Below are 55,832 nucleotides of genomic sequence, written 5' to 3'. Positions count from 1 at the left end.
GCACACTGGCCAGCGGCGGGATCGTCACCGCGCACTCATCGGTGCCGTCGACACCCATCACCGCCACATCCTCCGGCACCTTTAGACCGGCCTCCCACGCAGCAAACAGCACACCGAACGCCTGCTCATCCGTGGCGCAGTACACAGCCCGCGGCGGCCGCTTCTGCTGAAACCAAGCCCGTACGGCGTCCCGCGCAGCAAACCGGGATACCGGCCCGGCCTGGTACCGCACTGTCGTCTTCGGATGTGCTTGCAGCGCACGCTCAACCCCAGCCCGGTGTTGCGCCGTACCGGGTGAGTCTTCCGGGCCTGTCAGCACAGCCAACGACTTGTAGCCGTGCGACAACAGGTGATCCACCGCAGCCTCAGCCGCAGCCACGTAGTCAATAGACAGTGTCGAGACCGTCACACCATCCGGTACCGGGTGCAGCGCCACTACCGGCACACCTGCCGAGCTGAATCGCCGGATCGCCGGCTCCGCCAGCAACGACACCAGTACGACGCCGTCCACCTTCCGCTCGATGAACGAGCCGATGTGCGCGGACTCCTGAGCCGGATCACCCGCCGAGTCGCCAATCAGCAGCAGGTGGCCGTGCGCCCGGGCCACGTTCTCCAGGTGCTCGGTCAGCGTGCCGAAGAAGGGATTGCGCACCTGCGGGATCAGCAGCCCTAAAGAGAAGGAGCGTCCTGCACTGAGCGCGCGAGCGACCGCATTTGGCTTGTAGTCCAGCTCAGCGGCCGCCTCCAGCACCCGCTGCCGAGTCGCGGCCGCTACCGGCCGCGGGCCGTTGTTGAAGACATAGCTGACGGTTGCCGTGGACGTACCCGCCCGATCGGCGACGTCACGAGCCGTCGCCATCGGTCTCCCCTGCTGCGGCCACGATCCGCGCGGTGATCTCCTCGGCGACAGCAACGGCATCCAGCTCGCTCACAATCCGCACGGTACCTGCCGGATCGGGAGTGAAGGTACTGAGACCGTCAGTGCCGATCTCGACTCGCCCGGGCTCGGACAGCGTGAACAGATCCGGCCGGGTGAGGGTCAACACCGCTACCGGGTCGTGCGGGACGTTCCACGACTCGTTCCAGTACGCCCACCACTGCTCGATGTCCGCACCGAGCGCCGTACCAAGTGGTCCGGCGGCCCGAATCCGTTGCAGCAGGGTGTTTGTGATGCTGACCTGACGGGTGATCTCGATGGCAGTGATCGTGGTGGGGATCCCTGCGGTGAGCACAGCTCGGGCAGCCACGTCGTCGCTCTTGAAGTTGTGCTCCGGCTCGGCGTCTGCACCGAACCAGCCGCCCATCACCCACAGGTGCCGGATCCACTGGGCGATCCGGGGCTCCAGCTCGAGTGCGGCGGCCAGATTGGTCAGGGGGCCGATCGCAACGACATCCAGTTCCCCCTGGTTGTTCTGCAGCCGGGCGACCAGGTCTTCGGGTGCACTGCCCGGTGCGAACGTCTCCGCGTCCAGATCCTTGTGCAGGGTGCCCTCGTGCCCGGCCCACCACACCTTGCGACCCGACAACGGTTCCGCCGTACCGGCCACGACAGTGAGGTCGCGATCGGCCAGAGCGCCGTACCGGCGGGCCAACTGCGCGCGCAGCCGGGTGTCGCCGTACACGGTGTGGATCGCGACGAGATCGAGGCTGGGGGTGCCGAGGATCAGAGCGAGTGCCATCGCGTCGTCGACGTCCGAACCGATGTCGGTGTCGAGGATCAGTTGGCGCATTGGTCTCCCTACTTGAGTCCGCTGCTGGAAACGGACTGGACGAAGTACCGCTGGAACCCGGCGATGACGGCCAGCGGAATGATGGTGAGCACGACGGCACCGGCGAAGACCAGGCCGTAGTCGGTGAAGTTCTGCCCTTGCAGATTGGCCAGGGCCACCGGGCCGACGATGTGGTCGGCGTCGGTACCTATGAGCAGGGGCCAGACGTACGACTGCCATTGGAACAGGAAGAGCATCAGCCCGGCGCCGATGAGTGCCGGTTTCGAGAGCGGCAGGTAGATCCACCGGAACACGCCGAACCAGCCGAGCCCGTCCAGCCGGCCGGCCTCGACCAGCTCGGCCGGGATGCCGAGGAAGAACTGCCGGAGCAGGAAGATCGCCATCCCGTTGCCGATGCCGGGCAGCACCAAGCCGGTGAAGGTGTTCGTGAGGTTCCAGTCCCGGAACATCGTCGACAGCGGGATCGCGATCGCGTCGAACGGCACCAGGAAACTCAGTACGACGATGCCGAACGCGAGCCCACGACCGCGGTACTGGAAGGCGGCCAGGCCGAACGCGGCCGACGCGCAGACCGCCAGCCCGATGACTACGGTCGCGGCACTGACCAGGATCGAGTTGAGGGTCGCACGACCGATCTCGCCGCCGAAGAGATCGCGGTAGTTGATCAGGGTCGGGTTCAGCTCGAAGAACGACTCCCACGACAGCGGACTGAGATGCGCGAATGTCTCCGAGCCGGGGCGGAACGAGTTCGTGACGACCCACAGCAGCGGGATGAAGAAGAGCAGACCGATCACGGCGCCGAGCACCGACAAGCCGATGCGCTTCACGAGTGGTCACCTCGCAACAGCCGGAACTGCGCGGCCACGATGGCGATCGTCAGGGCGACGAGCAGGACGACCTCGGCCTGCGCGACGTGGATGTCGCCCAATGCGTAGGCGCGGGTGTAGACGTCGTACATCAGGAGGTTGCTGACCCCGTTCGGTCCGCCTTTGGTGAGGATCTGCACGGGCGCGAAGACGAGCAGGTTCGACACGGTGTCGGCGACGAGCACGAACGCGAGCGGCCGCCGTACCAGCGGGAGCGTCACCGAGATCATCCGGCGCCAGGCACCGGCGCCGTCGAGCAGTGCGGCCTCGCGGATCTCGCCGGGGATGTCCTGGATGCCTGCGATCAGGAAGAGCATCCAGTAACCGACGCCGATCCACGACAGCAACACGATCAGTGCCGGGAGCACCTGACTCGACGAGGTGAGGAACGGTTGCTCAGGTAGACCTAGCCGGGCCAGGAAGCTGTTGGCGATGCCGTCCGGCCGGTAGATCACGCTCCAGATCACCGCTGAGACGGCAGGTGGCGTGGCGATCGGGAGGATGACCAGCGTGCGCCACAGGCGAGTGCCGGGTGCGCGCTGGGTGAAGAGCACGGCGAGCAGGAACGACGCGACGACCTGGATCGGATTCACCAGCACGGTGAACAGGAGGGTGACGGCGACGGCCTGCCGGAAGTCCTTGTTCGCCAGCAGATCCGTGTAGTTGCTGAGGCCGGTGAAGACGCGACCGCCGCGGAGCAGGCTCTCGGCGTAGAAGCTCTCGACCAGCGCGTAGATCGCCGGACCGATCCGGAGCACGGCGAGACTGATCAGCGCCGGCGCCAGGAAGGCGAGCGCGATCAGTCCCTGTCGTTCCTTCCTCACTTAATCGACTTCCAGGCGTCGGTCAGCTGACGGGTCGCTTCGGCGAGGCGGGCGTTGGGTTCGCTGCCGTTGCGGATATCCGCGAACGCCTTACCCATCACTTCCTCGAACTGGATGTAGCCGACACTCACCGGCCGCGAGGTCGCCGTACTGGCGGCCTCGTACGCCGTGATGGCCGAAGCGCCGGCGGTGTGCGCACCGGAGTACGCGTCCATCGCGGGCAGGTACTGCTTCTGCGCCTCGAGGTTGGCCGGGATGATCGTGGTCGTCTTCGTGGTGGCCAGGTTGCCGGCCGCATCGAGAGTCGCGAACTCGAGGAACTTCCGCGCCATCCCCTGCTGTTTGGATGCCGGGTTGATCCCCAGCGACCACGAGCCGGTCGGCGTCACCGGCTTGCCGCCGGCGAAGTACGGCAGCGGCGCGACACCCCAGTCGAACTTCGCGCTGCCGAAGATCTTCAGGTCCCACGGACCACCGACGAAGAACGCCGCGTTGCCGGTGCTGAACACCGGTCCGGTCTGGAAGCCGCCGATCCCGCGCGGCGACAGTCCGCTCGCGTAGGTGGCGCCGTACCACTGCATGGCCTTCTTCCAGCCGTCGGTCTCGACCGCCGGTGTGAGCGCGTCGTCACCGGTGATGCCGGAGCCACCGCCGAGCGACTCGGCCAACGGCTGCAACTGGTAGTAGGCCTCGGGCTGTTCCATGAACAGCCCGTACTTGGTCCCCGCCTGCTGCGCCTTCCGGCCCGCCGCCTCGACCTGCTCCCAGGTCCAGCGCTTCGCCGGATCCGCGGTCGGCGGCGCGACCTGCGCTTTGGCCAGTGCGGCCTTGTTGTAGAAGAGGAACTGCGTCGAGTTCCACATCGGCAACGACCACAGCTTGTCCCGGAAGTGATTCACCGCGTACGCCGTCGCCCCGAACGAACTCTTCGCCCGCGAATCCAGCTCGCCGAGGTCAACCAGGAACCCCTTGGCCGCCAACTGCGACACCCGCGGCTCGTCGACCGTGTAGACGTCGATCCCGGCATCCTTCGCACTCAGCCGCTGCTGCATCGTCGCGTTGAACTGATCGAACGGGATCTGCGTGTAGGTGACCTTGATCCCCGGATTCTTCGCCTCGAACGCAGCGATCACCGGCGCGTACGTCGCCGCATTGTCCGTCCCGGTGAACGTGATCGTCCCGGTCTCCGGACCGGCGTTCCCGGCAGCCGGCTGATCACCCGACCCACCACACCCCGCCACCAGCGTCGCGACCACCAGGGCCGCCAGCACCACATTCCGCCTCATGAGCACCTCTCAAGACCTGTCCCGAGAATCTAAGCGGTTAGACTAAGCGCTTAGATAACGCCTGTCCAGGAGTTCCCGGCACCATCATGAGATCGGGTACCGGCACATGGGGTGCCGGACCTCTCGGGAGGATCCATGGAGCGGGACTGGCTCACAGCCGGCTGGAAGATGCTGCTGGTACGCGGCGTCATCGGCATCGTGTTCGGAATCCTGGCCATCGCGTGGCCGGTGTCCACCGCGATCACGCTCGCACTGCTGTGGGGTTTCTGGGCCCTCACCGACGGCATCGGTGCACTGGTCCAGGCATTCCGGCCGGAGGCGCGCGGAAGTCGCGTCCTGCTGGTCGCACTCGGCGTGATCGCGCTCGTCGCGGCGTTCTTCGCGATCACGAGTCCGGGGATGACGGCAACGACGCTGACCTGGATCCTCGGGATCTGGCTGATCGTGCGCGGTGTCTTCGAGCTGGCCGGCGCCTTCAGCAGCAACCACGTGATGCCGCGCTGGCTGCTGGTGCTGAGTGCGGCGCTGTCGATCCTGCTCGGCATCCTGTTCGCCGCGAACCCCGGCGCCGGTGCGGTCGGCATCGCCGTGGTCCTCGGTGTCACTGCGTTGATCTGGGGTGCGGCCTTCATCACGGCCGGCCTGGCCGTCCGCCGCGCGGTGCAGCAGGCCTGAGAACCAGAAAGCCGAGAACCAGAAAGCGCCTCCCATCGGTGATGGGAGGCGCTTCGCTCTGGTAGCCCCGACGGGATTCGAACCCGCGCTACCGCCTTGAGAGGGCGGCGTGCTAGGCCGCTACACAACGGGGCCAGAGGTTGTGCCGACCGGCTCTTGCGAGCCGGGCAACGAGGTTGAACTTTACCGATTTTCGCCGGTGCGGTCCAATCCGCTGGGGTACTAGGACTCGAACCTAGACTAACTGAACCAGAATCAGACGGGCTGCCAATTACCCCATACCCCAAAGGCATTCGCCGGCTCGGAGAGTTTGTTTCCGCCCTCACCATCCCGGCTCGGAGAGCTTACCCGAGCCAGGTCCCGGACACCAAAACGAGGTCCCGGCGGCGGGTTGTCACTCCTGTCACACGAGTCTCGGGAGCTGTGCCAGTGGTAGCTCGCAGGTTGTCTCGACCTTGGTTCGGCGGGCGATCCAGAGCGCGGCCGCGCCGAACAGCGCGAACTTCGCGATGTCCACGAGGACCAGTGACCACGGGGCTTCCTTCACTCCGAGACTGGCGCCGACGCTGTCGGTCAGAGCGGCGTACACGAAGGTGACGACGTTGTTCGCGGCGTGGGCTGCGATGCCTGCCTCGAGGCCGCCGGTGCGGATCGCGAGGATGCCGGCGACCAGGCCGAAGGCGAAGCGGTCGAGGAACAGGGCCGGGCTCTGCCAGGGCAGCACACCGTGCGCGAAGGTGAAGAGCAGGGTCGTGACGAGGACTGCCACCACTGGGTTGCGCAGCAGCGCACCACAGGCCTGTAGGAGGTAGCCGCGGTAGTAGTACTCCTCCCCTGCCGACTGAAGAGTCGAGGTGAGCAGGACCACGACGATGACCGCGGCTGCGTCCGGCGCGGGTCCGTCGCCGCGGCCGACCAACTCGATGCCGAGGAGGTGGATCGCACCCAGCGACAGCAGCTCGACCACGACAGCGGCCGCCGCGAACCAGGCCAGCGGGACCCAGCGGATCCGCCCGAGCACCGAGGACAACAGGCCCGGCGCCTGCCGGTTCAGCAGGCGCGCGACGACGATGCTCAGCGGGATGAACATCGCCAGCGACAAGTTGGTGGCCAGCAGGGTGATCCACGAGATCGTGCCGGCGGGATCCTGCCGGATCGACTTGGCGCTGCTGATGAACAGGATCGACGCGATCGCCCAGCCGACCCAGATCGTGAGTGCGCCGAGGACGACGTACCCGGGTGGGGCCTGGTCGTTCTTCATCAGCCGTTGGTACGTCGGGCCCATCAGTGCTCCACCTTCACCAGCGCCTGCTCGATCCGCCGGAGTGAGGTCTCCCGGCCGAGCAGCTCCATCGATTCGAACAGCGGCGGCGAGACCCGGCGGCCGGAGACCGCGACCCGGACCGGGCCGAACGCCTTCTTCGGTTTCAGACCGAGACCGTCGACCAGCGACGCCCGGAGTGCGGCCTCGATCGCCGCGGTGGTCCACTCGACACCTTCAAGCGCCTTGGCCGACGCCGCCAGCACAGAGCCGGCATCACCGGCCAGCACCTTCGCCGCGGCATCCGGCTCGATCACGAAGTCTTCGCCCGCGAACAAGAAGCCAAGCAACTCGACCGACTCCCCGAACGCGTCCATCCGCTCTTGCACCAGCGGTACGGCGGCTCGCAGTACCGCGAGCTGATCGTCGCTCGGCACGGCCGGCAGATACCCGGCCGCGACCAGGAACGGGACCGTCCGGGCGGCGAACTCGTCCTGCGGCAGCATCCGCATGTGGGCGGCATTGATCGCCTCGCACTTCTTCTGATCGAAGCGAGCCGCGTTCGAGTTCACCTTGCGGATGTCGAAGGCATCGATCATCTCCGCCAGCGTGAACACGTCGCGGTCGTCGGCGATCGACCAGCCGAGCAGGGCGAGGTAGTTCAGCAGGCCCTCGGGCAGGAAGCCCTGGGTCCGGTACTCGTCCAGGCCCGCACCGGAGTCGCGCTTGGACAGCTTCTTGTTGCCCTCGGACCCCATCACCATCGGCAGGTGCCCGAACCGCGGGGTCCGGCCGCTGCCGACGCCGATCTCGGCGAGCGCCTCGTAGAGCGCGATCTGCCGGGGCGTCGAGGAGAGCAGGTCCTCACCGCGCAGGACGTGGGTGATGTCCATCAGGGCGTCGTCGACCGGGTTCACCAACGGGTAGAGCGGATAGCCGTTGGCGCGGATCAGGACGTAGTCGCCGAGGTTCTCCGGGAGGAAGGTGATCTCGCCGCGGACCAGGTCGTCGAACACGATCGGCCGGTCCGGCATCCGCAACCGGACGACCGGCCGGCGGCCCTCGTCGAGGAACGCCTTGGCCTGTACGGCGTTCAGCGCGCGACAGTGGCCGTCGTACCCGCTGGGTTGTCCGGCCGACCGCGCGGTCTCGCGGCGGTCGTCGAGCTCCTCCTGCGAGCAGTAGCAGTGGTACGCCTTGCCGGTGACCATCAGCTTGCCGACGATGTCGGAGTAGATCTGCATCCGCTCGGACTGCAGGTACGGGCCGTGGTCGCCACCGGCCTCGGGGCCCTCGTCCCAGGTCAGGCCCAGCCAGCGCAGCGCGTCGAGGGTGTAGTCGAGCGCCTCGGGCGTGTTCCGGGCCTGGTCGGTGTCCTCGATCCGCAGCACGAGCGTGCCGCCGTAGTGCCGGGCGAAGGCCCAGTTGAACAAGGCACTGCGGATGTTGCCGACGGTGAGCAGGCCGGTCGGGGACGGTGGGAACCGCACCCGGACGTCGGCCGGAGCTAAGCCGCCCAGGACGCCGGAGTCGTCGCGAGCGGGCTGCTCAGTCACGCACGATCACCCTGTTCGTCAGAGTGCCGAGGCCCTCGACGGTGACCGCGACCGAGTCGCCGGGCAGCATCGGGCCGACGCCGGCCGGCGTCCCGGTCAGTACGACGTCGCCGGGCAGCAGCGTGGTGAACGAGGTGATGTAGGCCAGCACGGTCGGGATGTCGAAGATGAACTGCGACGTCCGCCCGTCCTGCTTGGTCTCGCCGTTCAGGGTTGTGGTCACCCGCAGATCCGCCACGTCGAGGTCGGTCTGGATCCACGGGCCGAGCGGGCAGAACGTGTCGTAGCCCTTGGCGCGGGCCCATTGCCCGTCGGACTTCTGCAGGTCGCGCGCGGTCACGTCGTTCGCGATCGTGTAGCCGAAGATCACTTCCTCGGCGCGCTCCTTGGGCAGGTCCCGGCAGATCCGGCCGATCACGATCGCCAGCTCCCCCTCGAACTGGAGGTCGTTGGTCTGCTCGGGGTAGACGATGCCGTCCAGCGGGCCGACCACCGAGGTGTTCGGCTTCAGGAAGATCATCGGCTCCTTCGGCACCTCGTTGCCCAGCTCGGCGGCGTGCGCGGCGTAGTTGCGGCCGACACAGACCACCTTGCTGCGCGGGATCACCGGGGCCAGCAGCCGGACGTCGGCCAGCTGCAGCTTCTCCCCGGTGAACTGGACCGGCCGGTAGAGCGGGTCGGAGTCGAGCACGGCGACAGTGCCGCTGAGGCCTTCGGGGTCGTCGGTCTCGACGACGCCGTACTTCGGTTCGTCGTCGACGGAGAATCTGGCGATACGCACGGGCCGAGCCTACCGTCGCACTGGAATGAGACAGTGGTGCGGTGACTTGGGAGATCCGCCAGGCCCGGCCGGACGAGTACGACGCCGTCGGCGACCTGACCGTGGACGCGTACTCACACGACGGTTTCGTCCGCGGTGAGTACGCGATGACGCTACGTGCTGCCGCCGATCGAGCGGCCAAGGCCGAGGTGTGGGTCGCGGCGGATGCGTCCGGGCTTCTCGGCACCGTCACCTACTGCCCGCCCGGCTCGGTCTACCGCGAGATCGGGCTGGACCACGAGGGCGAGTTCCGCATGCTCGGAGTCGCCGGCCGCGCACGTGGACTGGGGATCGGGACCGCCCTGACCACGCACTGCATCGAGCGCACCCGTGAGCTCGGCCTGTCCCGCATCGTGCTCAGCACTGCCGTCTACATGAAGACAGCCCACCGCCTGTACGAACGCCTCGGCTTCCAGCGCCTCCCCGACCGCGACTGGTCCCCCGTCGCCGGCATCGACCTCTACGCCTACGAACTGAACCTGTGACCACTTTTCTTAGATCTGATTGGGAACCGCTCGAGCGCGCGCACTTCTCCAGGGTCGATGCGCTGCTTGCGGATCACCTCGCCCGGCGGCAACGCCGCGAGCCGCATCCGGTCGAGGACTTCCTCTTCACCTATTACTCTGCCCGACCGAGCCAGTTGCGCGTTTGGCATCCCGGGCCGGGTCTGCGGTTGCTCGACGCCCCCGAGTACGCCGAACGCCGTGGCTACGTGGTGATCGATGGCGCTGCGCAACTCGATCCGGCCGAGATCGAGCGCCGTACCGACAGCATCAGTTGGATCCGCACGCTGCTCGGCGCCACCCTCGACCGGCAACCGCAGTTCGGGTGTTTCGGGTTGCACGAATGGGCGATGGTGTACCGGACGGACGCCGTACGGCATCAGAAGTGGCCGTTGCGGTTGGGGGCCGAGGGCACCGATCAGGTGGTCGAGTCGCACAAGATCGGGTGTTCGCACTTCGACGCGTTCCGGTTCTTCACCGACGCGGCCCGGCCGCTGAACGTCCTGCAGCCGACCCGCGAGGCCCAGCCCCAGCTCGAGCAGGGCGGCTGTCTGCACGCCAACATGGACCTCTACAAGTGGGCGACCAAGCTCGCGCCGTTCACCCCGAGCGCACTCGTCCTGGACTGTTTCGAGCTTGCCCGCGACATCCGGACGCTCGACATGCGCGCCTCGCCCTATGACCTGGCACCGCTGGGTTATGACCCGGTCAGGATCGAAACAGCCGCCGGCAAGGCCGAGTACGCCGCCGCCCAGCGCACCTTCGCGGAGCGTGCCCGCCCGCTCCGCGAGCAACTCGTCGCCCTGTGCAACGAACTTCTCGACTAACCTCCCGTCCATGGGAAAGATCGTCGCGATTGCCTTCGGTGTGCTGCTGACCGCGCTCGGCGCCGTCTGGGCGTTGCAGGGACTGGGTTATCTCACGGGCAGCTCGATGACCGGGAGTTCGCTGTGGGCCATCGTCGGCCCGATCGTGGCCGCGTTCGGCGTCTCGCTGATCTTCGTGGCGATCCGGGGTCCGCAGAAGCGCTGACCGCACGCCGTCCAGGGGCTGCGCCGGACGCGTGATTCAATGCAAATCGTGACGAGCCAGACCACGGGGGCCCGGACCCCGGCCAAGGCCGCTTTGATGATCGGCGCCCTCGGCGTCGTCTTCGGCGACATCGGGACCAGTCCGATCTACACGATCCAGACGATCTTCAACCCGGGTGATCCGCACCCGGTGGAGACCGCCACCCAGAACGTCTACGGGATCATCTCGCTGATCTTCTGGGCGGTCACGCTGATCGTGACGATCAAGTACGTGCTGCTGGTGCTGCGCGCCGACAACCAGGGCGAGGGCGGCATCCTGGCGATGATCACCCTGATCCAGAACATCCCCCGGACGAGCGGACGCCGTACGACGGTTCTCCTCGCCGGGCTCGGCATCTTCGGCGCGTCACTGTTCTTCGGCGACTCGATGATCACCCCGGCGATCTCGGTACTGTCCGCGGTCGAGGGCGTCAAGGTGATCCAGCCCGGCCTGGACGCCTGGGTGGTGCCGATCACCGCGGTCATCATCATCGGCCTGTTCAGCGTGCAGAAGCACGGCAGCGGCCGGATCGGCCGCTCGTTCGGGCCGATCATGATCGTCTGGTTCGCGGCGATCGCGGTCTGCGGGATCGGCGGCATCCTCGACCACCCGAGCATCCTCAAGGCGCTCTCGCCGACGTACGCGATCGGTTTCCTGACCGGGCATTTCGGGACCGCCTTCTTCGCGCTCGCGGCCGTCGTACTGGCGATCACCGGCGCCGAGGCCCTGTACGCCGACCTCGCGCACTTCGGCCGTCAGCCGATCACGCGGGCCTGGCTGTTCCTCGTCTTCCCGGCCTGCATCCTGAGTTATCTCGGCCAGGGCGCGCTGGTGCTGGAGGACCCGAACGGGTTCACCAGCCCGTTCTTCCTGCTGGTCCCCGAGTGGGGCCGGATCCCGATGGTGATCCTGGCGACGGCCGCGACCGTAATCGCCTCCCAGGCGGTCATCACCGGCGCGTTCTCGGTCGCCCACCAGGCCGTCCAGCTCGGCTACCTGCCGCGGCTGCGGATCCAGTACACCTCGACCGAAACAGCCGGCCAGATCTACGTCCCGTGGGTCAACTGGGCGCTGATGATCGCCGTACTGACGCTGGTCTTCGCCTTCGAGACCTCGGCCGCGCTGGCCTTCGCCTTCGGGATGGCCGTCACCGGCACGATCGTCATCAACTCGCTGCTGTTCTTCTACATCGTCCGGAAGCAGTGGCAGAAGCCGTTGTGGCTGGTCATCCTCGGTGCCGCCATCTTCCTGACCGTCGAGCTGCTCTTCCTGGGCGCGAACCTGACCAAGTTCGTGCACGGCGCCTGGCTGCCGCTGCTGATCGCGGTCAGCGTCTTCCTCGTCCTGACCACTTGGCAGCAAGGCCGCCAACTCGTCACCGCCAAGCGCGAACGCGAAGAGGGCCAACTGCGCGAGTTCATCGACACCCTGCACGAGCGCCCGATCACCCGAGTCGACGGTACGGCGGTCTTCCTGAACCGCGGCAACACCACGGTCCCGCTGGCGATGCGCGCCAACGTCGAACACAACCACGTCCTGCACAAGAACGTGGTCATCCTCTCGATCGAGACCGTCACCGTCCCGCACGTCCCCGAACCCGAGCGCATCCTGGTCGACGACCTTGGCTACACCGACGACGGCATCATCCACGTCACCGCCCGCCTCGGCTACGTCGAGTCCGCCAACGTCCCCGAGATCCTCGAACGAGCCGCCGCCCAGAGCACCGAACTCACCGTCGACCCCGACGACACCTCCTACTTCCTCTCCGCCATCGAGCTCAAACTGGGCGACACCAGCGGCATGCCCCGCTGGCGCAAACGCATCTTCCTCGCCACCACCGCGATCACCGCAGACGCCGCCGAGTACTTCCACCTCCCCCGCGAACAGGTCGTCATCGTGGGCTCGCAAATCACCGTGTAGGTCTGTTACATTCGAACACATGTTCGAGTGGGACATCTTGCAGCAGCCCTCCGCCATGGCGATGGTGCGAGGGCAGTTGGGGTTCAGCTGGATGGTGCTGTCCGCGCGGCTGGCACAGTTGACGGATGAGCAGTACTTCTGGCAACCGGGCAATGCGGCACTGACCGTCGTACGGCGGCACTATCCGAGTCACTATCGGTCATTGGGGTCCGGCGAGTGGGTGGCGCAGTGGCCGGACGAGCCTGATCATCGGGGGCCGCGGACGATCGCGTGGTTGATCGCGCATCTGACCGAGACGTTCTTCGAGCGGTGGGAGTGGACGTTCGGACCCAAAGAGCAGGGCCGAGGTGACATCACCTTGCACGGGAACGCGCGGGATGCGGTCGCCTGGCTGACGCATTGGGTGGAGGCGTGGCAGGACGGGATCGCGTCGTTGCCGGAGGAGCAGGTGGCGACAGTGGGGCTCAGTCAGGCGACGGCACTGGATGCCGAGGAGCCGTTCGGGCACGTGGTGTTACGGCTCAATCGCGAGCTGATCCATCACGGATCAGAGATCATGACGTTACAGGATCTGTATGGCGTCGCGGCGTGAGGACCACAACATGTGCGACACGCGGCGTGTCGCTACCACTAGATCTAGCGGCTGCCCTAAAGTCTGTCGAGCTGGCGGTCAGGGGAATCCGGTGCGAGTCCGGAGCTGCCCCGCAACGGTGAGCGGACGCCCTGTCGTAGTGGGGCGGCCGCGAGTCCGGATACCTGTCGCCGGCGCGTGCACCGCCGGTGCGCGCGGTCCGAGACCTCGAGGGTGGGTCGCAGGGCGAGACGACAGTTTTCCGGCCGGTGCTGTCCGTCCCGTCATGCGCTCATGCCTTCTGGTCGCGGTCCTTCGCACGCGTAGGGAGAGAAGAGCTTCTGTGACCATCGCTTCCACATCCCGATCGGCGGCCGACGAGGCCGGCCACGGGAACCAACTGACCGTCGTCCGCCGCGACGGCAGTAACACTGTGTTCGACGCGACCAAGATCTCGGTCGCCGTCACGAAGGCGTTCCTGGCCGTCGAGGGTAACGACGCCGGCGCCACCCACCGGGTCCGCGACCTGGTCACCGACCTGACCGGCCGGGTCGTCGAGGCCCTGACCAGTCGCGGTGACGCCCGTCGCAGCGTCCAGGTCGAGGACATCCAGGACCAGGTCGAGCTGGCTCTGATGCGCGCGGGAGAGCATCAGGTCGCCCGGGCCTACGTGCTGTACCGCGAGGAGCGGACGAAGGCCCGCACGCCTGCCGACCCGGCTGAGCTGGCCGCCACCAAGCCGGTCGTGTCGGTCCGCCAGGCCGACGGGACCCGCGTTCCGCTCGACGTCGACCGGCTGCGCGTGATCGTCGCCGAGGCCGCCGCCGGGCTGGACTCCGTCGACCCCGAGCAGATCCTCAACGAGACGATCGGCTCCTGTTACGACGGGATCGCCCAGCACGAGGTCGAGCTGGCTCTCGTGATGGCGGCCCGGTCGTACGTCGAGACCGAGCCGCAGTACAGCTATGCCGCGTCCCGCCTGCTGCTGGACCAGATCCGCCGCGAGGCGCTCGGCCGCGTGCACGGCGAGCCCCGGCAGGCCAGCCAGGCCGACATGGCCACGGCGTACGCCGAATACTTCCCGCGCTACATCGCGACCGGGATCGAAGCCGGTCTGCTCGACCCCGAACTGGCCACCTTCGACCTCGACCGGCTGTCCGCGGCGATCCGGCCCGAGCGCGATCTCGACTTCGCCTTCCTCGGTCTGCAGACGCTCTACGACCGCTACCTGCTGCACATCGACAAGACCCGGTTCGAGCTGCCGCAGGCGTTCTTCCTGCGGGTCGCGATGGGGATGGCGCTGCGCGAGGAGGACCGCGAGGGCCGCGCGATCCAGTTCTACGAACTGCTCAGCTCGTTCCGGTTCATGTCGTCGACGCCGACCCTGTTCAACTCCGGTACGACGCGACCGCAGCTGAGCTCGTGCTTCCTCACCACGGTGGACGACGACCTGGCCGGCATCTTCGCCGGGATCCGCAACAACGCCCTGCTCGCCAAGTACTCCGGCGGTCTGGGCAACGACTGGACCCCGGTCCGCGGAATCGGCGCCAAGATCCGCGGCACCAACGGTGAGTCGCAGGGCGTCGTACCGTTCCTGAAGATCGCCAACGACACGGCGGTAGCAGTCAATCAGGGTGGAAAACGTAAGGGCGCGGTCTGTGCGTATCTCGAGACCTGGCACATGGATGTCGAGGAGTTCCTCGACCTGCGTAAGAACACCGGTGACGAGCGTCGCCGGACGCACGACATGAACACGGCCAACTGGGTGCCGGACCTGTTCCTGCAGCGGGTCGAGGCGGACGGTCAGTGGACGCTGTTCTCCCCCGACGAGGTGCCGGATCTGCACGATCTGTTCGGCGCGGAGTTCAAGACGGCGTACGAGAAGTACGAGGCGGCCGCCGACCGCGGTGAGATCCGGGTGTTCCGCCGGGTCCGCGCGCTCGACCTGTGGCGCCGGATGCTGACGGTGCTGTTCGAGACCGGCCACCCGTGGATCACCTTCAAGGACCCGTGCAACCTGCGCTCGCCGCAGCAGCACAACGGTGTCGTCCACTCGTCCAACCTGTGCACCGAGATCACGCTGAACACGACGGTCGACGAGACCGCGGTCTGCAACCTGGGTTCGGTCAACCTGGTCGCGCACCTGACCGAGACCGGCCTCGACGCTGACCTGCTTCGCGACACGGTGAAGACCGCGGTCCGGATGCTCGACAACGTGATCGACGTGAACTTCTACACGACGCCGGAGTCGGAGCGCGCCAACCAGCGGCACCGCCCGGTCGGCCTCGGCCTGATGGGCTTCGCGGACGCGCTCTTCTCGCTGCGCATCCCGTATTCGTCGGACGCGGCCGTCGCGTTCGCCGACAGCTCGATGGAAGCCATCAGCTACCACGCGATCGAGGCGTCCAGCGATCTCGCCGCCGAGCGCGGCCGTTACTCGACGTACGACGGTTCGCTGTGGAGCCAGGGTGTGTTGCCGATCGACTCGCTGGAGCTGCTGCGGTCGGCCCGCAACGGTGACGTGATCCTCGACGACGCCAAGACACTCGACTGGGATGCCTTGCGGACCAAGGTTCTCCGCGACGGTATGCGGAACTCCAACGTGATGGCGATCGCGCCGACCGCGACGATCTCCAACATCTGCGGGGTCAGCCAGTCGATCGAACCGGCGTACAGCAACCTGTTCGTGAAGTCGAACATGTCCGGTGAGTTCACCGTCGCCAACCCGTACCTGGTCAACGACCTGAAGGCGCGCGGGCTGTGGGACCAGGTGATGGTCTCCGACCTCAAGTACCACGACGGCATCCTGGAGAACATCGACCGGGTCCCGGCCGACCTCCGCGAGCTGTACGCGACCGCGTTCGAGATCGAGCCGCTGTGGCTGATCAAGGCCGCGTCGCGCCGGCAGAAGTGGATCGACCAGGCGCAGTCGCTCAACCTGTACATGGCTTCACCGTCCGGCAAGGCGCTCGACGAGCTCTACCGGAACGCGTGGCGCTACGGGCTGAAGACGACGTACTACCTGCGTTCGCAGTCGAAGACCCATGTGGAGAAGTCGACACTGAAGGGCACCGACGGCAAGCTCAACGCCGTCTCCGCCACCGTGCCGACGGCAGTACCGGTCACCGCCCCGTCGGCGATCGACAACGCTCCACTGCCCGAACCAACCGGAGCAGTCTGCTCCCTCGAAGACCCTGACTGCGAGGCCTGCCAGTGACGACCACGGACAACGCGACCGGACTTGGCTCGATCGCCGTCGGCGCTTCCCGCATCGACGTCTCCGACAAGGCGATGATCAACGCGCGGGCCGACGTGAACCAGCTGCTCCCGCTGAAGTACAAGTGGGCCTGGGAGAAGTACCTGGCCGGCTGCAACAACCACTGGATGCCGACCGAGGTCTCCATGCAGGCCGACATCTCGCTGTGGAAGTCCAAAGACGGCCTGACCGACGACGAGCGGCTGATGCTGAAGCGCAACCTCGGCTTCTTCGCCACCGCGGAGTCCCTGGTCGCGAACAACATCGTCCTGGCCGTCTACCGCCAGCTCACCAACCCCGAGTGCCGTCAGTACCTGCTGCGCCAGGCGTTCGAGGAGGCCGTGCACACGCACACCTTCCAGTACATCTGTACGTCGCTCGGTCTCGACGAGGGCGAGCTGTTCAACATGTACCGCGAGGTGCCGTCGATCTCCGACAAGGACGCCTGGGCGCTGAAGTACACCCAGCACCTGGAGGACCCGGACTTCAAGACCGGTACGCCGGAGTCCGACACCGCGTTCCTGCGCGACCTGATCGCGTTCTACGTGGTCTTCGAAGGCATGTGGTTCTACACCGGTTTCGCGCAGATCCTGTCGCTCGGCCGCCGGAACAAGATGGTCGGCATCGCCGAGCAGTACCAGTACATCCTGCGCGACGAGTCGATCCACCTGAACTTCGGTATCGACTGCATCAACCAGATCAAGCAGGAGAACCCGCACCTGTGGACCGAGGCCTTCCAGGCCGAAGTCCGCCAGATGCTCACCGAAGCCTGCGAGCTCGAGGTCGCCTACGGCCGCTCCACCATGCCCAACGGCATGCTCGGCCTGACCGCCGACCTCTGCGAGCAGTACATGCACTTCATCACCGACCGCCGCGCCGAACAGATCGGCATCGCCCCGATCTTCGGCGAGACCCGCAACCCGTTCGGCTGGATGTCCGAAGTCATGGACCTCAAGAAGGAAAAGAACTTCTTCGAGACCCGAGTCATCGAATACCAGTCCTCCAGCGGCCTCAGCTGGGACTAGTCCCAGTACGACGAGAGGCCGGGCGGCTCGACCTGCCGCCCGGCCCCTCGTGGTTCAGCGGGGGTTGTTGGCGTGGGTGAGGGTTTCCCAGGCGAAGAAGTAGTTGGCTCCGGCTGGGCGCTTGGACTCGGTGTACGCGAGCGTGGTGGGCATCTGCTGGCCGAGGCGGTTGTGGTAGTGGTTGTAGACGATTTCGCTGACTGCGCCGAGGCCTAGCTTCACGGTTCCGCCGCAGAGGTTGGACGGTACGGCGGTGCCGGTTTCGTAGCGGGTGTGGAAGTAGTAGCCGTCGGTGAGTCGTTTGCCGGCTTCGCCGTACAGGTTGACGCCTTGGTGCCAGGCGGTTTCGGCGACGTGGGTGGCGGCGGTGAGTCCCCAGCCGGTGTGGCCGAAGTCGCGGCAGGTCTCTTGGGCGAGGCCGTTCGAGAACGTGGACTGGCCTTGCCAGTAGGCGACGATCTCCTCGCGGGTGTCCTTCGACGAGCAGGTGGACGGCGCCTTCGGCCAGGCGCCGTCGGTGGTCTGGTAGACGTAACCGGGCAGCCGGCCACGCCAGATGCTGACCGCCTTGTCGAAGGCAGCCTTGTCGTCGAGGAAGACCGCGATCCCGATCGCGGCGTCGGTCATGATCAGTTCCCAGTTGCCGTTCTTGCAGCCGGCGCCATTGCGGACCTCGGGCAAATACACGGTGCGCAGCATGTTCTCGAACCGCCCGCGCTGGGCCCACGAGCCGCCGTACGTGTGCTTGATCAGCTCACCGGTCCGCGAGAACGACGCGCCGGACCAGCCGGTCTGCAGGGGTGCGTTCGAGTTCGTGTGGTCCTGCAGTACGGCGGACCACGCGTCCATGATCTGGATCGCCTTCTTGGCGTAGCGGTCGTCGTTGGTGAAGTACCAGAGCAACGCGTGCGTGTATGCCGCGAGCGCGTCGTTGCGTTCGTCGGAACAACCGTTGTTCGGATTCGAGTTCGAACCGCATTCGACGATCGCGCGAGGTTTCGGCGTGTACGACAGAGCGCCGTACGAGCTGCCCTTCATCGCGTTGTACGCCGCCGTCTGCGGCTGGGCGCCGGACTGAACCTGCTGGCGGGCGAAGTCGAGTTGCGCTTTGTTGACGAGCACACCGGGATGCTTGAAGGCGGCCGGCGCCGCTGTGCTCGGCGGGGCGGCGAACAGTACGGCGGTACTCGCGATCAGGCTCAGGGCGACGGTGACGAGAAGTGGGCGTAGTCGAGTCATGGCAGCCTCCTGGGGGCGGTTGGGGCGCGCTCACGAAGCTACCCAGGAGACAACGATTAGTAAACCTTCTTGGCAAAACTCAGCTGACGGTGACCTCCAGGACGCCGATCACCTTTTCCAGGCGGGCGGCGACCCGGCCGGCGTCGAAGCCGGTGCCGGCGACGACGATCTCCAGCGTGCTCGACTCGAGGCAGAGCGCGAGCCGGCGGACGTCGTACGGGTTGAGCAGTACGGCGATGCGCGCGAACATGCCCTCGGTCTCGACGATCTCGGCGGTGAAGGTCGTGGTGACAGCCGGGGCGACGACGGGGGCTTCGAGGACGGTGGTCATCGGGCTTCCTCCTTGTGGCGCAGGAGGCCGAAGGTGAAGCCGTCGACGAGGGCCTCCCAGCTGGCCTCGACGATGTTGTGGCCGACTCCTACAGTGACCCAGGAACCTTCGCCGTCCGCGGTTTGGATGAGGACTCTGATGACGGCATCGGTCCCGTGGCCCTGGTCGAGGATGCGGACCTTGTAGTCGACGAGCTCGAACTTGTTCACCACCGGGTAGGCCCGCTCGATCGCTGTCCGCAGCGCGTGGTCGAGCGCATTCACCGGCCCGTTGCCTTCGCCGGTGACGATCTCGCGCTCTCCCCCGGCGACCAGCTTCACCGTCGACTCGGAGACCGCTTCGCCGTCGGCGCGGGACTCGGTGATCACTCGCCAGGACTCGACATCGAAGAACGACGCGCGCTTCCCCGTCACCTCTTCGGTGAGCAGCAGCGAGAACGACGCGTCGGCCGACTCGAAGGTGTAGCCGCGCGCCTCCATCTCCTTCACCCGGTCGGCGACCCGGCTGACGAGCTCTCGGTCGTTGCCGAGATCGAAACCGAGCTCGCGGCCCTTGAGCTCGACACTGGCCCGGCCGGCCATCTCCGAGACGAGCATCCGCATGTCGTTGCCGACCAGCGCCGGATCCGTGTGCTGGTAGAGGTCCGGGTCGACCTTGATCGCGCTGGCGTGCAGCCCTGCCTTGTGGGCGAAGGCGGACAGGCCGACGTACGGCTGCCGGGTCGACGGCGGCACGTTTGTCACTTCGGCGATCGCGTGCGCGATCCGGAACGAGTCGGCCAGATGACCGGCCGGCAGCAGTTCCATCCCGCGCTTGAGTTCGAGGTTGGCCACGACCGCGAGCAGGTCGGCGTTGCCGGTGCGTTCGCCGTACCCGTTGATCGTGCCCTGGACGTGCGTGACGCCGGCCTCGACGGCGGCGATCGAGTTCGCGACCGCACAGCCGCCGTCGTTGTGCGCGTGGATGCCAAGCCGTGCGCCGGTGGTCTCCAAAACATCCCGTACGACGTCCTGCAACTCACGCGGCAGTGTGCCGCCGTTGGTGTCGCAGAGCGCGACCACGTCGGCGCCGGACTCGGCCGATACTCGGACTACTTCGAGCGCATAGGCGCGGTTGGCGCGGTACCCGTCGAAGAAGTGCTCGGTGTCGAGGAAGACCCGCTGCCCGTGCTCGCGCAGGTGCTTGATGGTGTCGGCGACCATCCGCAGGTTCTCGTCCAGCGTGGTCCGCAACGCCCGCTCCACATGCGCATCGTGGCTCTTGGCAACGAGTGTGACGACCGAGGCCCCGGACTCACGCAGTGCCGCGACCTGTGGGTCGTCGGCCGCCGCGGTCTGCGGCTTGCAGGTCGCGCCGAACGCGGCGAAGGTCGCGTTCCGCAGGTCCAGTTCGGTCCGCGCCCGCTGGAAGAACTCGGTGTCCTTCGGTACGGCGCCCGGCCAGCCACCCTCGATGAATCCGACGCCCAGGTCGTCCAGGTGCTGCGCAATGGCGATCTTGTCGGCCACCGACAGCGCGAGCCCCTCCTGCTGCGCACCGTCGCGCAGGGTCGTGTCGTAGACGTGGAACTCGTCGGAGATGCTCATGATCGAGGCCTTCCGGTGCGGCTGGCGAGACTTCATCGGGCAAACAAAAAACCTCCCGCAAGGTGCGAGAGGTCCGCGCGCTCAGGTACTGCCGGCTGAGCGCGCCTAGGAAATAATCACCCGGTGGTTGTTCATGACGTTTCGCAGTCTGCCACACAAAGTCCACCCACTGGCGGAACTGTCTCGCATCACGAACATCCGGTACTCGTTCCAGTACTGAGGAGTAGCCGATAGTTCAGCCGGTCAGGCTCCAGCCCGGATCGTCCCAGGCGGTGTAGAAGTCCTCGCGGGACAGCTCCCGCAGCCCCCAGGCATCCCGATCGAGCGCCTTGTCGACGAGCATCCCCTCATCATCCTCGAGCCGCTGCCACCAGTACCGCGTGATCTCCCCGTCCTCCGCAGCCCCGAGCTGCCGCACGACAACCCACTCCCGCTCATGCCACACCGCCTCGAACAGCCAGTCCGTCCCGTCATCACCCGCCAACGCGCCGTACGTCCGCGGTGCCGTCCCCCGATCCAGCTCCCGGATCAGCTCCACCGTCGTCCGCACCGCGATCATGGTCTCGTAAGACCAGTCCCGCCGCTGAGCGAGGTCCGTGTAATACGCCTGGACATCGTCCGGAAGGCTACTCATGCCGTCCGACCCTATCTGGCGAACCCTCGGCGAACGGCCCGGAAGCCCTGAGAGGATCCTGTGAATCGAGGCAGAAGCCTCGACCTCCTGGGGAAGGAAACGATGAGCGACCAGACCAGCCAGCTCAAGTTCCGCCTGATGGGCTTCACCGTCTCGTCTCGATCCTGGTGGTGTTGTACCTGGTGATGGCCCTGATCGTGCTCGTCCGCTCGAAGCCGAGCGCGGTGATCTTCAGCGGCATCGGCGGGCTCGTGACCACGCTCCTGATCCTGTCGGCCGACTCGGACTGGACCGGCGCGCCTGTCGTTGCCCTTGGCCTGTGGGTGATCGTCGCCGTCATCGGTTTCCTTGCCTGGAAAGACGCCTGACAGCCACTACCGTGTTGCCATGAGTGACGAAGCGCAGCGTGAGGCGTTTGAGAACGAGGTTCGTACGGCGCTCTTTCGGCCGGGTGGGGAGTTGCATCAGCTTCGGTTCCGGCTGATGTTGTTCGGCAACGCGGTCGCGCTGCTCGCGTTGCTCGCCCCGACTTGGTATGTCGTTGCCGGGGACAACCCGATGCCGCATGTGGTCAGCACGCACAGCGGGATCTCGCTGTTTGCGGGCGCGGGTGAGACGGTCGAGAAGGGCGCGTTGGGGCCTGTTCCGGTGATCGTCTACATCCTGCTCGCGGTCACGCTGCTGTTCGTGCGGGCCGCGTCTGTGACCGGCATCCTGGTCTCGCTGGGTGGTGCGGTGACGACGTTCGTGATCGTGGTGAGCCGGCCGGAGTCCAGGGGTGACACCGAGGTCGAGTGGACCGGCGCGCTCGTGGTGGTGATCGGCCTGTGGTTGCTCGCGGCAGCTATTTGCGGTGCCGCGAGCTCCACAGCGAAGGGTTAGCAGACCTTGGTCATCCAGTTGTGCGGGTCGGCGGCGCGACCGTACTGAACGTCCAGGAGGGCGCTGCGGACGGCTGCGGTGACTGCGCCACCGTTGCCGTCGGCCACCTGGACCTCGCCGTCCTTCCACTTCAGGGAGGCGACCGGGGTGATCACCGCGGCAGTACCGCAGGCGAAGACCTCGCGGATCCGGCCCGAGGCGGCACCGTCGCGCCACTCGTCGACGGAGATCTTCCGCTCGGTGACCGGATGGCCCAGGTCGGTGACGAGCTTCAGGATCGAGTCCCGGGTGACGCCCTCGAGGATGGTTCCGGACAGCTCCGGGGTGACGACCGAGTTGTCGTCGAGGACGAAGTACAGGTTCATCCCGCCGAGCTCTTCGACCCACTTCTTCTCGATCGCGTCGAGGAAGGCGACCTGGTCGCAGCCGTTCTCGATCGCCTCGGCCTGGGCCAGCAGCGACGCTGCGTAGTTGCCGCCGGTCTTGGCCGCACCGGTGCCACCAGGGGCTGCCCGGGTGTACTCCTCGCTCAGCCAGATCCGGACCGGCTTCACACCGCCGCTGAAGTACGAGCCGGCCGGGGACGCGATCGCGCAGTACGTCACCTGGGCGGACGGGCGGACGCCGAGGAACGGGTCCGATCCGAACATGAACGGGCGCAGGTACAGGGAGGTCTCACCACCGCTGGGCACCCAGGCCTGGTCAAGCTCGACGAGGGCCTTGATCGAGTCCAGGAACGCGGACTCGGGCAGCTCCGGGAGCGCGAGCCGGCGGGCCGACTTCGCGAACCGGGCCGCGTTGGCCTCGGGGCGGAACAGGTGGATCGAGTCGTCGGGATGACGGTAGGCCTTCATCCCCTCGAAAATGGTCTGGGCGTAGTGGAACACCGAGGTCGCGGGAGACAGCTCCAGCGGACCGAAGGCGGTGATCCGGGCGTCGTGCCAGCCGTCGTTCTTCGTCCAGGTGGCGATCGCCATGTGGTCGGAGAAGTACTGCCCGAAACCTGGGTTCGCCATGGTTTGGGCACGCTGGTCGTCGCTCGCCGGTTGGGTGTTCGGCTCAACGATGAACTCTAAGGCGCTCATAGCCGCACCGTACCTCTTGGTCGAGTGGTCATGCGAGGCTCAGCCGGCCGCGCGCTTGGCGATCGCGTCACCGATCTCCGCGGTGGTCCGGACGCTGCCCGTGCGCTCCTCGATATCGGCCGTGACGGCCGCCTCGATCGCGGCCGCGGCCTCGGTCAGGCCGAGGTGCTCGAGCAGCAGCGCCGCGGACAGGATCGCCGCGGTCGGGTCGGCCTTCTGCTGGCCGGCGATGTCCGGGGCGGAGCCGTGCACCGGCTCGAACATGCTCGGCGCGGTCCGGTCCGGGTTGATGTTGCCGCTCGCGGCCAGGCCGATCCCGCCGGAGATCGCCGCGGCCAGGTCGGTGATGATGTCGCCGAACAGGTTGTCGGTGACGATCACGTCGAACCGGGCCGGGTCGGTGACCAGGAAGATGGTCGCCGCGTCCACGTGCAGGTAGTCGACGGTGATGTCGGGGAAGTCGGCCTTCACCGCGTCCACGGTCCGGGTCCACAGGTGACCGGCGTGCACGAGCACGTTGTTCTTGTGCACGAGCGTGAGCTTCTTGCGCGGCCGCGCCTGGGCCCGCGCGAACGCGTCCCGTACGACGCGCTCCACGCCGTACGCCGTGTTGACGGAGACCTCGGTGGCGATCTCGGCCGGGGTGCCGACCCGGAGTGCGCCACCGTTACCGACGTACGGGCCCTCGGTGCCCTCGCGGACGACGACGAAGTCGACGACGCCCGGGTTCGCCAGCGGGGAGCCGACAGACGGGTAGATCTTCGAGGGCCGCAGGTTCACGTAGTGGTCGAGAGTGAACCGCAGCTTGAGCAGCAGACCGCGCTCGAGGACACCGGAGGGCACGCTCGGGTCGCCGACCGCGCCGAGCAGGATCGCGTCGTGCTTGCGAATCTCCTCGAGCTCGGCATCCGGGAGGGTCTCACCGGTGGCGTGCCAGCGCTTCGCGCCAAGGTCGTACTCGGTGCGGTCGAACGTCACGCCGTACTGGGCGGCTACCGCGTCGAGGACCTTGAGTGCCTCGGTGGTGACCTCCGGTCCGATCCCGTCTCCGGGAACGACGGCCAGCGTGAAGTTCTTGTTGTCGCTCACTTCTTGGGTTCTCCCCCGTTGTCGCGGCGGTTCATGGCCTCTTGGACAGCCTTGACCTCGTCGGCGGCCGGGCGCGCGGGACGGCGGCGACGGGCCGCCTTCCGCTCGCGGGCATCGATCGCGGGCCAGTTGGCTGGATACATGTCGTACATGCTGCACTCTCCCCGGTTGGACATGGGCGGCAGGATGGGCCCGAATTTACTCTGGCATGCGACTATCTCGCCACTATGCGGGCATCCCATCCCGCTATGTGAGATACCAGTGCTGGTACTGGACCGGAGCTGTGCAACTCTCAACCGGTGAGTGCTCCTCCAGAACTGCCGCCGCTGGTTTCCGCGGCCCTCAGCCTCTCCGGACGGCGTGGCTTCGTCAGCTCCACCAGGAACGAGACCGGCCGGCTCCTGGCCAGCCTGGCCGCGTCCAAGACCGGTCTGCTCGGCGAGCTCGGCACCGGCTGCGGTGTCGGTTCGGCCTGGCTGCGCAGCGGCGCCGGCGAGGGGACCAAGATCGTCACCGCGGAGAGCGATCCGCAGCTGGCCAAGGTGGTGGCGGAGCTGTTCGCCGACGACGAGCGCATCGAGGTCGTCTCGGCCGACTGGACCGCACTGATCGAGCGCGGCCCGTTCGCGCTGCTCTTCGTGGACGCCCGCGAGGCCAAGCTCTCGGCCCGCGACGTGATCGCCGACGTGGTCGAGCCCGGCGGCTTCGTCGTCCTGGACGACTTCACCCCGTCCGCGGTCTGGCCGCCGATGTACGAGGGGCGCGTCGACACCCTCCGCCAGGAGTGGTTGATGGACTCCCGCTTCACTACCGTCGAGGTGATGGTCGCCCCCGACGCGGCCGTACTGCTCGCCACCAGACACTGATTCTCTGGGCAATCCTTGCCAACACTTCGGCGGTCCCAAAGCGTCAAGGGGGCAGCCGGTGCGGAGGGCACCGGGTGCTGAGAGGACACAGATGGCCATCGATCGTGAATTCGAGGAGTTCACGATCAGCAGACAGCGGGCGCTGTTCCGCTACGCATACCTGCTGATCGGCGACCGGGGTCTCGCCGAGGACCTGCTCCAGGAGTCCCTCACCAAGACCTACGTGCGCTGGAACAAGTTGCGCGACTCGGCCAACGCCGAGGCTTACACGCGCAAGGTGATGACCAATACGGCGATCGGCTGGTTCCGGCGCCGGTCGTGGCACGAACGACCCAGTGACAACCTGCCGTCCGGCATACCGGCGCGCGCCGATGACACATCCGCGCGGATCTGGCTCTGGGCCGAGGTGCGCAAGCTGCCGCCGCAGCAACGCGCCGTACTGGTGCTGCGGTACTACGAGGATCTGAGTCAGGCCGAGACCGCGGCCATCCTCGGCTGCAGCGAGGGCACCGTGAAGAGCCAAGCCTCCCGTGCCCTGAAGAAACTGCGCGCCGGACTCGCTCCCGAAGCGCTCCCGCTCCTGGAGAAGGTGGTGACCGCATGACCGGTCTGCTGAAGGACACGTTCACCGAAGAGGCCGAGGCCATCGGTGACCCGAACATCGACCTGGCGGCGATCGCCGCGAACGGCACTCGCCGGATCAAGCGTCGCCGGCTCGCCACGGTGATCACCGCGGTGGCTGCGACGGCCGCCATCGTCGGTGGCGGACTGACCGTCGTACAGCAGGTCAACGGCGACCCGGACAGCAAGGTCGCCGCCGGCGGCCCGCTGGCCGAACGGCGGGCGACCTGGGCCGACGGCAAGGAGATCCACTACGGCTCCGAGGTGATCCGGGTCCCTGTCGCGATCTCGTCGTTCCTGCAGACCAACGCTGCCTTCGTCTTCACCAGCGCCGACGGCGGCGTCTACCAGGTCCGCCCCGGCGAAGCGGCCGTCAAGATCGGCAAGGGCAGCACGAATCACCGGCTCGCCACAGACGCCGACCAGGCAGTCGTCGGCTGGGTCGACACGACTCCGGCCGTGCCGCAGTTCGTCCTGTACGACGTCGCCGCCGAGCGCGAGCTAGCCCGCACGGCAACCGGCAACAAGGCCGGCCCACCGACCGCCGACCGCGCACTGCGGGTCGCCGCGATCGACAACGGCATCGCGTACTTCGGCGCCTCGGACGGCCTGCGCCGCTGGACGATCGCCACCGGAGTCGGCGAACTGATCAAGCCGAAGGCGTCGCCGGAGTTCCTGCTGGCCGCCGAAGCGGGGCAGCTCGTCTGGGAACACCCGAACGGCGGCGACAACGACAACGACCTGGGCATGGGCCCGGACGTCAATGCCACCGACCCAGCGCATTACCGCGGCTGGCACGGCAGCCTGTCCCCCCAGGCCCGCTACCTGCTGACCGACAAGGCGGATGTCGTCGGCCTGGTCGACACCCGCGGCGGCGTGGAGTGGAAGGTCGACATCCCCGGGTATCCGCTGATCGTCCCGACCCAGTGGAAGAACGACAGCACCTTCTACGCGATCGGCTTCCCGAGCGAGACCGCCCGGCTCGATCTGCTGAGCTGCTCGATCAAGTCCGTCGACGTCGGCTGCACCGCGGTCCTCAACGCGTTCGCGCCACCCGTGACGGAGACGTCGACCACCCAGTTCCCGAACGGCGTCCCGGTGAACTAGGTGCGACATAGGTCGGGCCCGGACACTTGGGTCCGGGCCCTGACCAGCCACCATGCGCCTGCGGGTGGCTGGCTATCTGCCAGTTAAACAGCCGCGGATGCTAGTCAGTTGTCAAGGTCCACAGTGCGGGCAGTGTCGGCCTGGACGACCGACGAGATGTCGTCCAGTACGGCGGGCGCGACGGCCGAGTCGACCGAGAGCGCGACCAGCGCCTTGCCGCCCTTGCGGTCCCGGCTGACCTGCATACCGGCGATGTTCACGTCGGCCTCGCCGAGGATCCGGCCGATCTGGCCGACGATGCCCGGGCGGTCCTCGTAGGTGAAGAAGGCCAGGTGCGCGGCCAGCTCGACCTCGACGTCGAAGCCGTCGACCTCGACCAGCCGCTCCGACTGCCGAACGCCGACCAGCGTGCCGCTGACCGAGACCTGCGCGCCGTCGGCGAGCGTGCCGCGCAGCGTGATCAGGTTGCGGTGCTCCGGGCTCTCGTGGTCGGTGACGAGCCGGACCTCGAGGCCCCGCTCGGCCGCCAGCAGCGGCGCGTTCACGTACGAGACGTTGTCCTCGACGACATCGGCGAAGACACCCTTGAGCGCAGCGAGCTCGAGCACCTTGACGTCGTACTGCGTGATCTCGCCGCGGACCTCGACGTCGAGCTGCTGCGCGACGCCACCGGCCAATGCGGTGAAGATCCGGCCGAGCTTCTCGGTCAGGGCGATCCCCGGCCGGACGTCCTCGGCGATCACGCCGCCCTGGACGTTGACGGCGTCCGGAACCAGCTCACCCGACAGGGCCAGGCGGACCGACTTGGCGACCGCGATCCCGGCCTTCTCCTGCGCCTCGTCGGTCGACGCACCGAGGTGCGGCGTGGCGACGACGTTCTCGAACTCGAACAGCGGCGAGTCGGTGCACGGCTCCTTGGCGAACACGTCCAGCCCGGCCGCGGCCACCCGGCCCTCCTTGAGCGCCGAGTACAGCGCGGTCTCGTCGACGATGCCGCCGCGGGCCGCGTTCACGATGATGACCTCGGGCTTGACCTTGTGCAGCTGCTCGTCACCGATCAGGCCGATGGTCTCCGGGGTCTTCGGCAGGTGCACCGAGATGAAGTCCGACGCGGCCAGCAGCTCGTCCAGCGAGGCGAGCCGGACGCCCATCTGCGCGGCGCGGCCGGCCTGCACGTACGGGTCGTAGGCGATCACGTTCATGCCGAAGGCGGCCAGCCGCTGCGCGACCAGGACGCCGATCTTGCCCAGACCGACGATGCCGACGGTCTTCTCGAACAGCTCGACACCCGAGTACTTGCTGCGCTTCCACTCGCCGTTCTTCAGCGACTGGTCGGCGGCCGGGACCCGGCGCGCGGCGGCCAGCAGCAGCGCGACCGCAAGCTCGGCGGCGCTGACGATGTTGGAGGTCGGCGCGTTCACGACCATCACCCCGGCCTGGGTGGCGGCCTTCACGTCGACGTTGTCCAGGCCGACCCCGGCGCGGGCGACGACCTTCAGCTTCTTCGCCGCGGCCAGCGCCTCGGCGTCGACCTTGGTGGCGCTGCGGATCAGGATCGCGTCGACGTCGGCGATGGCGGGAATCAGCTCGGCGCGGTCGGCGCCGTTCGCGTGCCGGATCTCGAAATCGGGTCCGAGCGCCTCGACGGTGGCCGGGCTCAGCTCTTCGGCGATCAGGACGACGGGACGAGTCACATCAGTCATGGGAGATGTCTCCTGCGAAAGCGGTAGGGGCTCGTAAAGGTTCAGAGCACCGCGCTGTGCCCGCTGACTCGATCGTACCTCAGGTCGATTCGCAGGGCCGCGCGGCGGTCATCTGCTTGGACTGGTCCAGGCGCAGGACCCGGCCGGTCCGCTCCAGCTTGTACCGCATGTCGAGCCGGTTGCAGGTCTGGCCGCCCGACTTGTGGGCCGTCGGGGCGAAGAGGACGGAGTACGCCATCCGCACGTTGACGCTGCCGTCGGCGTTCTGGGTGACCTCGGTGATCGCCGGGTCGAAGAAGTACGTCGTCTGGTGGCTCAAGCGGTCCTGCGCCACGGACAGCGCGTTCGCCAGCCGCGTCGAGTAGTACACGCGGACCCCGGCGAAATCGTGCCGGTTCTGCAGCGTCAGGTAGTTGGCCAGCATCTTCTGGGCATCGGTGGCGAGCACGGTAGCCGCGACCTGCAGCTTCGGAGTGACCACGCTGCCTGGGCCACGCGACTCCTCGCAGCGACCACCCAGATCCGGTACGCCGTCGGTCTGGGTGACGTAGCCGCGCAATTCTGCGGCCGGCGCGATCCGGCTCGCAGCCAGGTTGTCACCGGTGACCATGCCGACGAGTTGACCGGACCTGCTGACCACCGGACCACCGAGCTTGCCGAGGTTCATCACCTCGCTCAGCGGGCGCGGCCGTCGTACCGAACCGACCTGCTGGACGGTGAGCTCGCCGGACTGGGTGTAGCCGATCAGCGCCCGCTCGGTCTGCGGGTCAGGGGTTCCAGTGGCCAGCGTCAGGGGCGGCGTGGTCGGCAGACTGATCACCTGCAGCAGCGCCACGCCGTTCCCCACGCGGAGAACGTTGGCACGCCGGACCAGGCCGTCCGACAGGATGACTGCAACGCCTTTCGCCTCCCGGACCGCGATGGCAGCGGTCAGGACGAGCCCGGTGCCGACGACCGCACCTGTGCCCTCACCCGTGCCGCTGCAGGTTGTCGCGAGCACTCGGACCACACTGGGCTTCGCAGCGGTCAGGGCCGCGGCGGTGTCGATCGACAGCCGGTCCTGGCGGATGAACCAGCCTGCGGCGGCACCACCTGCGACAACGAGCAGGAAGGCCACGAGGCCGGCCAGGAAGCGTCCGAAAAGCCACGGGCGGCGCGGAGGAGGCGCCGTACGGCGGACTGCCGGCTGCAACTGGGTGAGCGGAGGCGCGCCGGCGGGAACCCGCCGGGGCGGTCGCGGCGGCGCCTGCCTGCCGTCGTGCACCACCGCATTGCCTCCTCGCCGTCACTGGATCGATCGTGGCCGATTCTGCCAGCTGGGACGGCCAAGGGCCCGGACCATCCACCTGAATGGTCCGGGCCCTGCACAACTACTGGATCAGCGGGCGGACGAGCCCTCGACGTAGTCGTCGTCGTGCGACTTGACCCACGCCATCAGGCCGCGCAGTTCCTTGCCCACGGCCTCGATCGGGTGCTCCTGGCTCTTCTTGCGGAACTCCGCGAACTCCGGCGCACCGGCGTCCTGGTCGGCGATGAAGCGGGCCGCGAAGGTGCCGTCGGTGATGTCGCCGAGGACCTCCTTCATCCGCGCCTTCACCGACGCGTCGATGATCCGCGGGCCGGACACGTAGTCGCCGTACTCGGCGGTGTCGGAGACCGACCAGCGCTGCTTGGCGATACCGCCTTCGTAGATCAGGTCGACGATCAGCTTGAGCTCGTGCAGGCACTCGAAGTACGCGACCTCCGGCTGGTAGCCGGCCTCGGTCAGCGTCTCGAACCCGGCCTGGATCAGCGCCGACACACCACCGCAGAGGACGGCCTGCTCACCGAACAGGTCGGTCTCGGTCTCCTCGGTGAAGGTGGTCTTGATGCCGCCGGCGCGCAGGCCGCCGATGCCCTTGGCGTACGACAGCGCCAGGTCCCAGGCCTTGCCGGACGCGTCCTGCTCGACCGCGACGAGCACCGGGACACCACGGCCCTCGGTGTACTCACGCCGTACCAGGTGACCGGGGCCCTTCGGGGCGACCATGAAGACGTCGACACCGGCCGGCGGCTTGATGTAGCCGAACCGGATGTTGAAGCCGTGGCCGAAGACGAGCGCGTCGCCGTCGACCAGGTTCGGCTCGATCGCCTCGGCGTACAGCTTGCGCTGCGCCGGGTCCGGAGCCAGCACGACGATGACGTTGGCCTCTTCGACGGCCTCGGCCGGGGTGACGACGCGCAGGCCCTGGGCCTCGGCCTTCGCCCGGCTCTTCGAGCCCTCGGGCAGGCCGACGCGGACGTCGACGCCGGAGTCGCGCAGCGAGAGGGCGTGCGCGTGGCCCTGCGAGCCGTAGCCGAGAACGGCCACGTGGCGGCCCTGGATCACCGACAGGTCGGCGTTGTCGTCGTAGAACATTTCTGCTGCCACTGGGAGCCTTCTCCTTGGTAGTTGCTGATGACTGCGTTCAGCCCTGGCGGGCCGGTGCTACAGGACGGCCCGGCGGCGGCGCCGGCACCGGGTGGTGACGCTGTGGGGGTTGGGCCTGCACCGTCGGGGTCCCCGACTGGACGTGCGGCGGGGGCACCGGGACCGGCCGGAGCGTGCGGTCGGAGATGGAGCGGCTGCCCCGTCCGATCGCCACCATGCCGGACTGCACCAGCTCGCGGACGCCGAAGGGTTCCAGCACCCGGAGCATGGCCTCGAGTTTCTCGGGATTGCCGGTCGCCTCGATGGTGATCGCGTCCGGTGCCACGTCCACCACCTTCGCACGGAACAGCTGGACGGTCTCCAGCACCTGCCCCCTGGTCAGGGTGTCGGCCTTCACCTTCACCAGCAGCAGTTCGCGCTGAACCGTCTGCGTGGGCTCGAGTTCGACGATCTTGATCACGTTCACCAGCTTGTTCAGCTGCTTGGTGATCTGCTCCAAAGGCTGCTCGTCCACGCTGACCGCGATGGTCATCCGGGACACCTCCGGGTGCTCGGTCGGGCCGACCGCGAGGGAATCGATGTTGAAGCCCCGCCGCGAGATCAGCGCCGCGACCCGGGCCAGCACACCGTGCTTGTTCTCGACCAGAATGCTGAGTGTGTGCTTGGTCATCACAGCTCCTCCGAGTCCCACTTGGGCGCCATGTCGCGGGCGATCTGGATCTCGTCGTTGCTGACGCCGGCGGCGACCATCGGCCAGACCATCGCGTCGCGGTGCACGACGAAGTCGACCACGACCGGCTGGTCGGTCACCGACATCGCCTTGTCGATCGTCGCGTCCACCGAGGCCTTGTCGGCACAGCGCAGCCCGACGCCGCCCATCGCCTCGGCCAGCTTGGCGAAGTCGGGGATCCGGTTCGAATGCAGGTCGGTGTTGGAGTACCGCTTGTCGTAGAACAGCGTCTGCCACTGCCGGACCATGCCCAGCGACTGGTTGTTGATCACGGCAACCTTGATCGGGATGCCCTCCAGCGCACAGGTGACGAGCTCCTGGTTGGTCATCTGGAAGCAGCCGTCACCGTCGATCGCCCACACGGTCTTGTCCGGCCGGGCCACCTTGGCGCCCATCGCGGCCGGCACCGAGTACCCCATGGTGCCGAGACCGCCGGAGTTCAGCCAGTGCCGCGGCTTCTCGAACGGCAGGTAATGCGCGGACCACATCTGGTGCTGACCGACACCGGCCGTGTAGATCGTGTCCGGGCCGGCGATCTGACCGATCCGCTGAATCACGTACTGCGGGGACAGGCTCCCGTCCTCCGGCTCGTCGTACCCGAGCGGGTACTTCTCCCGGACCGACACCAGCTGGTTCCGCCAGGCGTCGTACGACGGGGTCCGGCCGCTGGTCGAGATCTCGGTGCGCAGCGCGGCGATCAGGTCGGTGATGACCTCCTTGCAGTCACCCACGATCGGCACGTCGGCGGCCCGGTTCTTGCCGATCTCGGCCGGGTCGATGTCCGCGTGGATGACCTTCGCCTCGGGAGCGAACGAATCCAGCTTGCCGGTCACCCGGTCGTCGAACCGCGCGCCGAGCGTGATCAGCAGGTCCGAACGCTGCAATGCACCGACCGCGGAGACCGAACCGTGCATCCCCGGCATCCCGAAGTGCAGCTCGTGCGTGTCGGGCAGCGCGCCCCGCGCCATCAGCGTGGTGACCACGGGAATGCCGAGCAGCTCGGCAAGGTCCTTCAGCTCCGCCTCGGCCTGCGCACGAATCACGCCACCACCGACGTACAGGACCGGCTTCTCCGCGGCCGTGATGAGCCGCGCCGCCTCACGCACCTGCTTGGGATGCGGACGGGTCACCGGACGGTACCCGGGCAGCGACAGCTCGGTCGGCCAGTGGAAGTCGACCTTCGCCTGCATCGCGTCCTTGGTCACGTCGACCAGCACCGGGCCGGGGCGGCCGGTGGAGGCGATGTGGAACGCCTCGGCGATCGTGGTGGCGATGTCGTTCGGGTCGTTGACCAGGAAGTTGTGCTTGGTGATCGGCATCGTGATGCCGCGGATGTCCGCCTCCTGGAAGGCGTCCGTCCCGATCGCCGCACTGGCCACCTGCCCGGTGATCGCGACCAGCGGGACCGAGTCCATGTACGCGTCCGCGATCGGCGTCACCAGGTTGGTCGCCCCCGGGCCGGAGGTCGCCATACAGACCCCCACCTTGCCGGAGGCCGCCGCGTACCCCTGGGCCGCGTGCCCGGCGCCCTGCTCGTGGCGTACCAGGATGTGCCGGATCTGGGTCGAGTCGAGCATCGGGTCGTACGCCGGGAGGATCGCGCCACCCGGGATGCCGAACACGGTGTCCACTCCGGCATGTTCCAGTGCGCGGATCAGAGCCTGTGCCCCGGTCAGCTGCTCGCTCATGAGTGCCTTCCCTCAATCCTGGTCACGTTGTTTGCTTTTCGCGACCGATCCATCCTCGCTTGCGTTCGCTGTCCTGACGCTACTGGGTCTCAGATAGTCGCCCTGGCAACAAAAAACCCCTTCCGCCGGTTGGCTGAAGGGGCGCGCTCGACTCAGTGGTCGCGTCAGTCGGCGCGCCGCACAAGTACGAGGAGAATCGATCGCATGTAGGCATTATTCGCCCGCGAACCACACCGGGGTCAAGTTCGGGCCCACCCCGTCCCACCATACGAGACACCCATCCCACCCCCTGGCGGTCGCGGGGACGGGTCAGATGCAGACGGCGCCTTCGGAGGCGGAGCGGACCAGGCGGGTGTATTTGCCGAGGACGCCCTTGGTGATCGCGGGCTGCTTGGGCGTCCAGCCTTCGGTACGGCGGGTGAGCTCTTCGGGGTCGACGTGGAGTTCGAGGGTGCGGTTCGCGACGTCGAGGGTGATGCGGTCGCCGTCGCGGACGAACGCGATCGGGCCGCCGTCCACGGCTTCCGGGGCGACGTGGCCGACGCAGAGTCCCGTCGTACCGCCGGAAAAGCGGCCGTCGGTGAGCAGCAGCACGTCCTTGCCGAGGCCGGCGCCCTTGATCGCGCCGGTGACCGCGAGCATCTCGCGCATCCCGGGGCCGCCCTTCGGGCCTTCGTAGCGGATCACGACGACGTCGCCCGGGTTCAGTTCCGGTACGGCGTCCATCGCCGCCCGCTCGCCGTCGAACACCCGCGCGGTCCCCTCGAACACGTCGGAGTCGAACCCGGCGCTCTTCACGACTGCACCTTCCGGAGCGAGCGTGCCGTGCAGGATCGTGATGCCACCGGTGGGATGGATCGGCTTGTCGAGCGCGCGGATGATCGCGCCGTCGACGTCCGGCGGGGCGATGTCGGCGAGGTTCTCAGCCATCGTCTTACCGGTCACGGTCAGGCAGTCGCCGTGCAGCAGACCGGCGTCGAGGAGCGCCCGCATAATCACCGGGATACCGCCGACCCGGTCCACATCCGTCATCACGTACCGGCCGAACGGCTTCAGGTCACCCAGATGAGGGACCTTCTCGCCCACCCGGTTGAAGTCGGCCAGGGTCAGCTCGACCTCGGCCTCGCGGGCGATCGCGAGCAGATGCAGTACGGCGTTCGTCGAGCCACCGAGCGCCATCACCACGGCGATCGCGTTCTCGAACGCTTCCTTGGTGAGGATCTGCCGAGCCGTAATCCCCTTCTGCAGAAGGCCGACCACGGCCTCGCCGGACTTCCGCGCGTACCCGTCGCGACGGCGGTCGACCGCGGGCGGCGCCGCCGATCCGGGTAACGACATACCGAGAGCTTCAGCAGACGCGGCCATCGTGTTGGCCGTGTACATCCCGCCGCACGCACCCTCACCCGGACAGATCGCGCGCTCGACCGCGTCGACCTCCTCGCGGGTGATCAGACCGCGAACACACGCACCGACGGCTTCGAACGCGTCGATGATCGTCACGTCCTTGTCGCCAAGGCGGCCGGGCATGATCGAGCCGGCGTACAGGAAGACGCTCGCGAGGTCGAGCCGGGCGGCGGCCATCAGCATGCCGGGCAGGGATTTGTCGCAACCGGCCAACAGAACCGAGCCGTCGAGGCGCTCGGCCTCCATCACCGTCTCCACCGAGTCGGCGATGATCTCGCGGCTGACGAGCGAGTAGTGCATCCCGACATGGCCCATCGAGATGCCGTCGGAGACGCTGATCGTGCCGAACTCCAGCGGGTACCCACCGGCCGCGTGCACGCCCTCCTTGACCGCCTTCGCGAGCCGGTCCAGCGAGAGGTTGCAGGGGGTGATCTCGTTCCAGCTGGACGCCACCCCGACCTGCGGTTTCACCCAGTCGTCGTCACCCATCCCGACCGCTCTGAGCATTCCTCGGCTCGCGGTCGCTTCCAGACCGTCGGTGACTGTGCGGCTGCGGGGCTTCACATCGACCATGGGCTCACTCTAAACACATTGCCCCACCGTCCTGGGCTCTCTAGCGTTCGCGCAGTGGATCCCTATGGTGACGAGAAGCTGGTCGAGCTCTACGACCTCGACAACCCCGACGGCGACGATCACGCGTACTTCCGCGCGCTCGCCGACTCCCTCGATGCCCGGAAGATCCTCGACCTCGGCTGCGGTACCGGCCTGCTGACGCGCTCGCTGGCGACACCCGGCCGGGAGGTGATCGGTATCGACCCCAGCCCGACGATGCTGAACTACGCCCGCCGTACGCCGAGCTCCGTCACCTGGCTCACCGGCGACGCCACCGTGATCCCGCCGACCGCGGACGTCGATCTCGTGGTGTGCACCGGGAACACGATCATGCACATCCCCGACCTACCCGCTGCCCTGACTGCCTTAGCCGGAGCGCTCCGCGACGGCGGCGTACTGGCCTTCGAGTCGCGGAACCCCGCGGCGCGGGCGTGGGAGTCGTGGACGCGCGAGGCGACGTACGGGGAACGCGACACCCCGATCGGCCACCTCACCGAATGGCTCGACCTGATCGAGGTCGCCAACGGGCGCGTCGTCTTCGATGCGCATAACCAGTACGACGACGGCCGCGACGACGTCTACCGCAACGAGCTGTACTTCCGCTCGCTCGCGGAGATCAGCGACGCGTTGGACGCAGCCGGATTCGCAGTGCAGGTGACTGCCGGTTGGCAGGGTGAGCCGTTCTCTGTGGACTCTCGGCTGATGGTCTTCCGCGCCGAGAAGGGCTAGTCCATCCGTTTGGCGAGGGCTTCGGCGAAGCCGGTGACGCCGCCGACGTAGGACCACGGCACGCTCTCGATCCGGCCTTCGGTGCGGCAGGCGTGATCCATCGCCTCGGACTTCGCGCCGGCCCACTTGAGCGCGAACGCCATCGCGCCGTGGGCGGACACATCCGCGGGATCCGGCGTACGAGCGTCGTTCCACCACTTGTCGCGGGCTGCGGTCAGGTCCGGTCGGCGGCCGGAGACCTCGCGCGCGTACCGCTTCAGGCGCTGCACGCGCGGCGGGTCCTTGTCCGACGCAACCTCCAGCCAGACCTCGTTGAAGACATTGGCCGCGATACTGCACAGCACGCTGCCCGGCCGCGCCCGCCCCACCACCGCGTCACCGAAATCAACCAGCTCGGCCAGCTCCAGCCCGGACCACTTCTTCGCCAGCACCTGAACCCGGCCGGTATGCGCCGCATAACTCCCCGGGTGCCGGATCAGCGCGGCATGGAAGATCTCGGCCTTGTCCACCGGCTCCGCCTGCAACCCGAGTGCCGCCCACTGCAGCACCTCCCACGGCACCGCGTCATCCGCGGCCGCCACAATCGCACCCTGCAGCACCTCGGCCGCCGTACGCAGGATGTCGTGGAACGTCGCAAACCGCTGCGCCGACACATCCTTCGCCCGCTGCCCCGTCCGCACCGCCCACGCCTCGAACACCAGCGTCTGCCCGAACCACAACAACAGATCCGGATCCTTCGGGTACGCCTCCAGCCGCATCTCCAGCTGTTCGCTCCGCCCAACCGCCGCCTTCGCCAGGCCAGTAGCCCGGATCGACCGCAGATTCGTATTAGCCGGCGTCACCTTCAGCAGGGCCAGCCCAGTCGACAAATCCCCTCGCCGAACCGCCGCGTACGCCGCGTCCAGGTCGTCGTCCACCCAGGCCTGATCCAGCCTCAGCCCGGCCAGATCGACACCTTTCCGCGAGAAGAACCCCATTCGCGGATGGTAAGACTCCTCGGACCTCTGTGGACAAGGATTGCACTTTCCTGCAATACCCTGTGCCCTACCGCGACTGGCGAGGGTGGATCACCACCGTGGAGCGAACAGCTACGTGGCGTCGTCCGCCTGGGCGCCTCCTTCCGGAGGTCGCGCATGCGTTATGGGATGAATCCACATCAGGCCGCGTCGATGACAGTCGTCGGCTCGGCCGCGCCATTCACCGTCGTGGCGGGAAATCCGTCGTACATCAATGTCCTGGACGGGCTGACCGGCTGGCAGCTCGTCCGCGAGGCCGCTCTTGATTTTGGGGTACCTGCAGCGGCGTCGTACAAGCATGTGTCCCCGGCTGGCGCAGCGCTCGGTACGTCGGTCGCTGACGCGTACCGGCGCGCCCGGGACGCCGACCCTAAGTCGTCGTACGGCGATTTCGTGGCGGTCTCGCACGTGGTCGACGCTGAGCTGGCTGACGTGCTGCGTCGGGTCGTGAGTGACGGGATCATCGCGCCTGGGTACGCGCCTGGTGTGGTTGAGGTGCTGGCCGCGAAGAAGCGCGGCACGTACTTGGTGCTGGAGGCGGATCCGTCGTTCGAGCCACCGCGCGAGGAGGTGCGTGAGCTGTACGGCGTCCGCCTCAGCCAGGAGCGGGACGACGTACCGATCACTCGAGACCTGCTGTCGGCCGAGGTGGGTGACGCCGTCGCACGGGATCTGATGCTCGGCCTGATCGTCGTCCGCTACACGCAGTCCAACACCGTCGCCCTTCTGAAGGACGGTATGGCGATCGGCATCGGCGCCGGCCAACAGTCCCGAGTCGACTGCACCCGCCTAGCCGGCGCCAAAGCGGCCGAGTGGTGGTCCCGCCACTCGCTTGAGCCGCTCACCGGCGTGTCGATGGTCTCCGACGGCGCACTCCCCTTCCCCGACAACGTCGAAGAGGCAGCCCGCTTCGGCGTCACCCACCTCGCCGAACCCGCCGGCTCCATCCGCTCCGACCAGATAGCCGCCGCCTGCGCCACGCACGGCATCAGCTGGTCCCCCACCAACCTCCGCCTCTTCCGCCACTAGCTCAGGCGGTACCTCCCGGCGGCTACTCCCATCCGAACAGCCTCCGCCGTGGCAGCCGCCGACTGGCCGGTCGTGTCGAGGGCGTGATGCTCCAGCGCGCCCAGGTCGGCGAAAACGCCGTACATGTGAGTGAGGGCGCCTTCGTCACGCAGTGACTCGGGACCGCGGTTCTGCGCCCGGGCGATGGTTGTCTCAAGCGCAGGCCGCAGTGCGACGTACGACAAGGTCAGCCCGTCGGCCTCCGCAGCCGCCCGAAACGGAGGCAGGTAATGCGGTCCAACAACACCGTCGACCACGACGTCGTACCCACCCCGTGCATACGTCGCAGCGGCGCCCACATACGCATCCACCACCACATCGTTCTGCCTCGACGCATCCGGCAGGTACGGCGGGATGAACCCAGTCCGAATCGCCTCGTAGAACTGGTCGGTCACCAGATGCACAGTCGCCCGCTCAGCCTGCGAAGCGACCAACCGCGCCACCGTCGACTTACCAGCCCCCGGAGGCCCACTCACCACGATCACTTCGCCCTTCACTTCCCGGACGCTACAACCGGCTCTTCCGCCACCAACCCGTCCGGCACATACTGCTCACCATGTGGGCAGTCATCGGCGTATGGGACATCGACCCCGACCTCATCGAGGGCCTCCGCGACCAACTGTCACTGATGGCCTCGAGCAAGATCCCGCTCCCCGGCTTCGTGCACGGCACCTGGACCCGCGACGGCCACATGATCCAGGTCTACGCAGACGAGGCGAACGCCCGCCAGTACCACCAAGCGATGCTCGACCAAGGCGCCGTCGACCGCCCCGGCATCCGCAACATCGTCTGGGCCGTCTCCGAGGTAGGCGCCGAATCCGACACCACCGGCTGGACCGACCGCACCGGCACCCATCACCCGCCAACCTGACCGCGTCAGCCGCCGGCGACGCTGGGGAGGATTAGGAGTTCGGCGCCGTCGGTGAGGGGGGTGTCGGGGCCGGCTAGGTCTCGGATGTTGTCGGGGCCTAGGTAGATGTTGACGTGGCGGCGGACCGAGCCCTGCTCGTCGGTTAGGCGGCGGCGGAGGGCTGGGTGGGTGGCTGCGAGGGCGGCGCCGACGGTGGTGGCTTCTACCTCGATGTGTTCGGCGCCGTCGGCGAAGGGGCGGAGGACTGGTGGGAGCCGGAGGGTGATCACGTCAGATCACCGCGGCGCGCAGGGTGAGTACGTCGGGGAGGTGGCTGGCGACCTCGGTCCAGGTGTCGCCTGCGTCGGCGCTGGCGTAGACGCAGCCGTCGCGGGTGCCTACGTAGACACCGGCCGATTCGGCGGCGTCGGTGGTGAGCGCGTCGCGGAGGACGGGGACGTAGGAGACCTCGGGCAGACCGTTGGTCAGCGGTTCCCAGGTCGCGCCGGCGTCGCGGGAGCGGTAGACGCGACAGGTGGCGTCAGTGGGGATTCGGTTGCCGTCGGCCACCAACGGGAAGACGTACACGGTGTCGGGCTCATGCGGGTGCACGGCGATCGGGAAGCCGAAGTCCGACGGCAATCCATCGGCGATGCTCTTCCAGATCTCGCCGCCGTCGTCGGACCGGTACACACCATGGTGGTTCTGCGCGAACATCCGCTCCGGTACGTCGGGATGCGCCGCCAGCTTGTGCACACACTGACCGAACTCGGGATCCGGGTCGGGCAGGAAGTACGCCTTGATCCCGTGGTTGGCCGGGGACCATGACTCCCCACCGTCCGTCGTCTGGTACACACCACCGGTCGACATCGCGACGCTGATCCGCGCGGGGTCGGTCGCATGCGGCAGCACGGTGTGCACGGCCTGACCGCCGAAGCCTGCGCCCCACTGTTCGCGATGCGGGTGATCCCAGAGTCCCCGGACGAGCTCGAACGTCACTCCCCCGTCAGTCGACTTCCACAGCGCCGACGGCTGGCTCCCGGCGTACACAACACCCGGCTGGGCGGCCGGCGCCGGCTGGATCTGCCACACGCGCTCCAGCGACGCATCGGTCCCGGCTGGGAATCCGATCGAGCCCTCCGCCGGCTCATCCCACGTCTTCCCGAGATCATCGGAGTGGAACACCGCCGGTCCCCAGTGCTCACTGGTCCCGCCGACGAAGAGTCGCGGCTGCTCACCGCGCGTGTCGATGCCCACGGCGTACACGCCCTGCATCTCGAACGCGGGACCGTCGAGCCTCCACTCCCGGCGCGCAGCGTCGCTGCGGCCGATCCAGAGCCCCTTCTTGGTCCCGATCAGCAGTACGGTCTCGGACATCGTTGTCCTCCTAGCGTGGCGGCCCCGCCACCACATTGATGAGTGCTTCTCCACGCGCGAAACGCTCCAGCTGCGCCCGCACCAACCGGGCGACCCGCGGCTCGAACGCCGTCGAGGCACCCCCGCGATGCGGGTTGATCAGCACATTCGGAGCAGACCACAGCGGATGACCTGACGGCAACGGCTCGGGATCGGTGACGTCGAGCGCGGCCGAGATGCGCCCCGTACCGAGCTCAGCCACGAGCGCGCTGGTGTCGACGATGACCCCGCGAGCCACGTTCACGAGCAGTGCCCCGTCCTTGAGCCGGGCAAGGAACTTCTCGTCGACCATGCCGCGCGTCTCATCAGTCGCCGGAGTCAGCAGTACGACGACGTCCGCCTGCGGCAGCAACTCCGGGAGGTCGGTCGTCGGGTGAACACCGTCCCGCGGCCGCCTCGCCACGCGGATCACCTCACACTCGAACCCGGCCAGCCGCCGCTCCAGCGCCTCACCGATCGACCCGTACCCCACGATCAGCACGGTCCGATCCGCAAGCGAGTCGTCCATGTCCACATAGTCGGTCGGCCACACACCGAGCTCCTGGTTGCGCACCGCCCGCGGCAACCGCCGGTACGACGCCAGGATCAGCCCGACCGCCAATTCGGCCGTCGACGCGTCGTGGACCCCACGCGCATTGCACAAGGTGACGCCCTCCGGCAGATGCGGTACAACGGCCTCGTAGCCCGCGGTCTGCAGCTGAACCACCTTCAGATCCGGCATCGCGGCGAAGGCGGCGGGCAGATCCACCCCGACCATGTACCCCGGCACGAAGAACTCCGCCCCATCCGGCTCCGCCTGCGCCGACACCCCGTCCGGCACCCCACCGAGGACCCGCTCGGAGTCCTCCCACGGAAGCCACGCCCTCACCAGATCACCCATGAGGAAAACCTACTCGCCGCCACGGACAATCCGCGCGAGCAGGCGTGACAGAAGACCCATGCGTGCTCCCGAACCGCCGTCGTACTCTGATTAGGTGCCCTCGACATCGGATGCGGCTGCAACACTCGCGCACGATCAGGCGGTAGACCGGCTCCGCGCGTCGTACCAGCGCATCCCGGTCGGCGAGCCCGTGCGGCTGGCCAAACGCAGCTCGAACCTGTTCCGGCCGCGCACCGAGCTCGCCACGCCCGGCCTGGACGTCTCCGGGCTGACCGGGGTGCTCAGCGTCGATCCGGTCGCGCGGACGGCCGACGTACAGGGCATGTGCACCTACGAGGACCTGGTCGCGGCGACCCTGCCGCACGGGCTCACGCCGATGGTGGTCCCGCAGCTCAAGACGATCACGCTGGGTGGCGCGGTGACCGGGCTCGGTATCGAGTCCTCGTCGTTCCGCGCCGGACTGCCGCACGAATCCGTGCTGGAGCTGGACATCCTGACCGGCGCCGGCGAGATCGTGACCGCACGACCTGGTGACGACCTCTTCCGGATGTTCCCGAACTCCTACGGCACACTCGGCTATGCGACCCGGCTGCGCATCTCACTCGACCGCATCTCCCCGTACGTCGCCCTGCGCCACGTCCGCGTGTCGTTGGACGACCTGGCGCCGGTGATCGCCGAAATCGTTGCCTCTGGCACGTATGACGGCGAACCGGTGCACTTCGTCGACGGGGTCGCGTTCAGCCCGTCCGAGGCCTACCTGACGCTGGGGCGCAACAGCGACGCCGCAGTGCGGGCGAGCGACTACACCGGTCAGCAGATCTACTACCGCTCGATCCAGCAACGGCAGACCGACTGCCTCACCGCTCACGACTACCTGTGGCGGTGGGACACCGACTGGTTCTGGTGCTCAGCCGCCTTCGGTGCACAGAAGCCATGGGTACGGCGTTTGTGGCCGCGGCGGTGGCGGCGTAGCGACGTGTTCCACAAACTCGTCGGTTTCGAGAACCGTCATCACCTCGCTGCCCGGATCGGTGAGCGCCGCGGTCAGGCGCCGCGCGAGCGCGTCGTACAGGATGTGGAGATTCCGGTGGCGCGGCTGGCCGAATTCCTGCGGTGGTTCGACAGTGAGGTCGGGATGCGGCCGGTGTGGCTGTGCCCGCTGCGGTTGCGCGGAACCGCGTCCTGGCCGCTCTATCCGCTGGCGCCCGGCGCGACGTACGTGAACGTCGGCTTCTGGGGCACCGTCCCGATCGCTGCTGGTGCTGCGGACGGTGATGTCAACCGGGCCATCGAGGACGCCGTCGCCCGCTTCGGCGGCCACAAGTCGCTCTACTCCGATGCGTACTACTCCCGGGAGACGTTCGACCGGCTCTACAACGTCCCGGCCCTGACTGAGGTGAAACAACGCTACGACCCGGAAGCCCGGCTCACCGGGCTCTACGAAAAGGCGGTGACGCGCCGATGACGACGCTCGCAACACAGGTATCCATCGCAGAAGCCCTGACCACCGTGACCCCGGAAGGCCTCCCTTTCCGCTTCACGGCGTACGACGGCAGTGCCACCGGCCCCGCGGATTCCCCGATCCACATGCACCTGGCGACCGAACGCGGCCTGTCCTACATCCTGACGGCCCCCGGTGACCTGGGCATGGTCCGCGCGTATGTCCAGGGCGACCTGGAGATCACCGGCGTCCACCCCGCGAACCCGTACGAGTTCATGCGGATGATGCTCAACCAGGTCCACTTCGAACGCCCCACCGCGAGCGAGGCCCTCCGCATCGTCCACGGCCTCGGCTGGTCCCACCTGAAGCCGCCACCTCCCCCACCGCAAGAACACCTCCCGAAATGGCGCCGTACCTTCGAGGGCCTCCGCCACTCCCGCCTCCGCGACAAGGCCGCCATCCACCACCACTACGACGTGTCGAACACGTTCTACGAGTGGATCCTCGGCCCGTCGATGACGTACACCTGCGCTGTCTATCCGACTCTTGATTCGACGCTGGAAAAAGCGCAGTACGAGAAGTACGACCTGGTCGCGCGCAAGCTCGATCTGAAGCCCGGCATGCGATTGCTGGACGTCGGCTGCGGCTGGGGCGGCATGGTCCGCCACGCAGCCCGCGAGTACGGCGTCACCGCGCTGGGCGTCACGCTGTCATCGGCGCAAGCCGAGTGGGCCGCTGCCGCCATCAAACGCGAAGGCCTGGAGGACCGCGCCGAAGTCCGCTACCTCGACTACCGCGACGTCCCCGAACGCGACTTCGACGCCATCAGCTCCATCGGCCTCACCGAACACATCGGCGTCCGCAACTACCCGGCGTACTTCGGCTTCCTCCTGGACCGCCTCAAGCCCGGCGGCCGCCTCCTCAACCACTCCATCACCCGCCCCGACAACCGCTACCGCTCCACCGGCGCCTTCATCGACCGCTACATCTTCCCCGACGGCGAACTCATCGGCTCCGGCCGCATCATCGCCGAAGCCCAAGACGCCGGCTTCGAAGTCCGCCACGCCGAAAACCTCCGCGAACACTACGCCCTCACCCTCGCCGCCTGGTCCGACAACCTCGAGACCCACTGGGACGAAGCAGTAGCCGAAGTAGGCCCCGCCACCGCCAAGATCTGGGGCCTCTACCTAGCCGCCTGCCGAGTCGGCTTCGAACGCAACAACACCCAACTCCACCAGTTCCTAGCCGTAAAACTCGACGCCACCGACGCCCACTTCCCCTTGCGACCCACCTGGCTCAGCTAACCGCGGTCCGCACGTGGACGAGGACGCGGACCGGGCGTGGGCCGACGCCGCTCCAGGGATCGCCTATCTGGAGGGCGAGATCGCGTCGTACGGCGGGAACGAGCCACCCGCGTTGCGGCGGGAGGACTACCTGGTCGGTACGCCGGAAGATGTGGCGCGGAAGTTGATCGCGCTGCACGCCGAGGTGCGGTTCGTGGAGTTCGCGCACTGGATGCGGTTGCCCACGATGTCGCAGGCGGTGGCGATGCGGTCGCTCGAGTTGATTGCGAGTCGGGTCGTTCCTGCGGTTCGGGCTGGGGTTGGGCGATAGCTTGGGGGGACCTGCGAGCTGAGGAGACGGCGTGGTCGGACGGGTTGTGGTGGCGGTGGCTGCGTTGGCCTTGGTGGCCGGGTGTTCTGAAGGGGGCGCTACGCCGACGCCCAGCAACTCCGGTACGGCGCCGGCTGGGTCAGTTAGCCAGGTCAAGCTGACCGTGGCGTCGACCGTGGTGAGCGGGATCCCGGTGCCGTGGGGGCTGGCGTTCCTTCCGGACAAGAGTGCGTTGATCGCTGAGCGCGACACCGGGAAGGTGAAGCGGATCGTCGATGGGAAGGCGACCGAGGTCGGCACCGTCGACGGGGTGGACCCCTCGTCGGAGGGCGGACTGCTCGGACTCGCGGTCGACCCCAAAGCGCCGTACGTGTATGCGTACTTCTCGACCAGCAGCGACAACCGGATCGCGCGACTGACCTACAAGGACGGGCGGCTGTCGGAACAGACCACGATTCTCGAGGGGATTCCGCAGGCGGCGATCCACAACGGTGGGCGGTTGAAGTTCGGGCCGGACGGCTTCCTGTACGCCGGCACCGGCGACGGCGGCGATCGGCCGAACTCGCAGAACGACGACTCGCTGGGTGGGAAGGTCCTACGGATCACCACCGAGGGCAAGGCCGCGCCGGGAAATCCCGGCGGCCGGCTGTGGATCACCAAGGGCCACCGGAATGTGCAGGGGCTGGCGTTCGACGGGAATCAGCTGTACGCCGCCGAGTTCGGCCAGAACACGTGGGACGAGCTGAACGCGATCACGCCGGGGTCGAACTACGGATGGCCGGCCGCGGAGGGTGCCGAGGGGCTCGACGGGATGGTCGACCCGATCGCCCAGTGGAAGACGAGTGACGCTTCGCCAAGTGGAGCGGCCTTTGCCCAGGGCCACGTTTTCATGGCGTCGTTGCGGGGTGAGCGGTTGTGGGCGATCCCGGTCGCGGGCGGCAAGCGGGTCGGCGAACCGCAGGCGTTCTTCGTTGGAGAGTACGGCCGGCTGCGGACGGTCGAGGTCGCGCCGGACGGTTCGTTGTGGGTCACGACGTCCAACACCGACGGACGCGGCGAGAGCCGAGACGGTGACGATCGGATCCTGCGGGTGACGATCGGGCGATGACTGGTTGAAGGACAGTTGTTGTCCGACTGTCATCTGACTCGTCAACCGTTTGAGGATTTCGGCCGTCTGGTACTAGTGGGGAGGAACCCCTTACGCAGCAGGCTTTCCAGAGGAGTTGGTATGGTGCCCGACCAGGCGTCCGTCGTCCCCAGCAGTGTCGTCGCTTCGGTGAGCACCTTCGCCGATGCTCAGCAGACAGTCGACTACCTGCGCAGTTACGGGATGGACTCACGAAGCCTGGAGGTGGTCGGCGCCGAGCTCCGGCTGTCCCGCAGACAGGCGGCGGTCCCGGTAGTCCGCCGTACCCTCCTGAGTGCCGGCGCCGGTGCACTACTCGGGGTGTTGAGCGGAGTCTTCGTCACCCTGGTCGCCGAGACGACACTGACGGCGTTCTCGGTCCTACTGTGGGGATTCGTGTACGGCGTCCTGGTCGGCGCCATGTGGGGCCTCTTCCAAGGCCTGGTCCGGAACCGCCCCGACGCGCCGCCCATCGAGGTCATCACCCCGACGTACTACGAGGTCCGCTGCGCGCAGGACGACGTCTCGGTTGCACTAACCCTCCTAGCCACCGACCCAGAGCCCGAGCCCGCCCCCGAACCCCAGCCCTTCGCCGAACCCGACCGCGTCATCGCGGCCGAGCCCTTCACCAAGCTCAATCCCTTCGTCGAACCAGCGCGCCTCTCCGAACCCAACCCCTTCCTCCAACCCGAGCACTTCGCCGAACCCAACCCCTTCGTCGAGCCCGCGCGCTCCAACGACCCCGAGCCGCAGCATGAACCCGAGCCGCAGCCGGTGGCGAAGTCGCGCTACCTGGTCGAACCGCCGACGCGTGTCACCGCGCCCGAGCCCGAACCTGAGCCGGTCGCACAGTCGAAGCCCGCGGTCGAGGAGCCCAAGCCCGACGCTCCCAAGCCTCCGGTCGACGAAAGCCAGTCCGACGAAGCCGAGCCTGTGGTCGACGAGCGCGAGCCTGAGCCTGCGGTTGATGAAAAGCCGGTGGTTGACGACAAGCCTCAGGTTCGGCGGCAGCCGGCGCAGACTAGTCGGAAGGCTCGCGCCAAGAAGAAGACGGCGCGCACCAACGCGGCCTGACCTGCGTGAATCACTCCGAGTTCCGACGTACGGCGGTCGCCCCGGTGCTGGCCGCGTACGCCGGGACGCCCGGGGTTGATGCGGTCATGCTCGGCGGATCGACCGCTCGGGGTGATGCGGATCAGTGGTCGGATGTCGAGGTCGGCGTGTTCTGGAGCCGACCACCGACCACGGCCGAGCGCCTGGCCCCCGCACCGAGCGTTCGCCCGGGAACGCCGGAAGACGCAGGCTCACCGTGGTTCGACTATCTGTCGGTCGACGGGTTGGCGGTGGACGTCGAGCACGCGTTGTCGACCGCGGTTGAGGAGACTCTCGACCTGGTGCTGGAAGCGAACGTGCCTGATCCGGATGGTCTGACGCTGCTCAAAGGACTCGTCGACGGGCGGGAGATCGGCGGGCCGCAGCCGGAGTTGGTGCAAGGGTGGAAGCGACGGGCGGCGACGTACCCGCGCGGTCTCGCGACCGCGATCGTCGAGCGAGATGGGGCGATCGACAAGTTCTGGCGATGCCAGATGCTCATCGAGCGCGACAATCCCGTGTTGCTCACGCGCGAATTCCTTCGCATGACGAATCAGCTGCTCGCCGTACTGCATGCTGTGAACGGCTGCTACAGCGGTCACGTCCTGGCGTTCAAACGCCTGGACACGATGGAAGCCGAGCTCACCCACGCCCCACACCAACTCGCAGCCCGGTTGCGAGCAGTCTTCACCGCTCCCCCGCCACAAGCCGCCGAGATCCTCCGCCAACTGATCGAAGAAACCTACGACGTCATCGAGGCACACCTACCCGAGGTAGACGTCGCACGCCTCCGCACCCGCTTCCGAGCAACCCGCACACCTACCTCTTGATGGCAGCCACTGAAGCCACCGTGTTGATGACCGCGACTGAAGCCACCGTGCCACTGTGAGGAGCTGGCCGGCGAGTGTGAGAACCCGGTCGCTGGTAAAGGGTTTCCAGCACCACGGCGGTCACACTCGACGAGGTCCGACGCCCACTGGCTTCACTCGCCGACGTCCACTGGCTTCAGTGGCGGGGTGGGCAGGCAGGAGTCTGGGGTGGTGGGGCCGACGAGGCCCCACCACCGGTCGAACTAGATGCCTAGCTTGGCATTCAGGAGTTCGCGGACCTTGGCGGCGTCGGCCTGGCCTCGCATGTCCTTCATGACGGCGCCGATGAGGGCGCCCGCCGCTGCCGGCTTGCCGGAGTTGACCTTTTCGACCACGTCGGGGTTGGCCGCGATGGCTCGGTCGATGGCTTCGATGAGGGGGCCGTCGTCGGAGACCAGGGCCAGGCCGCGCTTCTCGATGACCTCGGCCGGCGTGCCTTCACCGGCCAACAATCCTTCGAAGACCTGCCGAGCCAGCTTGTCGTTGAGGGTGCCCTCGTCGACGAGCTTCTGGACCTGAACCACCTCGGCCGGGCCGACCGGCAGCTCGGCGAGGTCGACACCCTGCTCGTTGGCGGCGCGGGCCAGCTCGCCCAGCCACCACTTCTTGGCGGCTGCGGCGGCGACGCCGAGGTCGATCGTCGCGACGATCGGCTCCAGGGCATTGCCGTTGATGACGTCGCGCATCTCGAGGTCGGTGAAACCCCACTCCTCCTGCAGCCGCGCGCGGCGCAACGAAGGAGCCTCGGGCAGGGTTGCCCGCAGCTCCTCGACCCATTCGCGCGAGGGTGCGACCGGGACCAGGTCCGGCTCGGGGAAGTACCGGTAGTCGTCGGCGTCCGACTTCTCCCGGCCCGAGGTGGTGATGCCGGTGTCCTCGTGCCAGTGCCGCGTCTCCTGCAGGATCTTGCCGCCCGCGTTCAGTACGGCGGCCTGCCGGGTGATCTCGTACGTGATCGCACGCTCGACCGACCGGAACGAGTTCACGTTCTTGGTCTCAGTCCGAGTCCCCAAAGCCGTAGTACCGGAAGGCTTCAGCGACACGTTCGCGTCACACCGCAGCGACCCCTGGTCCATCCGCACGTCGGACACATCCAGCGCCAGCAGCAGATCGCGCAACTGGCTCACGAACGCACGCGCAACAGCAGCAGCCTTCGCCGGCGGGACCTCGATCGTCTTGGTGACGATCTCGATCAGCGGGATACCCGCCCGGTTGTAGTCGACCAGCGAGTGCGACGCGCCCTGGATCCGGCCGGTCGCGCCACCGACGTGGGTGGACTTGCCGGTGTCCTCCTCCATGTGGGCGCGCTCGATCTCGATCCGGTACGTCTCACCATCGACCACAACTTCGGTCCACCCGTTGAAGGCGATCGGCTCGTCGTACTGCGAGGTCTGGAAGTTCTTGGGCATGTCCGGGTAGAAGTAGTTCTTCCGGGCGAACCGGCACCACTCGGCGATCTCGCAGTTCAGCGCGAGGCCGATCTTGATGGCGGACTCGACGCCACGCCGGTTCACCACCGGCAGCGCGCCCGGCAGGCCGAGGCAGACCGGGCAGGTCTGCGTGTTCGGCGGGGCGCCGAACTCGGTCGGGCAGCCGCAGAACATCTTCGACTTGGTGTTCAGCTCGACGTGGACCTCGAGACCCATGACCGGGTCGTACTGCGCGAGGGCATCGTCAATAGCAACAACTTCAGCGGTCATCGGGTCACCTCCAGCTCCGGAGCCTTCGTCATCAGTACGCCGCCCCACTGCTCGGCCAGCGCGGATTCGAGCGCGGCGCCGACTGTGTACAGCAGGTCGTCGCGCATCACCGGGGCCATCACGTGGAAGCCGACCGGCAGGCCGTCCTCGTCGGCCAGGCCGCACGGGAACGACGCGGCCGCGTTGCCGGCCAGGTTGGACGGGATTGTGCAGAGGTCGTTCTTGTACATGGCGATCGGGTCGTCGATCCGGTCACCGATCGCGAACGCCGTGGTCGGTGTCGCAGGCGAGACCAGTACGTCGACCTGCTCGTAGGCCTTCGTGAAGTCCCGGGCGATCAGCGTCCGAACCTTCTGCGCCTGGCCGTAGTACGCGTCGTAGTAACCGCTCGACAGCGCGTGCGTACCGAGGATGATGCGCCGCTTCACCTCGTCGCCGAACCCGGCCTCGCGCGTCAGGCTCGTCACTGTCTCGGCGCTGTTCGTGCCGTCGTCGCCGACACGCAGCCCGTACCGCATCGCGTCGAACTTGGCCAGGTTGGACGAGGCCTCGCTCGGCAGGATCAGGTAGTACGCCGGCAGTGCGTACTGGAAGTGCGGGCACGAGACCTCGACGACCTCGGCACCCAGCTTGGTGAGCAGCTCGACCGCCTCGTGGAAGCGAGCCTCCACACCAGGCTGGTACCCCTCGCCGCCGAGCTCCTTGACCACGCCGATCCGCAGACCGGACACATCACCGTTGCGGGCAGCCGCCACGACGGCGGGAACGTCCTGGTTGATCGAGGTGGAGTCCATCGGGTCCCACCCGGCGATCGCCTCGTGCAGCAGCGCCGCATCCAGCGTCGTCCGGGCACACGGCCCCGGGGTGTCGAGCGAGGAGGCCAGTGCGATCAGCCCGTACCGCGAGGTGCCGCCGTACGTCGGCTTCACGCCGACCGTCCCGGTGAACGCACCCGGCTGCCGGATCGAGCCGCCGGTGTCGGTACCGATCGCGAGAGGTGCCTCGTACGCCGAGATGGCCGCAGACGAACCGCCGCCCGAACCACCGGGGATCCGGCCGAGGTCCCACGGGTTGTGCGTGGTCCCGTACGCCGAGTTCTCGGTGGAGGAGCCCATCGCGAACTCGTCCATGTTGGTCTTGCCGAGGATGACGATGCCGGCCGCCTTCAGCCGCTTCACCACGGTCGAGTCGTACGGCGGCTTCCAGCCCTCGAGGATCTTCGAGCCGGCGGTCGTCGGCACGCCCTCTTGCGTGAGCACGTCCTTGAGCGCCAGCGGGACACCGGCCAGCGGACCGAGCTCTTCGCCGGCCGCACGCTTGGCGTCGACGGCCGCGGCCTGCGCCAGCGCACCCTCGGTGTCGACGTGCAGGAACGCCTTCACGGACCCATCGACGGCAGCGATGCGATCCAGATGCGCCTGGGTCACCTCGACCGAACTGGCCTGCTTCGACGCCATCAGCTCGGAGAGCTCGGCCGCGGTCTTCCTGGTGAGGTCACTCATTTCAGTCCTCCTCCAGGATCCGCGGCACCCGGAATCGCTGCGCCTCGGCTGCCGGGGCGCCGGACAGCGCCTGCTCCGGGGTGAGGCACGGGACGTTCTCGTCGGCGCGCATCACGTTCGTCAGCGGCAGGGCGTGCGAGGTCGGCGGAATGTCGTCCGCCGCGACCTGGCTGACCTGCCCGACCAGGGTGATGATCTGGTCGAGCTGTGGCGCGAGGTGATCGAGCTCGGCGTCGCTGAGCTCGATCCGCGCCAGTCGCGCCAGGTGCGCAACCTCTTCGCGGGTAATCGATGGCATGAACCGGTCCAATGTGTCTGCAGTTGCTGGACACGCCACGGCAAACCTCCACGTGGCGCTCAAGTCATCCTAGAGGGCGGCTGTGACAGGTTTATTTCCTCGTCCCCGTTCGCGGTTCGAGAGGGCCCGGGCGTGTTGCGGGTTCCGCTCTGTAACATGGGCCGCGACAGGGCGTTACGCGCAAGGTGATCGGCTGGGAGATGATCGTTCGGTGTTCCTGCTGCGATTGATCATCCCGGACCGACCCGGTTCGCTCGGCACTGTGGCCACCGCCCTCGGTGAGGTGAGTGCCGACATCCACGCGATCGAGATCGTCGAGCACCGCCGCGAGAACGGCACCGCGGTCGACGACATCGTGGTCGACCTGCCTCCCGGCGTCCTGCCGGACCGGCTGGTGTCGGCCTGTAACAGCGTGGACGACGTCGAGGTGATCTGGTTCTCCCGGTACGGCGCCGGCGGCGGACTGCACATGGACCTCGAAGCGGTCGAGCAGATGACCTCCGCACCCGCGGACGCGATCGACCTGCTGATCGAGCAGGCGCCGGCCGTCCTGCACGCCGACTGGGCCGTCCTGCTGGACGGGACGGGTTCCGAGGTGAAGGTCGCGCTGGAGACCAGCGCCACTCCGGAGTTCGGTGACGTCGCGGCAGCCTGGCTGCCGCTGGAGAAGGCCATCACTCTGGATGCGCCGGACCACAAGGGTCTGTCCGAGTCCGTGCTGGTCGCGGCGCCGCTGGAGTCCGACCGCCGGATCATCGTGGTCGGTCGCCGCGGTGGGCCGGAGTTCCTCGGCTCGGAGGTCGCTCGACTGAGCTACCTCGCCTCACTCGCAGTCACCATCCGCGCCACCGCCTAAGGCGGCGAACTTCCGGCTATCCCAGCTGGAAGTAGGTGAACGTCCAGAGTCCGGCGAGCACCAGCAGCACCAGGACTCCGACCAGCGAGACGATCAGGATCGTCTGGCTGTTGCTGCCGCTGCGCTCCGGGAGGTCGAACTGGGTGGGACCCCAGGCCCCACCCCCCTCGACCCGTTGGGCCGCCTCAGGCGGTGGGGCCACCACCGCCTGTTCGACCCGATTCTCCCGGGGCAGCTTCATCACATCTCCGCCGATCAGCTCAGACGTAGTACGACTCAGCATCGATGTTAATCGTCCGGGACAAGAAGTCGTCTCGGTCGTTGTTCCGCACCTCGACCCGCCAGCCACCGACGAACGCCGCGGCCGGCTTGCCGTCGTTGTGCTTGGCGATGAATTCCTTCAGCGCCGCCGCGTCCGGACCCTTGAGCGCACCGAACGCGTCGCCGACTACCGTCGGCCAAGCCGCCTCCGCGGCGTCCTTGCGTCCGGAGATGCTGATCTCGAGCCGCTTCACGCCGCCGTCGGAGGTGCCGTAGCCGAAGACGCGCTGCGAACCGAAGTCGCCGACCTTCTTGGAGCACATGACCTTGCAGTCGTAGCCCTTCGCCGTCAGCGCGCTCTTCAGCTGGGCCTCGGTGGTCTGCCAGGTCTTGTCCGGCACCTTGATCGACTCCTCACCGGACTTGCGCCCGGACAGAGTCAGCGAGCTGTCGTTGCTCAGCCGGAACTCGCCCCACGAGGTGCCAACCTTGTCCGACTTCTGACCGGTCTTCACCGCGTCCTGGATCTTCTTCACCTCGCTGCCGCCGAAGGTGTCGTTACCGAGCGCCTGCAGCGCGGCGTCGAAGCTGACCGCGGCGTTGTTGCGGTTGTCGTCGTCGCGGGAGGTCAGCTCGAGGCTGATGATCGACCCGTCCTTGGTGAACTGGAAGATCGCGTCGACCTGGGTCGGACCGTCGTACTTGAAGCAGCCGCGGTGCGCACCGGCGTCGTTGTTGAACAGATCGGAGCACTGGTAGCCGATGCCCTGAAGCTTCTGCGTCGCCGCCTCGGCCTGGCCCGACGAGTTGCCGGTGCCGCCGCCGTTGGTCGAACCGGAGGTGGGCTGCGGGCCCGGGTCGGCGGTCTTCTTGTCGTCGCCGCCGAGGCCGCGGACGACCAGCACGATGATCAGGCCGATCAGCAGAATGCCGACCACGCCACCACCGATCACCAGCGGCATCTTGTCCTTGCCGAAACCGCCCGGTCCCTTGGAGCCACCGGAGCCAGGGCCCTGCTGCCACGGCTGCTGGCCTGGCTGACCACTCTGCTGCTGGTGCCAGCCGCCCTGCTGGGCGCCCTGCTGACCCCAGGCCTGCTGCTGGTAAGGCTGCTGCTCGCCCTGCTGCGGCGCGCGCTGGCCCCAGCCCTGGGCAGGCTGTCCCTGCTCAGGCTGGCCCTGCTGCGGCTGCGAAGGCTGCCCGTGCGAGGGCTGGCCCTCCGGCTGACCGGGCTGCGGCCGTCCAGGCTGCTGACCCCATCCGCCACCACCCTGCTGCGGAGGCTGGCCCTGCGGCTGCCCGTGCTGCGGCTGCTGCGGGTTCTGCCCCCAACCGCCGCCACCCTGGCCAGGAGGCTGCTGTCCCCAGCCGCCGCCTTGACCTCCTTGGCCCCCCTGCTGTCCGCCCGGCTGGCCCCCCGGCTGCCCGGAACCCCACGGTCCCTGTGGCGGCGTCGTCATATTCGCTCCTTTGACCCATGCATGGACGTGCAAAACTAACAGTCCGACGGCTCAGCTCTGGTGCCGGATCCCGTGATTCTTCAGGTAGCCCGCGACTAGCCCGGCTCCGGGGTACTCGCGACCGCCGTGGCTGCCTCGGCGCCATCGGCCAGCAGCACCCGGAATCCGGCCGCATCGAGGATCGGTACGCCGAGCTGAACCGCCTTGTCGTACTTCGATCCCGGCGAATCGCCGACCACCACGAACGACGTCTTCTTCGACACCGACCCGGCCACCTTGCCACCGCGGGACACGATCGCCTCGGTCGCCTCGTCGCGGCTGAACCCCTCGACCGTCCCGGTCACCACGACCGACAGCCCGACCAGTGTCTGCTCGACGACCGGCCCGGTCCGCTCCTGCCGCATCACGACACCCGCGGCCTTCCATTTGTCCACGATCGCCTGATGCCAGTCCACCGCGAACCACTCGATCACCGCATGCGCGATGGTCGGCCCGACACCTTCGATCTCGGACAGTTCCTGCTCACTAGCAGCCCGTACGGCGTCGATGTCGTCGTACACCGCGGCGAGCGCCTGGGCGGCCGTCGGCCCGACATGCCGGATCGACAACGCGACCAGCCCGCGGGCCAGCGGCTGGGTCTTGGCCTGCTCGAGATTCGTCAGCAGCTTCTGGGCATTCGCGGACAGCACGCCGGCCTTGGTGGTGAAGAAGGAACTGCGGATGAGCTCGTCGGCGGTCAGCGTGAAGAGGTCGCCCTCGTCCACGATGAGCTCGTCACCGATCAGCGCGTCGGCCGCCTTGAAGCCGAGCACCTCGATGTCGAACGCAGCCCGGCCGGCCAGGTGGAACATCCGCTCGCGCAGCTGGGCCGGGCACGATCGCGAGTTGGGGCAACGGATGTCGATGTCGCCCTCCTTCATCGGCCGCAGCTCGGTCCCGCACGACGGACAGGTGGTCGGCATCACCCAGGGCTCGGCGTCGTCGGGGCGCAACTCGAGGACCGGCCCGAGAATCTCCGGGATCACATCGCCGGCCTTCCGTAGGACCACGGTGTCCCCGGGGACCACGCCCTTGCGCTCGACCTCCTTGGCGTTGTGCAGGGTCGCGAACTCCACCGTCGATCCGGCCACCCGGACCGGCTCCATGACGCCGTACGGCGTGACGCGGCCGGTGCGGCCGACGTTCACCTCGATGGCCAGCAGCTTGGTGGTGACCTCCTCCGGCGGGTACTTGTACGCGATCGCCCAGCGCGGTGCGCTCGAGGTCGAGCCGAGTGCCCGTTGCAGGTCGATCTCGTCGACCTTCACCACGACACCGTCGATCTCGTGGTCGACCGAGTGCCGGTTCTCGCCGTAGTACGCGATGAACTCGTTGACCTCGGCCAGCGTCTCGACCCGGCGCGCGCGATCGCTGACCGGCAGCCCCCACGCCTTCAACTGCTCGTACGCCGAGGAGAGCCGCCCGAGCCGGTGTCCCTCGACCTTGCCCAGGCCGTGCACGACGAACCGCAGCGGACGGCTGGCCGAAACCCGCGAATCCTTCTGTCGCAGTGATCCGGCCGCGCTGTTGCGTGGATTGGAGAACACGTCCTTGCCGGCCTCGGCCAGCTGCGCGTTCAGCTCGGTGAAGTCCTCGACCCGGAAGTAGACCTCGCCGCGAACCTCCAGGAACGCCGGGACGTCGTCACCCTGCAACTGCTCCGGGATGCTCTTGATCGTCCGCACATTCGGCGTGACGTCCTCACCGGTCCGCCCGTCACCACGGGTGCCGCCGCTGACCAGGCGACCGTGCTCGTAGACCAGATCGAGCGCCAGCCCGTCGACCTTCAGCTCGCAGAGGAACCCCGAGTCGTGGATCTGCTGGACGGTCACCTCGCGCTCGAGCCGCTTCGCCCAAGCCTCCATCTGCTCGGCCGAGAACGCGTTCCCCAGACTCTCCATCCGCATCGGATGCTCGATCGGCGCGAACAACGTCGAGATCGGCACCCCGACCTTCTGCGTCGGCGAGTCCGGCGTCCGCAACTCGTTGTACTGCTCCTCGATCGCCTGCAACTCGTGCATCAGCGCATCGAAGTCGGCATCGGAGATGACCGAGCTACCCAGGTAGTACTTCGCCCGGTGGTCCTCGATCTCGTTGCTCAAGGCAGCATGCCGCTCCATCACCTCAGGCGGCGCCGCCGGAATCTCCTCGCTCATGCCCAAAACCTACCGCCGCCCACCGACAACCCCCCAGCACTACACCCCAAACCACCCACCACCCCATCTCCCCTCCCCGCATCTCCCCCTCCCCGCATCTCCCCCTCC

At 67.6% G+C, this 55,832-nt stretch carries 55 protein-coding genes, 2 tRNA genes and 2 riboswitches (1 of these 59 running past the window's edge); of the genes, 23 read left to right on the top strand and 34 right to left on the bottom strand.

Annotation, left to right across the window (positions count from 1 at the left end; all coding sequences use genetic code 11):
* The 5 genes in view from ABD231_RS22565 to ABD231_RS22545 are tightly spaced (at most 8 nt apart) and all read right to left on the bottom strand, a layout consistent with a single transcriptional unit that may run on beyond the window.
* Positions 1-859, bottom strand: partial view of a LacI family DNA-binding transcriptional regulator gene (locus tag ABD231_RS22565; protein ID WP_344155278.1) — the 5' portion only. It extends 122 nt beyond the left edge of the window; the window shows 859 of its 981 coding nt (coding positions 1-859); its start codon is at positions 857-859; the stop codon falls past the left edge of the window.
* Positions 843-1,730, bottom strand: a complete 888-nt coding sequence (locus ABD231_RS22560) for a nucleoside hydrolase (protein WP_344155275.1) — start codon at positions 1,728-1,730, stop codon at positions 843-845. The genes ABD231_RS22565 and ABD231_RS22560 overlap by 17 nt, the downstream gene beginning before the upstream one ends.
* Before the next feature lie 8 nt (positions 1,731-1,738).
* Positions 1,739-2,557, bottom strand: a complete 819-nt coding sequence (locus ABD231_RS22555) for a carbohydrate ABC transporter permease (RefSeq protein ID WP_344155272.1) — start codon at positions 2,555-2,557, stop codon at positions 1,739-1,741.
* Positions 2,554-3,420, bottom strand: coding sequence for a carbohydrate ABC transporter permease (locus tag ABD231_RS22550; protein ID WP_344155269.1), 867 nt, complete (start codon positions 3,418-3,420; stop codon positions 2,554-2,556). The genes ABD231_RS22555 and ABD231_RS22550 overlap by 4 nt, the downstream gene beginning before the upstream one ends.
* Positions 3,417-4,706 carry an ABC transporter substrate-binding protein gene (locus tag ABD231_RS22545; RefSeq protein ID WP_344155266.1) on the bottom strand — a complete coding sequence of 430 codons (1,290 nt, stop codon included), beginning with the start codon at positions 4,704-4,706 and terminating at the stop codon, positions 3,417-3,419. Before ABD231_RS22545 ends, ABD231_RS22550 begins: the two co-directional genes overlap by 4 nt.
* Before the next feature lie 135 nt (positions 4,707-4,841).
* Between ABD231_RS22545 and ABD231_RS22540 the strand changes: the two genes are divergently transcribed.
* The gene (locus ABD231_RS22540) at positions 4,842-5,381 is read left to right on the top strand and encodes an HdeD family acid-resistance protein (RefSeq protein ID WP_344155263.1); all 540 of its coding nucleotides are present in this window, start codon (positions 4,842-4,844) and stop codon (positions 5,379-5,381) included.
* 59 nt (positions 5,382-5,440) lie between these two features.
* Here ABD231_RS22540 and ABD231_RS22535 read toward each other — a convergent pair.
* The 5 genes from ABD231_RS22535 to ABD231_RS22515 all read right to left on the bottom strand — a co-directional run bounded on the left by ABD231_RS22535 (position 5,441) and on the right by ABD231_RS22515 (position 8,979).
* Positions 5,441-5,516 (bottom strand) — tRNA-Glu (locus ABD231_RS22535).
* 79 nt (positions 5,517-5,595) lie between these two features.
* A tRNA-Gln gene (locus ABD231_RS22530) sits at positions 5,596-5,667 on the bottom strand.
* 117 nt (positions 5,668-5,784) lie between these two features.
* On the bottom strand, positions 5,785-6,666 hold the full coding sequence (locus ABD231_RS22525) for a CPBP family intramembrane glutamic endopeptidase (RefSeq protein WP_344155260.1): 882 nt from the start codon (positions 6,664-6,666) through the stop codon (positions 5,785-5,787).
* A complete protein-coding gene (gene gltX, locus ABD231_RS22520; protein ID WP_344155257.1) occupies positions 6,666-8,198 on the bottom strand; it encodes a glutamate--tRNA ligase in 1,533 nt (510 codons plus the stop codon). Before gltX ends, ABD231_RS22525 begins: the two co-directional genes overlap by 1 nt.
* A complete protein-coding gene (locus ABD231_RS22515) occupies positions 8,191-8,979 on the bottom strand; it encodes a fumarylacetoacetate hydrolase family protein (protein WP_344155255.1) in 789 nt (262 codons plus the stop codon). Before ABD231_RS22515 ends, gltX begins: the two co-directional genes overlap by 8 nt.
* Positions 8,980-9,020: 41 nt before the next feature.
* Here ABD231_RS22515 and ABD231_RS22510 point away from each other — a divergent pair, with 41 nt between their 5' ends.
* From ABD231_RS22510 to ABD231_RS22480, 7 genes are all read left to right on the top strand, one after another.
* The gene (locus ABD231_RS22510; protein WP_344155252.1) at positions 9,021-9,503 is read left to right on the top strand and encodes a GNAT family N-acetyltransferase; all 483 of its coding nucleotides are present in this window, start codon (positions 9,021-9,023) and stop codon (positions 9,501-9,503) included.
* Positions 9,500-10,348: a 3-methyladenine DNA glycosylase gene (locus tag ABD231_RS22505; protein ID WP_344155249.1), complete on the top strand. Its 849-nt coding sequence runs from the start codon at positions 9,500-9,502 to the stop codon at positions 10,346-10,348. Before ABD231_RS22510 ends, ABD231_RS22505 begins: the two co-directional genes overlap by 4 nt.
* Positions 10,349-10,358: 10 nt before the next feature.
* On the top strand, positions 10,359-10,553 hold the full coding sequence (locus ABD231_RS22500) for a hypothetical protein (protein ID WP_344155247.1): 195 nt from the start codon (positions 10,359-10,361) through the stop codon (positions 10,551-10,553).
* Between the two features lie 48 nt (positions 10,554-10,601).
* Positions 10,602-12,512, top strand: a complete 1,911-nt coding sequence (locus ABD231_RS22495; protein WP_344155244.1) for a potassium transporter Kup — start codon at positions 10,602-10,604, stop codon at positions 12,510-12,512.
* Positions 12,513-12,531: 19 nt separating this feature from the next.
* A complete protein-coding gene (locus ABD231_RS22490; RefSeq protein ID WP_344155241.1) occupies positions 12,532-13,104 on the top strand; it encodes a DinB family protein in 573 nt (190 codons plus the stop codon).
* Between the two features lie 58 nt (positions 13,105-13,162).
* A riboswitch (cobalamin riboswitch) is annotated at positions 13,163-13,290 on the top strand.
* A 142-nt stretch (positions 13,291-13,432) separates the two neighbouring features.
* Positions 13,433-16,300 (top strand): ribonucleoside-diphosphate reductase subunit alpha, encoded by a 2,868-nt coding sequence (locus ABD231_RS22485; RefSeq protein WP_425554198.1) that lies wholly within the window; start codon positions 13,433-13,435, stop codon positions 16,298-16,300.
* Positions 16,297-17,364: a ribonucleotide-diphosphate reductase subunit beta gene (locus tag ABD231_RS22480; protein WP_344155235.1), complete on the top strand. Its 1,068-nt coding sequence runs from the start codon at positions 16,297-16,299 to the stop codon at positions 17,362-17,364. Before ABD231_RS22485 ends, ABD231_RS22480 begins: the two co-directional genes overlap by 4 nt.
* Before the next feature lie 54 nt (positions 17,365-17,418).
* Here ABD231_RS22480 and ABD231_RS22475 read toward each other — a convergent pair whose 3' ends face one another.
* The 4 genes from ABD231_RS22475 to ABD231_RS22460 form a co-directional block, all read right to left on the bottom strand.
* Positions 17,419-18,603: an alginate lyase family protein gene (locus ABD231_RS22475; RefSeq protein ID WP_344155233.1), complete on the bottom strand. Its 1,185-nt coding sequence runs from the start codon at positions 18,601-18,603 to the stop codon at positions 17,419-17,421.
* A gap of 79 nt (positions 18,604-18,682) precedes the next feature.
* The gene (locus tag ABD231_RS22470) at positions 18,683-18,934 is read right to left on the bottom strand and encodes a hypothetical protein (protein WP_344155229.1); all 252 of its coding nucleotides are present in this window, start codon (positions 18,932-18,934) and stop codon (positions 18,683-18,685) included.
* Entirely contained in the window at positions 18,931-20,520 is a 1,590-nt protein-coding gene (cimA, locus tag ABD231_RS22465) for a citramalate synthase (protein ID WP_344155835.1), read from the bottom strand. The genes ABD231_RS22470 and cimA overlap by 4 nt, the downstream gene beginning before the upstream one ends.
* Positions 20,521-20,755: 235 nt before the next feature.
* Positions 20,756-21,154: a hypothetical protein gene (locus tag ABD231_RS22460; RefSeq protein WP_344155226.1), complete on the bottom strand. Its 399-nt coding sequence runs from the start codon at positions 21,152-21,154 to the stop codon at positions 20,756-20,758.
* A 182-nt stretch (positions 21,155-21,336) separates the two neighbouring features.
* On the opposite strand from ABD231_RS22460, the gene ABD231_RS22455 reads away from it, so the two are divergent.
* Both ABD231_RS22455 and ABD231_RS22450 read left to right on the top strand, forming a co-directional pair.
* The gene (locus ABD231_RS22455; RefSeq protein WP_344155223.1) at positions 21,337-21,522 is read left to right on the top strand and encodes a hypothetical protein; all 186 of its coding nucleotides are present in this window, start codon (positions 21,337-21,339) and stop codon (positions 21,520-21,522) included.
* Between the two features lie 19 nt (positions 21,523-21,541).
* The gene (locus ABD231_RS22450) at positions 21,542-22,036 is read left to right on the top strand and encodes a hypothetical protein (RefSeq protein WP_344155221.1); all 495 of its coding nucleotides are present in this window, start codon (positions 21,542-21,544) and stop codon (positions 22,034-22,036) included.
* Here ABD231_RS22450 and ABD231_RS22445 read toward each other — a convergent pair.
* The 3 genes from ABD231_RS22445 to ABD231_RS22435 are packed head-to-tail and all read right to left on the bottom strand — an operon-like array spanning position 22,033 to position 24,386.
* Positions 22,033-23,121, bottom strand: a complete 1,089-nt coding sequence (locus ABD231_RS22445; protein ID WP_344155219.1) for a branched-chain amino acid aminotransferase — start codon at positions 23,119-23,121, stop codon at positions 22,033-22,035. The two genes, ABD231_RS22450 and ABD231_RS22445, sit on opposite strands and share 4 nt — an antisense overlap.
* A 39-nt stretch (positions 23,122-23,160) precedes the next feature.
* Complete coding sequence (locus ABD231_RS22440) at positions 23,161-24,210, bottom strand: 3-isopropylmalate dehydrogenase (protein WP_344155217.1); 1,050 nt, start codon at positions 24,208-24,210, stop codon at positions 23,161-23,163.
* On the bottom strand, positions 24,207-24,386 hold the full coding sequence (locus ABD231_RS22435; RefSeq protein WP_344155215.1) for a hypothetical protein: 180 nt from the start codon (positions 24,384-24,386) through the stop codon (positions 24,207-24,209). The genes ABD231_RS22440 and ABD231_RS22435 overlap by 4 nt, the downstream gene beginning before the upstream one ends.
* A 123-nt stretch (positions 24,387-24,509) precedes the next feature.
* Here ABD231_RS22435 and ABD231_RS22430 point away from each other — a divergent pair, with 123 nt between their 5' ends.
* The 3 genes from ABD231_RS22430 (at position 24,510) to ABD231_RS22420 (ending at position 26,804) form a co-directional block, all read left to right on the top strand.
* Entirely contained in the window at positions 24,510-25,076 is a 567-nt protein-coding gene (locus ABD231_RS22430) for an O-methyltransferase (protein WP_344155212.1), read from the top strand.
* Positions 25,077-25,167: 91 nt separating this feature from the next.
* On the top strand, positions 25,168-25,680 hold the full coding sequence (locus ABD231_RS22425; RefSeq protein WP_344155209.1) for a SigE family RNA polymerase sigma factor: 513 nt from the start codon (positions 25,168-25,170) through the stop codon (positions 25,678-25,680).
* Positions 25,677-26,804, top strand: a complete 1,128-nt coding sequence (locus ABD231_RS22420; protein WP_344155207.1) for a hypothetical protein — start codon at positions 25,677-25,679, stop codon at positions 26,802-26,804. Before ABD231_RS22425 ends, ABD231_RS22420 begins: the two co-directional genes overlap by 4 nt.
* Positions 26,805-26,908: 104 nt before the next feature.
* Here the strand turns inward: ABD231_RS22420 and serA are convergent, their stop codons facing one another.
* From serA to ilvD, 6 genes are all read right to left on the bottom strand, one after another.
* On the bottom strand, positions 26,909-28,507 hold the full coding sequence (gene serA / locus ABD231_RS22415; RefSeq protein WP_344155204.1) for a phosphoglycerate dehydrogenase: 1,599 nt from the start codon (positions 28,505-28,507) through the stop codon (positions 26,909-26,911).
* Positions 28,508-28,586: 79 nt separating this feature from the next.
* Positions 28,587-29,771 carry a S1 family peptidase gene (locus ABD231_RS22410; protein ID WP_344155202.1) on the bottom strand — a complete coding sequence of 395 codons (1,185 nt, stop codon included), beginning with the start codon at positions 29,769-29,771 and terminating at the stop codon, positions 28,587-28,589.
* 114 nt (positions 29,772-29,885) lie between these two features.
* Positions 29,886-30,905, bottom strand: coding sequence for a ketol-acid reductoisomerase (ilvC, locus tag ABD231_RS22405; protein WP_344155832.1), 1,020 nt, complete (start codon positions 30,903-30,905; stop codon positions 29,886-29,888).
* Positions 30,906-30,954: 49 nt separating this feature from the next.
* Positions 30,955-31,587 (bottom strand): acetolactate synthase small subunit, encoded by a 633-nt coding sequence (gene ilvN, locus ABD231_RS22400; protein ID WP_425554196.1) that lies wholly within the window; start codon positions 31,585-31,587, stop codon positions 30,955-30,957.
* Positions 31,587-33,335 carry an acetolactate synthase large subunit gene (locus ABD231_RS22395; RefSeq protein ID WP_344155199.1) on the bottom strand — a complete coding sequence of 583 codons (1,749 nt, stop codon included), beginning with the start codon at positions 33,333-33,335 and terminating at the stop codon, positions 31,587-31,589. Before ABD231_RS22395 ends, ilvN begins: the two co-directional genes overlap by 1 nt.
* Positions 33,336-33,644: 309 nt before the next feature.
* Positions 33,645-35,312: a dihydroxy-acid dehydratase gene (gene ilvD / locus ABD231_RS22390; protein ID WP_344155196.1), complete on the bottom strand. Its 1,668-nt coding sequence runs from the start codon at positions 35,310-35,312 to the stop codon at positions 33,645-33,647.
* A gap of 54 nt (positions 35,313-35,366) precedes the next feature.
* Here ilvD and ABD231_RS22385 point away from each other — a divergent pair, with 54 nt between their 5' ends.
* A complete protein-coding gene (locus tag ABD231_RS22385) occupies positions 35,367-36,080 on the top strand; it encodes a class I SAM-dependent methyltransferase (RefSeq protein WP_344155193.1) in 714 nt (237 codons plus the stop codon).
* On the opposite strand, the gene ABD231_RS22380 is transcribed toward ABD231_RS22385, so the two are convergent.
* On the bottom strand, positions 36,077-37,057 hold the full coding sequence (locus ABD231_RS22380; RefSeq protein WP_344155190.1) for a hypothetical protein: 981 nt from the start codon (positions 37,055-37,057) through the stop codon (positions 36,077-36,079). The two genes, ABD231_RS22385 and ABD231_RS22380, sit on opposite strands and share 4 nt — an antisense overlap.
* A gap of 62 nt (positions 37,058-37,119) precedes the next feature.
* Positions 37,120-37,199: riboswitch (ZMP/ZTP riboswitch) on the top strand.
* 14 nt (positions 37,200-37,213) lie between these two features.
* Here ABD231_RS22380 and ABD231_RS22375 point away from each other — a divergent pair.
* Positions 37,214-38,125 (top strand): 5-aminoimidazole-4-carboxamide ribonucleotide transformylase, encoded by a 912-nt coding sequence (locus ABD231_RS22375; RefSeq protein WP_344155187.1) that lies wholly within the window; start codon positions 37,214-37,216, stop codon positions 38,123-38,125.
* Here the strand turns inward: ABD231_RS22375 and ABD231_RS22370 are convergent.
* Positions 38,122-38,661, bottom strand: coding sequence for a phosphotransferase-like protein (locus tag ABD231_RS22370; RefSeq protein ID WP_344155183.1), 540 nt, complete (start codon positions 38,659-38,661; stop codon positions 38,122-38,124). The genes ABD231_RS22375 and ABD231_RS22370 overlap by 4 nt on opposite strands.
* A gap of 59 nt (positions 38,662-38,720) precedes the next feature.
* On the opposite strand from ABD231_RS22370, the gene ABD231_RS22365 reads away from it, so the two are divergent.
* Positions 38,721-39,035, top strand: coding sequence for a hypothetical protein (locus tag ABD231_RS22365; RefSeq protein ID WP_344155180.1), 315 nt, complete (start codon positions 38,721-38,723; stop codon positions 39,033-39,035).
* 5 nt (positions 39,036-39,040) lie between these two features.
* Here ABD231_RS22365 and ABD231_RS22360 read toward each other — a convergent pair whose 3' ends face one another.
* The 3 genes from ABD231_RS22360 to ABD231_RS22350 are packed head-to-tail and all read right to left on the bottom strand — an operon-like array spanning position 39,041 to position 41,310.
* A complete protein-coding gene (locus ABD231_RS22360) occupies positions 39,041-39,304 on the bottom strand; it encodes a MoaD/ThiS family protein (protein WP_344155177.1) in 264 nt (87 codons plus the stop codon).
* A gap of 1 nt (position 39,305) precedes the next feature.
* Positions 39,306-40,391, bottom strand: a complete 1,086-nt coding sequence (locus ABD231_RS22355) for a WD40/YVTN/BNR-like repeat-containing protein (RefSeq protein ID WP_344155174.1) — start codon at positions 40,389-40,391, stop codon at positions 39,306-39,308.
* Between the two features lie 10 nt (positions 40,392-40,401).
* Entirely contained in the window at positions 40,402-41,310 is a 909-nt protein-coding gene (locus tag ABD231_RS22350; protein WP_344155171.1) for a 2-hydroxyacid dehydrogenase, read from the bottom strand.
* A 94-nt stretch (positions 41,311-41,404) separates the two neighbouring features.
* Here ABD231_RS22350 and ABD231_RS22345 point away from each other — a divergent pair, with 94 nt between their 5' ends.
* The 6 genes from ABD231_RS22345 to ABD231_RS22320 all read left to right on the top strand — a co-directional run bounded on the left by ABD231_RS22345 (position 41,405) and on the right by ABD231_RS22320 (position 47,413).
* Entirely contained in the window at positions 41,405-42,775 is a 1,371-nt protein-coding gene (locus tag ABD231_RS22345; RefSeq protein ID WP_344155168.1) for an FAD-binding oxidoreductase, read from the top strand.
* Entirely contained in the window at positions 42,772-44,055 is a 1,284-nt protein-coding gene (locus ABD231_RS22340; RefSeq protein WP_344155165.1) for a class I SAM-dependent methyltransferase, read from the top strand. The genes ABD231_RS22345 and ABD231_RS22340 overlap by 4 nt, the downstream gene beginning before the upstream one ends.
* A 13-nt stretch (positions 44,056-44,068) precedes the next feature.
* Positions 44,069-44,365 (top strand): hypothetical protein, encoded by a 297-nt coding sequence (locus ABD231_RS22335; protein ID WP_344155163.1) that lies wholly within the window; start codon positions 44,069-44,071, stop codon positions 44,363-44,365.
* 31 nt (positions 44,366-44,396) lie between these two features.
* Entirely contained in the window at positions 44,397-45,473 is a 1,077-nt protein-coding gene (locus ABD231_RS22330; RefSeq protein ID WP_344155160.1) for a PQQ-dependent sugar dehydrogenase, read from the top strand.
* A gap of 120 nt (positions 45,474-45,593) precedes the next feature.
* Positions 45,594-46,565: a general stress protein gene (locus ABD231_RS22325; RefSeq protein WP_344155157.1), complete on the top strand. Its 972-nt coding sequence runs from the start codon at positions 45,594-45,596 to the stop codon at positions 46,563-46,565.
* Positions 46,566-46,570: 5 nt separating this feature from the next.
* A complete protein-coding gene (locus ABD231_RS22320) occupies positions 46,571-47,413 on the top strand; it encodes a nucleotidyltransferase domain-containing protein (RefSeq protein ID WP_344155154.1) in 843 nt (280 codons plus the stop codon).
* Between the two features lie 242 nt (positions 47,414-47,655).
* Here ABD231_RS22320 and gatB read toward each other — a convergent pair whose 3' ends face one another.
* The 3 genes from gatB to gatC are packed head-to-tail and all read right to left on the bottom strand — an operon-like array spanning position 47,656 to position 50,952.
* Positions 47,656-49,152 (bottom strand): Asp-tRNA(Asn)/Glu-tRNA(Gln) amidotransferase subunit GatB, encoded by a 1,497-nt coding sequence (gene gatB / locus ABD231_RS22315; RefSeq protein ID WP_344155151.1) that lies wholly within the window; start codon positions 49,150-49,152, stop codon positions 47,656-47,658.
* Positions 49,149-50,654 (bottom strand): Asp-tRNA(Asn)/Glu-tRNA(Gln) amidotransferase subunit GatA, encoded by a 1,506-nt coding sequence (gene gatA / locus ABD231_RS22310; RefSeq protein ID WP_344155148.1) that lies wholly within the window; start codon positions 50,652-50,654, stop codon positions 49,149-49,151. The genes gatB and gatA overlap by 4 nt, the downstream gene beginning before the upstream one ends.
* A 1-nt stretch (position 50,655) precedes the next feature.
* Entirely contained in the window at positions 50,656-50,952 is a 297-nt protein-coding gene (gatC, locus tag ABD231_RS22305) for an Asp-tRNA(Asn)/Glu-tRNA(Gln) amidotransferase subunit GatC (RefSeq protein ID WP_344155145.1), read from the bottom strand.
* Positions 50,953-51,163: 211 nt separating this feature from the next.
* On the opposite strand from gatC, the gene ABD231_RS22300 reads away from it, so the two are divergent.
* Positions 51,164-51,808: an ACT domain-containing protein gene (locus tag ABD231_RS22300; RefSeq protein WP_344155142.1), complete on the top strand. Its 645-nt coding sequence runs from the start codon at positions 51,164-51,166 to the stop codon at positions 51,806-51,808.
* A gap of 16 nt (positions 51,809-51,824) precedes the next feature.
* On the opposite strand, the gene ABD231_RS22295 is transcribed toward ABD231_RS22300, so the two are convergent.
* From ABD231_RS22295 to ligA, 3 genes are all read right to left on the bottom strand, one after another.
* Positions 51,825-52,091, bottom strand: coding sequence for a hypothetical protein (locus ABD231_RS22295; RefSeq protein WP_344155139.1), 267 nt, complete (start codon positions 52,089-52,091; stop codon positions 51,825-51,827).
* Positions 52,069-53,529, bottom strand: a complete 1,461-nt coding sequence (locus ABD231_RS22290) for a hypothetical protein (RefSeq protein WP_344155137.1) — start codon at positions 53,527-53,529, stop codon at positions 52,069-52,071. The genes ABD231_RS22295 and ABD231_RS22290 overlap by 23 nt, the downstream gene beginning before the upstream one ends.
* 95 nt (positions 53,530-53,624) lie before the next feature.
* The gene (gene ligA / locus ABD231_RS22285) at positions 53,625-55,724 is read right to left on the bottom strand and encodes an NAD-dependent DNA ligase LigA (RefSeq protein ID WP_344155134.1); all 2,100 of its coding nucleotides are present in this window, start codon (positions 55,722-55,724) and stop codon (positions 53,625-53,627) included.
* Positions 55,725-55,832: the final 108 nt, after the last annotated feature.

The sequence above is a fragment of the Kribbella yunnanensis genome (genome assembly GCF_039529655.1).
In the GTDB taxonomy this organism is placed as follows: domain Bacteria; phylum Actinomycetota; class Actinomycetes; order Propionibacteriales; family Kribbellaceae; genus Kribbella; species Kribbella yunnanensis.
The sequence above is the reverse complement of the archived record's forward strand: the minus strand, read 5'-3'. Positions and strand labels throughout refer to the sequence as shown.

Excerpts from the sequence above, each read along its gene's own strand:
- ABD231_RS22425 (WP_344155209.1), top strand. The coding sequence starts at position 25,168 with ATGGCCATCGATCGTGAATTCGAGGAGTTCACGATCAGCAGACAGCGG.
- serA (WP_344155204.1), bottom strand. The coding sequence starts at position 28,507 with ATGACTGATGTGACTCGTCCCGTCGTCCTGATCGCCGAAGAGCTGAGC.
- ligA (WP_344155134.1), bottom strand. The coding sequence starts at position 55,724 with ATGAGCGAGGAGATTCCGGCGGCGCCGCCTGAGGTGATGGAGCGGCAT.
- ABD231_RS22545 (WP_344155266.1), bottom strand. The coding sequence starts at position 4,706 with ATGAGGCGGAATGTGGTGCTGGCGGCCCTGGTGGTCGCGACGCTGGTG.
- ABD231_RS22500 (WP_344155247.1), top strand. The coding sequence starts at position 10,359 with ATGGGAAAGATCGTCGCGATTGCCTTCGGTGTGCTGCTGACCGCGCTC.
- ABD231_RS22420 (WP_344155207.1), top strand. The coding sequence starts at position 25,677 with ATGACCGGTCTGCTGAAGGACACGTTCACCGAAGAGGCCGAGGCCATC.
- gatC (WP_344155145.1), bottom strand. The coding sequence starts at position 50,952 with ATGCCATCGATTACCCGCGAAGAGGTTGCGCACCTGGCGCGACTGGCG.
- ABD231_RS22470 (WP_344155229.1), bottom strand. The coding sequence starts at position 18,934 with ATGACCACCGTCCTCGAAGCCCCCGTCGTCGCCCCGGCTGTCACCACG.
- ABD231_RS22355 (WP_344155174.1), bottom strand. The coding sequence starts at position 40,391 with ATGTCCGAGACCGTACTGCTGATCGGGACCAAGAAGGGGCTCTGGATC.
- ABD231_RS22560 (WP_344155275.1), bottom strand. The coding sequence starts at position 1,730 with ATGCGCCAACTGATCCTCGACACCGACATCGGTTCGGACGTCGACGAC.
- ABD231_RS22290 (WP_344155137.1), bottom strand. The coding sequence starts at position 53,529 with ATGACGACGCCGCCACAGGGACCGTGGGGTTCCGGGCAGCCGGGGGGC.
- ABD231_RS22340 (WP_344155165.1), top strand. The coding sequence starts at position 42,772 with ATGACGACGCTCGCAACACAGGTATCCATCGCAGAAGCCCTGACCACC.
- ABD231_RS22395 (WP_344155199.1), bottom strand. The coding sequence starts at position 33,335 with ATGAGCGAGCAGCTGACCGGGGCACAGGCTCTGATCCGCGCACTGGAA.
- gatA (WP_344155148.1), bottom strand. The coding sequence starts at position 50,654 with ATGAGTGACCTCACCAGGAAGACCGCGGCCGAGCTCTCCGAGCTGATG.
- ABD231_RS22380 (WP_344155190.1), bottom strand. The coding sequence starts at position 37,057 with ATGGGGTTCTTCTCGCGGAAAGGTGTCGATCTGGCCGGGCTGAGGCTG.
- ABD231_RS22475 (WP_344155233.1), bottom strand. The coding sequence starts at position 18,603 with ATGACTCGACTACGCCCACTTCTCGTCACCGTCGCCCTGAGCCTGATC.
- ilvC (WP_344155832.1), bottom strand. The coding sequence starts at position 30,905 with ATGTTCTACGACGACAACGCCGACCTGTCGGTGATCCAGGGCCGCCAC.
- ABD231_RS22525 (WP_344155260.1), bottom strand. The coding sequence starts at position 6,666 with ATGGGCCCGACGTACCAACGGCTGATGAAGAACGACCAGGCCCCACCC.
- ABD231_RS22375 (WP_344155187.1), top strand. The coding sequence starts at position 37,214 with ATGCGTTATGGGATGAATCCACATCAGGCCGCGTCGATGACAGTCGTC.
- ABD231_RS22450 (WP_344155221.1), top strand. The coding sequence starts at position 21,542 with ATGAGTGACGAAGCGCAGCGTGAGGCGTTTGAGAACGAGGTTCGTACG.
- ABD231_RS22435 (WP_344155215.1), bottom strand. The coding sequence starts at position 24,386 with ATGTCCAACCGGGGAGAGTGCAGCATGTACGACATGTATCCAGCCAAC.
- ABD231_RS22350 (WP_344155171.1), bottom strand. The coding sequence starts at position 41,310 with ATGGGTGATCTGGTGAGGGCGTGGCTTCCGTGGGAGGACTCCGAGCGG.
- ilvN (WP_425554196.1), bottom strand. The coding sequence starts at position 31,587 with ATGACCAAGCACACACTCAGCATTCTGGTCGAGAACAAGCACGGTGTG.
- ilvD (WP_344155196.1), bottom strand. The coding sequence starts at position 35,312 with ATGGTCGATGTGAAGCCCCGCAGCCGCACAGTCACCGACGGTCTGGAA.
- cimA (WP_344155835.1), bottom strand. The coding sequence starts at position 20,520 with ATGAGCATCTCCGACGAGTTCCACGTCTACGACACGACCCTGCGCGAC.
- ABD231_RS22365 (WP_344155180.1), top strand. The coding sequence starts at position 38,721 with ATGTGGGCAGTCATCGGCGTATGGGACATCGACCCCGACCTCATCGAG.
- ABD231_RS22295 (WP_344155139.1), bottom strand. The coding sequence starts at position 52,091 with ATGCTGAGTCGTACTACGTCTGAGCTGATCGGCGGAGATGTGATGAAG.
- ABD231_RS22540 (WP_344155263.1), top strand. The coding sequence starts at position 4,842 with ATGGAGCGGGACTGGCTCACAGCCGGCTGGAAGATGCTGCTGGTACGC.
- ABD231_RS22460 (WP_344155226.1), bottom strand. The coding sequence starts at position 21,154 with ATGAGTAGCCTTCCGGACGATGTCCAGGCGTATTACACGGACCTCGCT.
- gatB (WP_344155151.1), bottom strand. The coding sequence starts at position 49,152 with ATGACCGCTGAAGTTGTTGCTATTGACGATGCCCTCGCGCAGTACGAC.
- ABD231_RS22445 (WP_344155219.1), bottom strand. The coding sequence starts at position 23,121 with ATGAGCGCCTTAGAGTTCATCGTTGAGCCGAACACCCAACCGGCGAGC.
- ABD231_RS22325 (WP_344155157.1), top strand. The coding sequence starts at position 45,594 with ATGGTGCCCGACCAGGCGTCCGTCGTCCCCAGCAGTGTCGTCGCTTCG.
- ABD231_RS22490 (WP_344155241.1), top strand. The coding sequence starts at position 12,532 with ATGTTCGAGTGGGACATCTTGCAGCAGCCCTCCGCCATGGCGATGGTG.